At 51.1% G+C, this 57,671-nt stretch carries 47 protein-coding genes (2 of these 47 only partly in view); 23 read left to right on the forward strand and 24 right to left on the reverse strand.

Annotation, left to right across the window (positions count from 1 at the left end):
• From LWL52_RS02600 to aroQ, 5 genes are all read right to left on the reverse strand, one after another.
• On the reverse strand, positions 1 to 16 hold the start of the coding sequence (locus LWL52_RS02600) for a tRNA1(Val) (adenine(37)-N6)-methyltransferase (RefSeq protein WP_242916648.1). The gene continues 701 nt to the left of window position 1, outside the view; only the first 16 of its 717 coding nucleotides appear in the window; its start codon is at positions 14 to 16; its stop codon lies beyond the left edge, outside the window.
• Positions 17 to 167: 151 nt separating this feature from the next.
• Positions 168 to 632 (reverse strand): ribonuclease HI, encoded by a 465-nt coding sequence (gene rnhA, locus LWL52_RS02605; protein WP_242916650.1) that lies wholly within the window; start codon positions 630 to 632, stop codon positions 168 to 170.
• Positions 633 to 844: 212 nt separating this feature from the next.
• Positions 845 to 1,405 carry a MarC family protein gene (locus tag LWL52_RS02610; RefSeq protein WP_242916652.1) on the reverse strand — a complete coding sequence of 187 codons (561 nt, stop codon included), beginning with the start codon at positions 1,403 to 1,405 and terminating at the stop codon, positions 845 to 847.
• 122 nt (positions 1,406 to 1,527) lie between these two features.
• Positions 1,528 to 2,589, reverse strand: coding sequence for an aminotransferase class V-fold PLP-dependent enzyme (locus LWL52_RS02615; RefSeq protein WP_242916654.1), 1,062 nt, complete (start codon positions 2,587 to 2,589; stop codon positions 1,528 to 1,530).
• A gap of 79 nt (positions 2,590 to 2,668) precedes the next feature.
• The gene (aroQ, locus tag LWL52_RS02620) at positions 2,669 to 3,124 is read right to left on the reverse strand and encodes a type II 3-dehydroquinate dehydratase (protein WP_242916656.1); all 456 of its coding nucleotides are present in this window, start codon (positions 3,122 to 3,124) and stop codon (positions 2,669 to 2,671) included.
• 342 nt (positions 3,125 to 3,466) lie between these two features.
• Between aroQ and xerD the strand changes: the two genes are divergently transcribed.
• From xerD to lolA1, 7 genes are all read left to right on the forward strand, one after another.
• Positions 3,467 to 4,366, forward strand: a complete 900-nt coding sequence (gene xerD, locus LWL52_RS02625) for a site-specific tyrosine recombinase XerD (RefSeq protein WP_242916658.1) — start codon at positions 3,467 to 3,469, stop codon at positions 4,364 to 4,366.
• 77 nt (positions 4,367 to 4,443) lie between these two features.
• Positions 4,444 to 6,102, forward strand: coding sequence for a beta-N-acetylhexosaminidase (locus tag LWL52_RS02630; protein WP_242916660.1), 1,659 nt, complete (start codon positions 4,444 to 4,446; stop codon positions 6,100 to 6,102).
• 1,017 nt (positions 6,103 to 7,119) lie between these two features.
• Positions 7,120 to 8,091 carry a YjgN family protein gene (locus LWL52_RS02635; RefSeq protein WP_242916662.1) on the forward strand — a complete coding sequence of 324 codons (972 nt, stop codon included), beginning with the start codon at positions 7,120 to 7,122 and terminating at the stop codon, positions 8,089 to 8,091.
• A 3-nt stretch (positions 8,092 to 8,094) separates the two neighbouring features.
• Positions 8,095 to 9,168: a M48 family metallopeptidase gene (locus LWL52_RS02640; RefSeq protein ID WP_242916664.1), complete on the forward strand. Its 1,074-nt coding sequence runs from the start codon at positions 8,095 to 8,097 to the stop codon at positions 9,166 to 9,168.
• A gap of 105 nt (positions 9,169 to 9,273) precedes the next feature.
• A complete protein-coding gene (locus LWL52_RS02645; RefSeq protein ID WP_242916666.1) occupies positions 9,274 to 10,305 on the forward strand; it encodes a quinone-dependent dihydroorotate dehydrogenase in 1,032 nt (343 codons plus the stop codon).
• Between the two features lie 911 nt (positions 10,306 to 11,216).
• The gene (locus LWL52_RS02650; protein ID WP_242916668.1) at positions 11,217 to 13,805 is read left to right on the forward strand and encodes a DNA translocase FtsK; all 2,589 of its coding nucleotides are present in this window, start codon (positions 11,217 to 11,219) and stop codon (positions 13,803 to 13,805) included.
• Between the two features lie 28 nt (positions 13,806 to 13,833).
• Positions 13,834 to 14,478, forward strand: coding sequence for an outer membrane lipoprotein periplasmic chaperone LolA1 (lolA1, locus tag LWL52_RS02655; RefSeq protein WP_242916670.1), 645 nt, complete (start codon positions 13,834 to 13,836; stop codon positions 14,476 to 14,478).
• 75 nt (positions 14,479 to 14,553) lie between these two features.
• On the opposite strand, the gene LWL52_RS02660 is transcribed toward lolA1, so the two are convergent.
• Positions 14,554 to 14,943 carry a hypothetical protein gene (locus tag LWL52_RS02660; RefSeq protein WP_242916673.1) on the reverse strand — a complete coding sequence of 130 codons (390 nt, stop codon included), beginning with the start codon at positions 14,941 to 14,943 and terminating at the stop codon, positions 14,554 to 14,556.
• Between the two features lie 340 nt (positions 14,944 to 15,283).
• Here LWL52_RS02660 and pyrF point away from each other — a divergent pair, with 340 nt between their 5' ends.
• The 6 genes from pyrF (at position 15,284) to LWL52_RS02690 (ending at position 21,657) form a co-directional block, all read left to right on the forward strand.
• Positions 15,284 to 16,111: an orotidine-5'-phosphate decarboxylase gene (gene pyrF, locus LWL52_RS02665; protein ID WP_242916674.1), complete on the forward strand. Its 828-nt coding sequence runs from the start codon at positions 15,284 to 15,286 to the stop codon at positions 16,109 to 16,111.
• Between the two features lie 58 nt (positions 16,112 to 16,169).
• Complete coding sequence (locus tag LWL52_RS02670) at positions 16,170 to 17,462, forward strand: DUF2851 family protein (RefSeq protein ID WP_242916676.1); 1,293 nt, start codon at positions 16,170 to 16,172, stop codon at positions 17,460 to 17,462.
• On the forward strand, positions 17,459 to 18,766 hold the full coding sequence (locus tag LWL52_RS02675) for a hypothetical protein (protein ID WP_242916678.1): 1,308 nt from the start codon (positions 17,459 to 17,461) through the stop codon (positions 18,764 to 18,766). Before LWL52_RS02670 ends, LWL52_RS02675 begins: the two co-directional genes overlap by 4 nt.
• A gap of 45 nt (positions 18,767 to 18,811) precedes the next feature.
• Positions 18,812 to 19,447, forward strand: coding sequence for a NeuD/PglB/VioB family sugar acetyltransferase (locus LWL52_RS02680; protein WP_242916680.1), 636 nt, complete (start codon positions 18,812 to 18,814; stop codon positions 19,445 to 19,447).
• Between the two features lie 216 nt (positions 19,448 to 19,663).
• The gene (gene trhO, locus LWL52_RS02685; protein ID WP_242916682.1) at positions 19,664 to 20,632 is read left to right on the forward strand and encodes an oxygen-dependent tRNA uridine(34) hydroxylase TrhO; all 969 of its coding nucleotides are present in this window, start codon (positions 19,664 to 19,666) and stop codon (positions 20,630 to 20,632) included.
• Positions 20,633 to 20,799: 167 nt separating this feature from the next.
• A complete protein-coding gene (locus LWL52_RS02690; RefSeq protein ID WP_242916684.1) occupies positions 20,800 to 21,657 on the forward strand; it encodes a nucleoside phosphorylase in 858 nt (285 codons plus the stop codon).
• Positions 21,658 to 21,767: 110 nt separating this feature from the next.
• Here LWL52_RS02690 and LWL52_RS02695 read toward each other — a convergent pair whose 3' ends face one another.
• A complete protein-coding gene (locus LWL52_RS02695; RefSeq protein ID WP_242916686.1) occupies positions 21,768 to 22,067 on the reverse strand; it encodes a hypothetical protein in 300 nt (99 codons plus the stop codon).
• A 79-nt stretch (positions 22,068 to 22,146) separates the two neighbouring features.
• Entirely contained in the window at positions 22,147 to 23,157 is a 1,011-nt protein-coding gene (locus tag LWL52_RS02700) for an acyl-CoA reductase (RefSeq protein ID WP_242920635.1), read from the reverse strand.
• A gap of 114 nt (positions 23,158 to 23,271) precedes the next feature.
• On the opposite strand from LWL52_RS02700, the gene LWL52_RS02705 reads away from it, so the two are divergent.
• Both LWL52_RS02705 and LWL52_RS02710 read left to right on the forward strand, forming a co-directional pair.
• On the forward strand, positions 23,272 to 23,622 hold the full coding sequence (locus LWL52_RS02705) for a 4Fe-4S dicluster domain-containing protein (protein WP_242916688.1): 351 nt from the start codon (positions 23,272 to 23,274) through the stop codon (positions 23,620 to 23,622).
• Positions 23,623 to 23,967: 345 nt separating this feature from the next.
• A complete protein-coding gene (locus LWL52_RS02710; RefSeq protein ID WP_242916690.1) occupies positions 23,968 to 26,598 on the forward strand; it encodes a valine--tRNA ligase in 2,631 nt (876 codons plus the stop codon).
• A 74-nt stretch (positions 26,599 to 26,672) separates the two neighbouring features.
• Here LWL52_RS02710 and LWL52_RS02715 read toward each other — a convergent pair whose 3' ends face one another.
• From LWL52_RS02715 to LWL52_RS02735, 5 genes are all read right to left on the reverse strand, one after another.
• Positions 26,673 to 27,278: a hypothetical protein gene (locus tag LWL52_RS02715; protein WP_242916692.1), complete on the reverse strand. Its 606-nt coding sequence runs from the start codon at positions 27,276 to 27,278 to the stop codon at positions 26,673 to 26,675.
• 45 nt (positions 27,279 to 27,323) lie between these two features.
• Positions 27,324 to 27,839, reverse strand: a complete 516-nt coding sequence (locus LWL52_RS02720) for a hypothetical protein (RefSeq protein WP_242916694.1) — start codon at positions 27,837 to 27,839, stop codon at positions 27,324 to 27,326.
• 98 nt (positions 27,840 to 27,937) lie between these two features.
• On the reverse strand, positions 27,938 to 28,498 hold the full coding sequence (locus tag LWL52_RS02725) for a cupin domain-containing protein (protein ID WP_242916696.1): 561 nt from the start codon (positions 28,496 to 28,498) through the stop codon (positions 27,938 to 27,940).
• A 132-nt stretch (positions 28,499 to 28,630) separates the two neighbouring features.
• Positions 28,631 to 29,983, reverse strand: coding sequence for a dihydrolipoamide acetyltransferase family protein (locus LWL52_RS02730; RefSeq protein WP_242916698.1), 1,353 nt, complete (start codon positions 29,981 to 29,983; stop codon positions 28,631 to 28,633).
• Between the two features lie 151 nt (positions 29,984 to 30,134).
• Positions 30,135 to 31,394 carry a competence/damage-inducible protein A gene (locus tag LWL52_RS02735; RefSeq protein WP_242916700.1) on the reverse strand — a complete coding sequence of 420 codons (1,260 nt, stop codon included), beginning with the start codon at positions 31,392 to 31,394 and terminating at the stop codon, positions 30,135 to 30,137.
• Between the two features lie 66 nt (positions 31,395 to 31,460).
• Here LWL52_RS02735 and LWL52_RS02740 point away from each other — a divergent pair, with 66 nt between their 5' ends.
• From LWL52_RS02740 to LWL52_RS02750, 3 genes are all read left to right on the forward strand, one after another.
• Positions 31,461 to 32,195, forward strand: coding sequence for a DUF4197 domain-containing protein (locus tag LWL52_RS02740; RefSeq protein WP_242916702.1), 735 nt, complete (start codon positions 31,461 to 31,463; stop codon positions 32,193 to 32,195).
• Between the two features lie 142 nt (positions 32,196 to 32,337).
• Positions 32,338 to 33,618 (forward strand): erythromycin esterase family protein, encoded by a 1,281-nt coding sequence (locus tag LWL52_RS02745; protein ID WP_242916704.1) that lies wholly within the window; start codon positions 32,338 to 32,340, stop codon positions 33,616 to 33,618.
• 373 nt (positions 33,619 to 33,991) lie between these two features.
• Positions 33,992 to 35,446, forward strand: a complete 1,455-nt coding sequence (locus LWL52_RS02750; protein WP_242916706.1) for a glycoside hydrolase family 30 protein — start codon at positions 33,992 to 33,994, stop codon at positions 35,444 to 35,446.
• Between the two features lie 91 nt (positions 35,447 to 35,537).
• Here LWL52_RS02750 and LWL52_RS02755 read toward each other — a convergent pair whose 3' ends face one another.
• From LWL52_RS02755 to LWL52_RS02800, 10 genes are all read right to left on the reverse strand, one after another.
• A complete protein-coding gene (locus LWL52_RS02755; RefSeq protein ID WP_242916708.1) occupies positions 35,538 to 36,428 on the reverse strand; it encodes a glycoside hydrolase family 16 protein in 891 nt (296 codons plus the stop codon).
• Positions 36,429 to 36,527: 99 nt separating this feature from the next.
• On the reverse strand, positions 36,528 to 37,958 hold the full coding sequence (locus LWL52_RS02760; protein ID WP_242916710.1) for a PKD domain-containing protein: 1,431 nt from the start codon (positions 37,956 to 37,958) through the stop codon (positions 36,528 to 36,530).
• 16 nt (positions 37,959 to 37,974) lie between these two features.
• Entirely contained in the window at positions 37,975 to 39,480 is a 1,506-nt protein-coding gene (locus LWL52_RS02765) for a RagB/SusD family nutrient uptake outer membrane protein (protein ID WP_242916712.1), read from the reverse strand.
• Positions 39,481 to 39,498: 18 nt separating this feature from the next.
• Positions 39,499 to 42,645 carry a SusC/RagA family TonB-linked outer membrane protein gene (locus LWL52_RS02770; RefSeq protein ID WP_242916714.1) on the reverse strand — a complete coding sequence of 1,049 codons (3,147 nt, stop codon included), beginning with the start codon at positions 42,643 to 42,645 and terminating at the stop codon, positions 39,499 to 39,501.
• A gap of 853 nt (positions 42,646 to 43,498) precedes the next feature.
• The gene (locus tag LWL52_RS02775) at positions 43,499 to 44,206 is read right to left on the reverse strand and encodes a YebC/PmpR family DNA-binding transcriptional regulator (RefSeq protein ID WP_242916716.1); all 708 of its coding nucleotides are present in this window, start codon (positions 44,204 to 44,206) and stop codon (positions 43,499 to 43,501) included.
• A gap of 239 nt (positions 44,207 to 44,445) precedes the next feature.
• Positions 44,446 to 45,078, reverse strand: coding sequence for an ABC transporter ATP-binding protein (locus LWL52_RS02780; protein ID WP_242916718.1), 633 nt, complete (start codon positions 45,076 to 45,078; stop codon positions 44,446 to 44,448).
• Positions 45,068 to 45,859 carry an acyl-ACP--UDP-N-acetylglucosamine O-acyltransferase gene (gene lpxA, locus LWL52_RS02785; protein ID WP_242916720.1) on the reverse strand — a complete coding sequence of 264 codons (792 nt, stop codon included), beginning with the start codon at positions 45,857 to 45,859 and terminating at the stop codon, positions 45,068 to 45,070. Before lpxA ends, LWL52_RS02780 begins: the two co-directional genes overlap by 11 nt.
• Complete coding sequence (locus LWL52_RS02790) at positions 45,856 to 47,250, reverse strand: bifunctional UDP-3-O-[3-hydroxymyristoyl] N-acetylglucosamine deacetylase/3-hydroxyacyl-ACP dehydratase (protein WP_242920637.1); 1,395 nt, start codon at positions 47,248 to 47,250, stop codon at positions 45,856 to 45,858. The genes lpxA and LWL52_RS02790 overlap by 4 nt, the downstream gene beginning before the upstream one ends.
• A 174-nt stretch (positions 47,251 to 47,424) precedes the next feature.
• Complete coding sequence (lpxD, locus tag LWL52_RS02795; RefSeq protein ID WP_242916722.1) at positions 47,425 to 48,447, reverse strand: UDP-3-O-(3-hydroxymyristoyl)glucosamine N-acyltransferase; 1,023 nt, start codon at positions 48,445 to 48,447, stop codon at positions 47,425 to 47,427.
• Between the two features lie 322 nt (positions 48,448 to 48,769).
• A complete protein-coding gene (locus LWL52_RS02800) occupies positions 48,770 to 49,999 on the reverse strand; it encodes an HD domain-containing protein (RefSeq protein ID WP_242916724.1) in 1,230 nt (409 codons plus the stop codon).
• Between the two features lie 231 nt (positions 50,000 to 50,230).
• Here LWL52_RS02800 and porX point away from each other — a divergent pair, with 231 nt between their 5' ends.
• From porX to LWL52_RS02815, 3 genes are read left to right on the forward strand one after another with little or no spacing between them, the layout of a single operon-like run.
• Positions 50,231 to 51,793 (forward strand): T9SS response regulator signal transducer PorX, encoded by a 1,563-nt coding sequence (gene porX, locus LWL52_RS02805; RefSeq protein ID WP_242916726.1) that lies wholly within the window; start codon positions 50,231 to 50,233, stop codon positions 51,791 to 51,793.
• Positions 51,786 to 52,232 carry a tRNA (adenosine(37)-N6)-threonylcarbamoyltransferase complex ATPase subunit type 1 TsaE gene (tsaE, locus tag LWL52_RS02810; RefSeq protein WP_242916728.1) on the forward strand — a complete coding sequence of 149 codons (447 nt, stop codon included), beginning with the start codon at positions 51,786 to 51,788 and terminating at the stop codon, positions 52,230 to 52,232. Before porX ends, tsaE begins: the two co-directional genes overlap by 8 nt.
• A 1-nt stretch (position 52,233) precedes the next feature.
• On the forward strand, positions 52,234 to 53,463 hold the full coding sequence (locus tag LWL52_RS02815; protein ID WP_242916730.1) for an alanine dehydrogenase: 1,230 nt from the start codon (positions 52,234 to 52,236) through the stop codon (positions 53,461 to 53,463).
• Between the two features lie 153 nt (positions 53,464 to 53,616).
• Here the strand turns inward: LWL52_RS02815 and LWL52_RS02820 are convergent, their stop codons facing one another.
• Complete coding sequence (locus tag LWL52_RS02820) at positions 53,617 to 54,516, reverse strand: flavin reductase family protein (protein WP_242920639.1); 900 nt, start codon at positions 54,514 to 54,516, stop codon at positions 53,617 to 53,619.
• 554 nt (positions 54,517 to 55,070) lie between these two features.
• On the opposite strand from LWL52_RS02820, the gene LWL52_RS02825 reads away from it, so the two are divergent.
• Together LWL52_RS02825 and LWL52_RS02830 are read left to right on the forward strand one after the other, a co-directional pair.
• Positions 55,071 to 55,841 (forward strand): polysaccharide biosynthesis/export family protein, encoded by a 771-nt coding sequence (locus LWL52_RS02825; protein WP_242916732.1) that lies wholly within the window; start codon positions 55,071 to 55,073, stop codon positions 55,839 to 55,841.
• 27 nt (positions 55,842 to 55,868) lie between these two features.
• Positions 55,869 to 57,671, forward strand: partial view of a GumC family protein gene (locus LWL52_RS02830; protein WP_242920641.1) — the 5' portion only. The gene runs 540 nt beyond the window's last position; the window shows 1,803 of its 2,343 coding nt (coding positions 1-1,803); the start codon lies at positions 55,869 to 55,871; the stop codon falls past the right edge of the window.

Raw genomic sequence — 57,671 nt, forward strand, 5'->3', positions numbered from 1 at the left:
AATAGGTGTTAGCCATTTTAATTTTGAATGACTGAATTTTGAATAACTGAATTTTGAATGTATACAGATTAGAATAAAGGAATTGGGTTAGCTGGAAGTATACCTCATTGCGTCTGTTCACTCATTTCATACTTGTATTCAATTATTCAAAAGTCAATTATTCAAAATTATTTCGAATTATACATGCCCGACTCAAATCCCTGGTCGATGAGCAGGTTAGGGGAGAGCGCACTGGCCACCGCCAGCTGGTCGCAGCGCTCGTTTTCGGGGTGGCCGGCGTGGCCGCGTATCCAGACAAACTTTACCTGGTTCTTGGGGTAAATGCGCAGAAAGCGTTGCCACAGATCGGCGTTTGCTTTGCCGGCAAAGCCTTTTTTCTGCCAGCCAAACACCCAGCGTTTTTCCACGGCATCCACCACATACTTGGAGTCGGAGTAAATGGTAACCGGCATGCCGGGCTTGGTAATCGCCTCCAGCCCTACAATCACCGCCAGCAACTCCATGCGGTTATTGGTTGTTTTCCGGAAGCCTTCGCTCAATTCCTTTTCGTGCTGTTTCCAGCGTAAGATGGTGCCGTAACCACCCGGCCCCGGGTTGCCGCGCGACGATCCGTCGGTAAATAATTCGATCATAAATTCAATTTTGAATAACTGAACTTTGAATAACTGAATGAGTGAGTTTTATACTTGGTCCTTTCCCCTTTGTCATCCTGAAAGTCGCTGATCCCGCACTTGTTGCGGGGGATCTTGTTGGGTAGCCTAAATTGCCTTTGCTCTCTGGCACCAGGATCTTTTCAAATAACAGAGAAGAGATTCAATTATTCAAAATTCAGTTATTCAATCTTCTACAGATTTGTCTTAAACAGCTTGATGGCAATCGCCAGCAGGATAATACCGAATACTTTGCGGAGCACGTTGGCGCCTTCTTTGCCGAGTTTGCGCTCGATCCAGCTTGAGGATTTGAGTACAATGTATACGAACACCAGGTTCAGCACAATGCCCACCAATATGTTGGGCAGCGAGTAAGCGGCGCGCAACGAGAGCAGTGTAGTCATGGTGCCGGCTCCGACAATAAGCGGAAATGCCAGGGGTACGATAGAGCCACTTTTACTTTCGGGGTCGGTGTGGAAGAAGTCTTTGCCCAGGATCATCTCCAGGCCGATCAGGAAAATAATGATGGCACCGGCCATGGCAAATGACTCGAAATCGAGCCCGAACAGCTTTAAGATCGATTGCCCCAGAAACAGGAACGCGATCATGAGCACACCCGACACGATGGTAGCTTTCTCCGACTCTATCTTGCCTTCGCGCTGGCGCAGGTTGATAATAATAGGGATGGAGCCGATAATATCGATCACGGCAAACAAAATCAGCGTAACAGAGGCGATCTCTTTCAGGCTAAGCATAGGGAAGTTAGAAAGTTTAGAAGTTAGAGCGTTAGAAAGTTAAAGAGTTAGAAAGTTAAAGAGGTCGATAATTCCTACACAACAACTTTTTAACCTTCGAACTTTTACCTTTCTAACTGCGATCAGGCGTAATAATGCAGGAAGAAGCGTTTGAGTTCTTCGTACTCCTCGTTGTCGATGGCCGGGAAGTTGGCGATCCGGAACGTGGTGCGTGCCCACTGGCCGTAACCATTCCCCAGCCGGATGTGGTGGTGGAGCGCCCGTTTTTTCATGTCATCGATCAGCCGCTCACTTCCCTGCAACGTGAGCACGGTTTTAGAGCGCACCTCCTCATTCTCTACCAAAGGCCTGAAATCGGCAAACTGCTCAAAGAAGGTATACAGTTCCTGCGCCCGCTCGGTCAGCTCCTCGTCAATGGTTTTAATAAAGGGCCTGTCTTCCAGCACGCGCTTGAGCAGGTAAATACTTAGCTCGTTGGGGGTGTGCGTGGTCTGGTAGTTGAGCATTTTCTCATACATGGGCACCAGGCTGTTGTAGTGGTTGCGCTCGGCCATTTGCTTGGCCCGGAAAATAGCCCTCGGCGAACACACCAGGATGCCCAGCCCGGGCGGCAGGCCAAAGCACTTCTGCACCGAAGCAAACCAGATATCCGCTTTTATCAGCTTTAAGTTGAGCCCGGCCATCGACGAGGTGGCATCCACGGCAATGAGCGTGTCGCGGAAGCGGTTGTGCAGGTTCAGAATCGTATTGGCCGACACCTGCGTGCCGTTGGAGGTTTCGTTCTGGGTAAAGCAGATCAGCTCGGTGTCGGAACTGATGGCGAGCTGCTCCACCGGCATCGGCTCGTTCACGTCAAAGGCAATGCCTTCGGCAGCGGGGCGAAGCTTGCGGGCATATTCAAACCATTTCTCGCCAAAGGAGCCGTTGTAAATATGGGCGCTTTTGGTTTTGGTCAAGCTCTGGATGATGATCTCCCAGCACTCGGTAGCCGACGAGGTAAAGAAAATATGATAGTCCTGCGGGATGTTGAGCCGGCGCTTAAGGGAGCCTACAACCGCCCGCGACAGCTGCACAAACTGCTCTCCCCGGTGTGGCGTGCTCAAAATTCCCTCGTCATATGCATCTGTCAGGTAGGTGCGCACGTCGGGGTATACTTTAGAAGGACCGGGATAAAAGTTAAGCATGTGAGTAAGTTAACGGAATATAGCCTAATAACTATATTAAGGAGATTATTTTACGTTGACGAAGTATAAACGCCAGATGTTACGCGTTTTTTACACCGAACCCGATTTGTTTCGGCTTCAGTCGCTCAAAATACTGTAAGGCAAGGCGGTAACTTTCCAGCCCAAACCCGGTGATGACGCCGGTGCAGAAGGCAGCGAACATGCTCTTGTGCCGGAAAGCATCGCGCGCATACACATTGGAAATGTGCACCTCCACCACCGGCGTGTCGATGGCTTTGATGGCATCCGAAAGCGCCACCGAAGTATGCGTATAAGCACCGCCGTTAAACACAATGCCTTTGTAACTGAACCCCACCTCGTGCAGCTTGTCGATCAGCACGCCTTCGGTGTTGGACTGAAAGTAGGAGAGCTCTAGGCCCGGGAAATCCTTTTCCAGCTCCTTGAAATAATCTTCGAAGGAGCGGGTGCCATACACTGACTTTTCGCGGGTGCCCAGCAAATTCAGGTTCGGGCCATTCAGAATGAGTATCTTCATAGGGTAAAGGATGTGGCGTTTAGCAAATTTCCGAGAGAACAAAGGTAAGGATTAACTACCTTTGCTTTATTTCCTGATAAAAGAAAGTTTGACAAAAGATAAAAGAGTTTCTGGCGAGGGTGCCTTATACTTGTTCGTTTGTTCGTTGTCGAATTGTCTTTAATCGTAATGCACTTCGCTCGTTTAGATTTATAATCCGGAGGTTTTATACGTTAAAGAATTCGCTCTTTCGGATTTGCAATCGGCAAGTGTGTAACATCAGAATTTGCAAATCCGGCAGAGCAGCAAAGCCGTTTGTGCTTTAAAAACGCTTAATTCGTAATTCTTAATTCGTAATTCTCCATGAACTGGCCTATTTGCATCAAGCAATTTGAACAATACCTGCGATTGGAAAAGTCGCTGTCCGGCCACTCAGTGGAGGCTTACCTGCGCGATATCCGGAAGCTGCACGATTTCCTGGGCATGAAGAACCTGCAAGTGGCGCCCGAGCAGCTGACGCCGGCTATCCTGCGCGAGTTTCTGCAGTGGATAAATGAACTGGGCATGACGCCGCACTCGCAGGCCCGCACCCTGTCCGGTATCCGCGCTTTTTATAAATTCCTGATCATGGAAGACATGATGCAGACCGATCCCACCGATACCGTGGAAGCGCCCAAGCTAAGCCGCAAATTGCCCGATACACTCAACTTTCATGAAATAGAGCAGCTGCTGGCCGCCATCGATTTGTCTACGCCTGAGGGAACGCGCAACCGGGCCATGCTGGAAACACTTTATAGTTCGGGCCTGCGCGTATCGGAGCTGCTCGATCTGAAACTGAGCAACCTCTACGAAGATGCCGGTTTTCTGAAAGTATCCGGTAAAGGCGAGAAAGAGCGCCTGGTGCCTATTGGCCGCGATGCGCTCAAACACATCAACCTGTACAAGGAGGGCGTGCGCTGCCACCTGGAGATCAAAAAAGGCAACGAGGATATTATTTTCCTGAACCGCCGCGGCACCAAAATGTCGCGGGTCATGGTATTTACCATCATCAAAGACGTGGCCGCCAAAGCGGGTATTCAGAAAACGGTGAGCCCCCATACGTTCCGTCACTCGTTTGCCACCCACCTGATCGAAGGCGGGGCCGACCTGCGGGCGGTGCAGGAAATGCTGGGCCACGAGTCCATCACCACCACCGAGATCTATACCCACCTGGACCGCGATTACCTCAAGCAGATCATCAAAGACTTCCACCCGCGAAGTTGAGCAGTATTCACTTTTTATACCTGTATTACCTCCCTTCATCCAGCATCAAACTTACAAGTATACTTTCCAGCACACTCATGACCTTAAAACACTGGCCCGCCCTTCTTGCCCTGTTCCTTTCTTTTGCTTTTCCGTTTGCAGCTTTTGCTCAATCCGTGGACGATATCGTTCCCAAGCCGGTGGAGGTGATTAAGTCCGGCGGGCACGTGACCATCGACTCGAAAGCGCAGATCCTGTTCGATAAGCCGTTTGCAGACCAGGCAGCTTTTTTAAAGGAGATGCTGGCTGCCCAGACCGGCCTGAAGCTGTCCGCTTATCTCAATGGCCAGAGCAAGGCTAAAACCCATCACCATATTTACCTGCTGTTCGATGCCAAAGTCATCAGCAAAGCCGAAATGTATACTCTGACCGTGGAAGGAAAGGACATCACGATTCGGGCCAGAGACACGGGCGGCATGGTATACGGCATCCAGACGCTGCTGCAACTCTTTCCGTTAGGGCAGGTAGCCGAAGCTAAAATTGCGAACGTGACGGTAAAAGACTATCCCCGCTTTGCCTACCGGGGCATGCACCTGGACGTGGTGCGCCACATGTTCCCGGTTTCCTTTATCAAAAAGTACATCGATTACCTGGCTTTCCATAAATTCAATACCTTTCACTGGCACCTGACCGATGACCAGGGCTGGCGTATCCAGATCGACTCGTACCCGAAGCTGAACACGGTGGGTTCCTGGCGAAACGCTACCCTGATCGGGCATTTTAAGGATGTGCCGGCCAGATATGATTCTACACGCTACGGCGGCTTTTATACCAAGGACGAGGTGCGCCAGGTGATCCGTTATGCAGCTGTTCGCGGCATCAGCATCATCCCCGAAATCGATATTCCAGGCCACAGCCGCGCCACTATTGCCGCCTACCCTGAGTTTAGCACCAAACCGGACACGACCTGGAATGTGGCTACAACCTGGGGCATGTATAACCGCCAGAACAATGTGCTGGCGCCCAATCCGGCCACGTTTAAATTCCTGCGCACGGTGTTCCACGAGGTAGCCGATCTTTTCCCGTCGCCTTACATCCACATTGGTGGCGACGAGTGCAGCAAAATGTGGTGGAAAGCCGATCCGGCTTCCCAGAAATTTATCAAGGACCACAAGTTGAAAGACGAAAAAGGCTTGCAGACCTATTTTATAGAGCAGGTGGCCGGCTATGTGGCCGAAAAAGGCAAAAAAGTGATTGGCTGGCACGAAATATTGGAAGGCGACCTGGACAATTCGGCCGTGATCATGAACTGGGGCGGCGACAAGGAAGGCATAGCGGCAGCCACCCGCAAGCACCCTGTGATCATGACGCCGGGCGTACCCCTCTACTTCGACAGTTACCAGTCCAAAGACCCCAAGGACAGTCTGGCCATACATGGCTACAACCCGCTGGATGCCGTGTACAAGTATGAGCCGGTGCCTGCCAGCCTGAAAAACACCCCGCTTCAGCAGCATATTATCGGAGCCCAGGGCAATGTATGGACCGAGTATATGGGCAACCCGGCCAAAGTAGAATACATGATCTTCCCGCGGATGACGGCCCTAAGCGAAGTGCTGTGGACGGCGCCCGAGAAAAAGGATTACGCTGATTTCAAGCGACGGCTCAAAACGGCCATTATCCCAAGGTATAACTTCTGGAAAAGCGCTTATTTCAAGAACTTCGAAATTTGGACCAGTGATAAGCAAAAACAACAGTAAGCAGATTGCAGGCTTTTTATACTTCACAGCTCTTCAGGTATAACCTGAAGAGCTGTTTTTTTGAATACCTTACCCTAGTCCTTTACTGGGAGGAGACGTCAATTTGTAGCTGTACTTTTGAAGTATAAGTTTCATAGCTGACTGATCCAACTACCCCTGCCCCTCCTTTTCTAAGGAGGGGAGCCTGTAGTTACTGCTGGCGAAGTATAAGCTCTGTAGATTACACTATTGTGGGAAGAATCAATCCCTTGCTGTCATCTCGACGATAGGAGAGATCTGTTTAAAACCACTTCATGTGTCAGTATCAGATATCTCACTTTGTTCGAAATGACACTAAGCTCATAGTTATTGCTGGTGATAAGTACAGCAACAGAAGTATACATGAGCCAGGTGCACCTTTGACGATTCGATGTTTGAGCGTTCAGCGAGTTTCGAATTGTCTTGATTCTTTTGCTTCCTTTTCTCATCAAGGAGAAAAGGAAGGCCTAGCCGGCGAGGCGAAAAGCTTGCAAAGAGGTATGTAGTTAGAAGCTGCCAAAGCATCAGCAAGTATAAAAATACCAGCTATCCAGTACCAGTGATCCTGAGGCCTTCAGCCTCAGTGAAGTCAGAGACTTAACACTACAAAAAAACACAAGTTTGAAAATTTGCGCCAGGGAAGAGGTTATACTTGAGCCAAAGTCTGAGAAGCTTAGTTTAAGAGAAGGAAGTACATCCCCCTACCCCCTTCAAAGGGGGACTTTCTACAATGGCTATACTTAGGTTATACTTTCCTAGCAGGCGCCATCGCGCGGACAGGTCGCGACCTGTCCCTACAGGGATTACCTTTAGAAACGTCATGCCAGCTCCTAGTATAAACACAGGCTATAGATAGTATAAGGCAGGAAAATAAAAGGACAGGGGCAGGTAAATTAAATAAAGTAATTACTATATTTAAAAGAGTGAATAACAGCACCTACGAAGAAAATGGCTGCTGCTGTTCGTCTGGCCTTTGTCACCTCATCAATTTAAATTTCTATGACAACACCTTTACTTGAGCAGGAAAAACAAACAACCGCCTTTTCCTTTACCGGAAAAGGAAAAGAGCTGTTCACGATCCAGCTGGTCAACCTCTTTCTGACGGCAATTACGCTGGGGCTTTATTACCCTTGGGCCAAGGCCAAAACGCTGCAGTACCTTTACCGCAAAACCGAAATGGCCGGCAGTCCTTTTACCTTCCATGGCACTGGTAAAGAAATGTTTGCGGGCTTTATTAAAGGGCTTGCCTTGCTGGCTATACTTTACGGCGTGATGATTTACGGCTACATGAGCGGCAGCAACACGGTAAAAGCGGTATGTTTCCTGACCTTTTTTGCGGGCATTATGCTGCTTTTGCCGGTGGCCATACATGGCGCGATGAAGTACAGGACCTCCCGCACCAGCTGGCGCGGCATCCACATGGGCTACCGTGGCTCGGCCAGCCATTTGCTGGGCGTTTACCTCCTGCATTTGTTTTTCACCATCATTACTTTTGGCATCTATGGGGCATGGTTCGTGGTAAAAGTGCGTAAAGAGATCATCGAAAACGTCCGTTTTGGCAGCGCCCACCTTCGCTACACCGGCGAAGGATCCGACCTGCTGGTGCTTCACCTCAAAGGTTACTTCCTAACCCTGCTGACCCTGGGCGTTTACGCATTTTGGTATGCAAAAGACCTGCTGCGTTTTTATACTGATAATATTGTGGTGGTGCAGGACGAAAGCTACAGCCGCCTGCAGTGCCAGGTGAGTGGCTGGGAATACCTGAAACTGGCGGTAGGAAACCTGCTGCTGATCATTTTTACGCTGGGGCTTGGCATTGCCTGGGCCACTACGCGCACCATGTCCTTTGTCCTGAACAATGCCACGCTAATTGGTACGTTTGATCCGGACACGCTGGTGCAAACCGAGGAAGCTTACACCAACGCCATGTATGAGGATATCGCCGATGTGCTGGATATTGGCTTAGTATAACGAATGGAATACGAAGGGAAATACTATAACGGGCGGGTAGCACAAGGCATGCCCGCCGTTATCGTTTTAACACAAACCGGGCTACGCATACAATACAGCGCCGGTGAGGAAAACGGTACTGTTTTCTGGGAGCTGGAAGGCTTGCAGCATTCCGAGTTCAATGATGCCACCACGCTGCTGCGCTATGGCAAACAGCCGCAGCAAAGTATAGCTGTTTTTGAGCAGGGCTTCCGTAAGGCGCTGGAAGAAACCTACAAGGGAGCCGCTTTCCTGCAGTCAAGCTATACCTCGTTTCTGCGCACCGGACCGGTGGTCCTGGCAGTAGCCGGGCTGAGCTTGCTGGCTTTGGCTGTAGTCTTTTTTATCTGGGGCGTTCCGTTCCTGGCTGACCGTGCCGCTGCGCATTTTCCGAAAAAGTTTGAACGGACGTTAGGGGAGCAGCTGCACGCGCAGTTGCTGCAGCACGAAGAAGTAGATTCGGCCCGAACCGTGGCGCTGAACAGCTACCTGGCCAACCTGCAGGTCTCCTCCGATTTCCCGGTTAGTGCGGTGGTGGTAAAAAGCGACCAGGTGAACGCCTACGCCGTGCCAGGCGGCTTTGTGGTGCTGCACAGCGGGCTGTTAGATAAAATGAAACGGCACGAAGAACTGGCCGGACTGCTGGGCCACGAGATCGGGCATGTGCAGCTGCGCCACTCTACCCGTGCACTAGCGCGCAGCCTCTCGTATTACATGCTACTTTCAGTGCTTTTTGGGGATATCAGTGGCCTTGCTGCCGTTATTGTGGATAATGCCAATGCGCTGCATAACCTGGAATATAGCCGTTCGGCAGAGCAGGACGCCGATAAGGCAGGGCTGGCCCTGTTAAAACAAAACCGCCTGGATGCCCGCGGTATGGTATGGCTGCTGCAACGGCTGGAGGCAGACGTGCCGGCTTACATGGAATTCCTTAGCACCCACCCGCGCACCCCGACCAGAATTGCAGAACTGCAGCGCCAGTTAGCTAAAACAACCTATAAGCCGGTACCTGATCAAGCCCTGGAAGCAGCCTGGGCTGCACTGAAAGCCGAAGAGTAGCAGAAAACACGTCACGCTTGCCGCTCCGGCAGCTATACTTCCTAAGCATGGTATGGTTCCGTTTTCTATCTTTGCTCTTAGCAAGTATAACCAAACCCCGCTGCCGTGTATAAAAGCCTGCTTCGCCCCCTGCTCTTCAAACTCGATCCGGAGAAAGTCCATTACCTGACCACCGATGCCCTGAAAACGGCTTTTAAACTGCCGCTTGCTACCGGTATCAGCCAAAGTATGTTTCGGGTAGCGGATGCGCGGCTGGAGCGGGAGCTGTTTGGACTCAAATTTCCGAACCCGGTAGGGTTGGCAGCCGGCTTCGACAAAAATGCCGGGTTGGTAGACGAGCTGGCTCACCTGGGGTTCGGTTTTATCGAGATCGGTACCCTGACGCCCCGTCCGCAGCCGGGCAACGACAAGCCGCGCCTGTTCCGGCTGCCGCAGGACCAGGCCATCATTAACCGCATGGGCTTTAACAACGAAGGCGTGGATGCGGCCGTGCAGCGCCTCAAAAAGCGGAAAAGCAACATTATTGTGGGTGGTAACATCGGAAAAAACAAGACCACGCCCAACGAGGAAGCCCTCAACGATTACCTCTATTGCTTTAAAGCGCTGTTTGACGTGGTAGATTATTTTGTAGTAAACGTCAGCTCGCCCAACACGCCCGACCTGCGGGCACTGCAGGAAAAAGAGCCGCTCAAACAACTGTTGCTGGCGTTGCAGGAGCAAAACCATGCCATGCCAAAGCCCAAACCGCTGCTGCTCAAAATTGCGCCTGATTTGAATGAGGCGCAGCTCAATGACATCATCGAAATTGCTGTTGAGGCTAAATTGAGCGGTATTATTGCCACCAACACCACCATCAGCCGTGAAGGCCTGCACACGCCTGCCGCCCGCGTGTCAGAGATAGGAGCAGGAGGCCTGAGCGGAAAACCGCTCACCCAACACGCCACCGAAATTATTCGCTACCTGCGCCGGCAATTGCCCCAAGAAATCAAGATCATTGGCGTAGGGGGCATTATGACGGCAGAGGATGCGCTGGAAAAACTAGCCGCCGGCGCCGACCTGGTGCAGCTCTACACCGGCTTTATCTACGAAGGCCCCGCCCTGGTAAGCCGCATCAATAAAAAGCTGCTGGAGAGGTAGGGGGCTCTAGTTTTTAGAGCGTTGTTAGGGGCTTTTGAAGTAGAAGCGTTGCAGTACCGGGTCCAACCACCCTTGACTCCTCCTTGTCAAGGAGGGGAGTCTGTTATTACTGCTTTGCAAGTATAAGTGTTGTAGTTTAGGCTTCACCTCCCTTCCACCAAGATCCTTTCAGGATGACAGAATAGAAAAAGGGATGAATAGTAAGTTTATACTTTAGCCAAAGTATAAACAGTATAGTTTAGGGTAAAGAAAACATCCCCCTACCCCCTTCAAAGGGGGACTTGGTTTAAGTTGCATAGTTAAAGACAGCCGCTATCGAATAGATCCCAGTCCTTGGGTTGAGCGCCTCGAGAGTTTCCGGTGCCGCGGGAGCGGCAGCCGTTAGGCAGGAAACGAAAGCAGCGCGAAACGCAAGGACGAGCCCCCGCGGGCTTGGAGCGCTCCAAAGTAGAAGATGAAACAAGTCAAGTATAAAACTGAGGAAAAACGATAGCTACAAAGTATAGCCAAAACATCCAGCCGCCGAAAGAAAGTATAGCCGTGATATTATACTTGAAGACCAGCTGCAGCAAGTATAACGGAAGCACCTTTCAAGTATAACCTGAAGTATAACGCATCAACCAGCCACTACTAAGAATAGCCAAAGTATAAACCAACACAGCAAACCGCTACTAAGCAACTTCGCAGCAAGTATACAGAAGCACACAAACTAGCCTTGTATCACAATCCCACCCGGCGCAGCTATCCCATTTAAGTATAAGAAGGCAGGCAGAGCTGCAACAGGCACTAGTCTGATCGTATATCTTATTCCCCCTATACATAGCTCCTTATTTTATTTGAAAGGAACCTGTATTTCCTCAAGGCATCTACCCAAAAAAATGTAAATTTGGATTCTTAATTTAGTCAAGGGTATGGCCAAGAACACTTACAGAAACGAGACGCTGCAGGCGGGGCGGAAGAACGAGGTGCGGGGGAAGAATGAGCCACGCAGCGCAAATGTGCCGGTAGGGGAGAAGCAGAAAAAGGCAAAGAAAAAGTGGTCTTTTAAGCTGCCCACTCCCCGGATCAACATCGGTTTCCTGAAAGATAAACGCGTGAAGCTCTTTATCGGCTTTACCTTTCTGCTGCTGTCTTTTTTCCTGACCATCGCGTTTGTTTCTTACCTCTTCACGGGCCACGCCGACCAGAGTGTGGTGGAGTCGGTAGGTAATACCGGGATCAAGGAGTCGGGGAAAGAGGCCGAGAACTGGCTGGGCCTGGTCGGGGCCTGGGTGTCGCATCTATTCATCTATAAGTGGGTGGGCATTGGTGCTTTTTTCTTAATTCCTGTGCTGTTTTTGGCCGGGCTGCGCATCGTTTTCAAGCGCGTTACCACCTCCATGTCCTATACGCTGGGCTTGTGCAGTTTTAGTATGCTGTGGCTGTGCCTGACGATGGGCTACATTGTTTTCACGTTGGATGCTGTGGATAAGCTTGGTTTTCTGGGCGGCGGCATCGGTATCGAAACGGCTATCTGGCTCAACAGCCTGATCGGCTGGGGCGCATGGCTGTTGCTGGGCTTTTTGCTGCTCGTGTTCCTGGTAGGCTTCTTTAATATTACAAGTATAAACTGGGCGTCTAAACCGGTGGCGGAAGCTGATGCGGCGGTGGCCCCGGAAAAGAATCACGCTTCTTCGCTGGGCGACGTGATGGGCTCCGCTTCGCGCGGCATCAACCACAATGCCGACCCCACTGCTTCGCTGGAAGAAGAGGAGGAGGAATATTTTGAGGACGAGGACGAGGATATAAACCGCGCCCTGGAGATGGAACTCAGTGCCCTGGCGCCCAAACCGGAGCCCGCGCGCCCTGCCGCGCCTTCGCTGGAGCTGGACGTTGAAGTGCCCGAAGACCTGGAAGAGGTGCCTTTTGACCTGCCCGAGGAAGAGGAGGAAAGTATGGCCCTGGAGATAGAGGAAACACCGGAAGAGAAAGCGGCCCGCGCCTTGTCGGGCGAGAACTATGACCCCACGCTGGACCTGGCCCACTACCAATACCCGCACATCGACCTGCTGACAGACTATGGCACGAGCAAAGTACAGGTAACCAAAGAAGAACTGGAGGCCAACAAAGACAAGATCGTGGACACGCTCGGCCACTACAACATTGGTATTGCCAGCATCAAAGCCACCATCGGCCCCACCGTTACCTTGTATGAGATCGTGCCTGATGCCGGCGTGCGTATTTCCAAGATCAAAAACCTGGAAGATGACATTGCCCTGAGCTTAGCGGCCCTGGGGATTCGTATTATCGCCCCGATTCCGGGCAAGGGAACCATCGGTATCGAGGTGCCGAACACCAAAAAGGAGATGGTTTCGATCAAATCCATACTTGCTACCGAGAAGTTCATGAAAAGCGAGATGGACCTGCCCATCGCCTTTGGCAAGACCATCACCAACGAAGTATTTATTACCGACCTGGCTAAAATGCCCCACCTGCTCATGGCAGGTGCTACGGGCCAGGGTAAGTCAGTTGGTCTGAACGCCATCCTGACCTCGCTGCTCTACAAACGCCATCCTTCGCAGCTCAAGTTTGTTTTGGTCGATCCAAAGAAGGTGGAGCTTTCGCTCTTTAACAAGATCGAGCGCCATTTTCTGGCCAAGCTGCCCGATACCGACGAGGCCATCATTACCGATACTAAAAAGGTGGTGAACACGCTCAACTCGCTTTGTATGGAGATGGACATGCGCTACGACCTGCTCAAAGATGCCGGCTGCCGTAACCTGAAAGAGTATAACCGCAAATTTGTAGAGCGCCGCCTGAACCCCAAAAAGGGCCACAAGTTTATGCCTTACATCGTGCTGGTGATTGACGAGCTGGCCGATTTGATGATGACGGCGGGCAAAGAGGTGGAAACGCCGATCGCGCGCCTGGCGCAGCTGGCCCGGGCCATCGGTATTCACCTGGTGGTTGCCACGCAACGACCATCGGTAAACGTTATTACAGGTATCATCAAAGCTAACTTTCCGGCGCGGATCTCTTTTAAAGTAACCTCTAAGATCGACTCCCGAACCATTCTGGATGCGGGCGGTGCCGACCAGCTGATCGGCCAGGGCGACATGCTGTTCTCTATTGGCTCGGATATGGTGCGCATCCAGTGTGCGTTTGTGGATACTCCGGAAGTGGACCGTATTTGCGACTTTATTGGCGGCCAGCAAGGCTACTCCGATGCTTACCTGCTGCCTGAGTTTGTGGGTGATGAAAGCGGCAACGAGAAAGCCGACTTCGACCCCAGCAACCGTGACCCACTGTTTGAGGAGGCAGCCCGCGTTATTGTGCAGCACCAGCAGGGAAGCACCTCGCTGCTGCAGCGCCGCCTGAAGCTGGGTTACAACCGCGCCGGCCGTTTGATCGACCAGCTGGAGTCGGCTGGTATTGTGGGGCCCTTTGAGGGCAGCAAGGCCCGCGAAGTTTTAATTCCGGACGAATACAGTTTGGAACAGTTATTGAATACCATGGGGTAAGGAAGCAATAACCCCGAAATCTAAAGACATGAAACGATTATTTTCGCTACTACTGGCCGTGCTGCTGTTTGTAAACCTGGCCATGGCGCAGCAAGACCCTAAAGCCGGCAAGATTCTGAACACCATGAGCCAGAAGTATAGCGCCATGAAAGCCTTTAAAGCTGATTTTGCGCAGACCATGGAAAACCCGGCCGCCAAAGTGAAAGAAACGATGGAAGGTAATATTACCGTGAGCGGAAACAAGTATAGGCTGAAGGTAAATGGCCAGGAAGTGATCAACGATGGCAAACTGATGTGGACGTACCTCAAAGACGCCAACGAAGTGACCATTACGGAGAATGATGCCGAAGCGGAAAGCATGTCGCCGGGCAAGATTTTCGATATGTATAAAAAAGGCTACAAGTATGCGTTTGCCGGCACCGAAACCCTGGAAGGCGCCAAGTATAACGTGATCGAGCTGTCGCCGGAAGACCGCAGCAACCCTATTTTTAAGGTGCGCCTCTACATCAACCAGAAAGACAATACCCTGAAAAGCTGGCAGATGTTCCGTAACAACGGCAACCGCTATACTTATACCATCAAGAACTTTCAGGCCAACCCGGCCCTTACCCCCGATGCCTTCGCCTTTAACAAGACCAGGTATAAGGGTGTGAACGTAGTAGACTTACGCTAGTAGTCTAGGCTACAATACAAGTATAAAAAACGAGGCTGTCCCAATCTGTTTGGGGCAGCCTCGTTTTTTTTTTGTTTATTCTACGGTAATGGTTTTGATGAGGTAGTTGTTGGTGCCCTGCCAGAACTTGAGCGTATGCTTTCCTTTTGTAGTGGGCGTATAACTATAAACAGCCTTGCGGGTGGGCAGATTCAGCGTGCATACTTCGCCTATGTAAACGGGGTAAACCGCCACAATTGTCGCGCTGTCCTGCACAGTGGTGCCAAACGAGCCAAATTGCCCGCAGCCATTGGCCACCACAAAGTATACATCCAGTAAAACAGCTTCGCCGGCCTTACCAGAATCCGGGCCTTCCACTTTTATCACCGAAGTGGGAGTAGGGGACGGCATTACTTCCTCGTCCGGTTTTTGGCAGGCGCTAAGCAGTAAAAAGAGCAGGGGTAAAAGCCAGGCGTTGTGTTTCATAGGTCGTGTTATAAAGGGTTCGATATCAGGACCCGCCGGGCGCGGAAAGGGTTGCAGGCCGGCAATCATTTAAACTGTAATGCAATTTTTTGTTACTGTGCCTGGCTGTAAAGCTGCCCGATAGAAACGGAAATTAGCGGCTGGATGGCTTAGAAGGAGGGAAGCAGGCGAAATCAATGCTGCCTGATTTTTTTGTGCCGGCTCGTTAAAATCACATATTGCGTATTTTAATCCAAATAATTTCCTGTATCTTATGCCTTGATCCTTCGGGCAGGTCACTTTCCCTTTCGAAGCATCGCCTAAAAGGTTATTTTTGTACAAACCTTAGCCTGCAAACCCTATGACAAGAGAACAGCTATTTGAGCAGATTCTGCTGAAGAAATCTTACCTGTGCATTGGCCTCGATACCGATCCGCAGAAGCTGCCCCAACACCTGCTGGACTCCGAAGATCCGGTATTTGAATTTAACCGCCAGATTATTGAAGCAACCGCCGACCTGTGTGTGGCTTACAAACCGAACATCGCGTTTTATGAAGCCCAGGGGCCAAAAGGCTGGCTAAGCCTGGAGCGCACGCTGCAGCAGATCCCGCAGGAGATCTTTACCATTGCCGACGCCAAACGCGGCGACATTGGCAACACTTCGGAACTCTACGCCCGGGCCTTCTTCCAGAACATGACCTTCGATTCGGTAACGGTAGCGCCGTACATGGGTGCCGATTCGGTGAAGCCTTTCCTGGCGCAGGACGGCAAATGGGTGATTCTGCTGGCACTGACCTCCAATGCCGGTAGCCAGGACTTTCAAATGCTCCGGCTAGCCGACGGCAGCGAAGAGTATTTGTTTGAGCAGGTGTTGCGCACCAGTTCCGAATGGGCCACTGCCAGCCAGATGATGTATGTGGTAGGTGCCACCCAGGGAGATTATGTGCAGCGTGTACGTGCCCTGGTGCCGGACCATTTTCTGCTGGTACCGGGCGTGGGCGCGCAAGGCGGCAGCCTGGAAGAGATCTCGCGGCTGGGCATGAACCAGCAGTGCGGGCTGCTTATCAACTCATCGCGGGCCATTATTTACGCCTCCTCCGGGAAAGATTTTGCTGAAAAAGCCCGCGCTGCGGCCCTTGAAGTGCAGCAGGAAATGGCACAATACCTGGAGCAGCACCTGATTCGGTAAATCGCAAAGCGGCTACCTGGGCCTTTACTTTTTTTGATTCCTACAGCAACCCCCTGGTATGAAAGAGGACTTTCTGCACTATATCTGGCAACACCAGTATTTCGATAAAACGGCCCTGGCTACTACGGACGGCGAAGCAGTGCAGGTGCTCCGGACCGGTTTTTATAATGCCGATGCAGGACCTGACTTTAAGGAAGCCCTGCTGCAGGTAGGGACGGTAGAATGGTCGGGCAGCGTGGAGATCCACTTAAGGGCATCTGATTGGTTTCGCCACCAGCACCAGCACGATCAGAAGTATGACCAGGTGGTGCTGCATGTGGTATGGGAGGCCGATAGACCTGTGCAACGTGCAGATGGCACCCTGGTGCCCACCCTGGAACTGAAAGGGCTGGTAAACCTGGCGCTGCTCCATACTTACCAGCAGTTAAAGCAATCGCAGCATATTATTCCGTGTGCCCCTTTCTGGCCCGCTGTTAACGAGATTACCAAGCGGATGATGCTGGAACGGGCGCTGGTGGAGCGGCTGGAAACAAAAGGGCACGAGGTGCTGCAGGTACACAAAGCCAGCGGCAACGACTGGGAACAAACGGCATACAGTGTGCTGCTGCGCGGGTTCGGGTTTAATACCAACCAGCCGGCCGTAGAGCAACTGGTAAAAGCACTGCCTCTGGCCATATTGCGGCGCCACCGCCACAGCCTGCTGCACCTGGAAGCCCTGTTGCTGGGCCAGGCAGGCTTTCTGGAAAATGCCCCTTTAGATAATTATGTAGAGACCCTGCAGCTGGAGTATAACTTCCTAAGCCATAAGTATAACCTGCAGCCCGACCGGATGCAGCGCCACCAGTGGAATTTCCTGCGCATGCGGCCGGCCAATTTCCCGTCGATGCGGCTGGCCCAGCTGGCCGCGATGCTGCACGCCTATCCCGCGCTTTTTACCTCTTTAACAGAGCCCACGACCATCGAGCAATACGAGGCCTTGTTCCGGGTGCCTGTTTCGGCTTACTGGCAGCGCCATTATATGCTGGGGCGCGTATCCAAAACCGTGCAGACGAGCCTGGGCAAGGGCAGCGCCCATAATCTGATCATTAACGTGGCGGTGCCTTTGCTGGCAGCTTATTCCCGTTTTAGCGGCGATAAAGTATACCAGGACAAAGCCATCAACCTGCTGGAACGGGTGCGGGAGGAGAGCAACAAGATCACGCGCCTGTACGGGGAGCTGGGCTGGCAGGCCCGCAATGCCGCCGACAACCAGGCTGCCCTAGGGTTATTTAAGCAATACTGCCAGCCGGTAAACTGCCTGCACTGCGCGGTAGGCCATAAAATACTGAAACAAAACGCACCCGCCGCGTGAGCATACTGGCAGGGTTGCTGAACCTGAGTATACTGGCAGGACTGGCCGTGTTGTTACGGCGGCAGCACTGGGCACAGGAACTAGCGCCTTACTATTATCCGGCGCTGCTTTTAAAGTGTTTTTGCGGTATCCTGCTGGGAGTGCTCTATTTCCAGTATTACGGTAGCGGCGATACCATTACCTACCACAAGGCTTCGCTTATACTTACGGAGCTGGCAAAAAAGGACCCGGGTGCCTATGCGCGGCTGCTTTTCTTTAACGAGTTTAGCAACGATGCTTTCCGAGCGTCAGTGCCGTTCTCGCGTTTGCCGGGTTTTACGAATTCCTTTTTTTTCATCAAGCTGCTGAGCCTGCTCAACCTGCTCACAAACAGCTCCTACTACCTCAACGGCTTTTACCTGTCGCTTTTCAGTTTCTGGGGAGCTGCCAGGTTAACAGCTGTGCTGGCACAAACTGCTCCTACTTATAAGAAGGGAGCCATACTTGCGTTCCTGTTTTTCCCCTCCGTTGTGTTCTGGAGCGCCGGCCTGTTGAAAGATGCGCTGTTGTTTGGCAGCATGTGCTGGGTCATTGCCTTTTTCCTGCAGCTTGCTCACTTCCGGAAACTCCCGCTCACAACGCTGCTGCTGGCCCTGCCGATGGCATACCTGTTTTGCCGGATCAAGTTTTTTCTGGCGTTACTGGTGCTGCCGCTGCTGGTGCTCTACCTGCTCATTAAAGCAGGAGGCCGCGCAAGCGCTTTGCTCAGCAACCCCAAACGGCAGGCGCTGCTGCTGCTCATATTGTTGCTTATTGGTACGGGAGCGGGCATGCTGGTTTTTAAAGTATACAGCAACGGCTTTTTTTATACGAACTTGGTAGAAGGGTACGAGCACCTGCTGGCGCTCTCGCAGCAAAGACCGCATATCCAGTACCCGGAACTGGCACCCACCATCAGCAGCTTTTTACAAAATGCGCCGGAAGCTGTTTTCGGTGCCATTTACAGGCCTTTCCTGGGCGAATCGGGTAACTGGCTCTACGTGCTGATTGGCTTGGAGAACCTGGTCGTGCTGTTGCTTACCCTGCTGGCTATTAGCGCAGCCATCCGGCGCAAAAAAGCAGTGCTTACGCCCGAGCAGGTGTTGTTTCTGGCCTTGGTGGCGTTGTTTGCGATTATCTTTGGCCTCAGCACGCCCAATTTCGGTACGTTAAGCCGTTACCGCATTGCTTTTCTTCCTTTTTTACTCTATCTACTGCTGCAGAACGCTTTTGCCAGAAGGCTGCTGTATCAACAGCGTGCCAGGCAAAAAACAGGTGCTTTCTAAGGTTCCTGCTTTTTTGTACCTTTGCGCCTTATTTAAGACAAGGCTATGCAAAACCCGGTGATTATACTTGGTGCCCAGAAACTGGGTACTGCTGTACTGGATATATTTAACTCCAACAACGTGATGGTGTATTGCTTTCTGGACGACAGCCAGAAGCTGCAGCAACAGGAAGTGAACAATGTGGCTGTAATGAGCAGCACCGAAGATCCTGAATTTCTGAAGCTGATCGGTAAAAAGTGTGACGTGTTTGTGGCGGTAGAAGATACCGCCGCCCGCAAAGGCATGATCAAGCTGCTGAAAGAAGAGTACCAGGCCGTGCCTGTAAACGCCATTCATAAATTTAGCGCTGTGTCGGAGTATGCGTGGCTGGGCCATGGCAACCTGGTGGCGGCCGGCGCCGTGGTAAACAACAACGCCAGAGTCGGCGACAACTGCCTGATCCATTCCAATGCTGTGATCGATACGCTGGCCGAGCTGGGTGATTTTGTGCAGGTTGGAGCCGGGGCCATCGTCAATGCTGAAGTGATTGTGGGCGAAGGCGCTTTTATCGGATCGGGTGCCGTAATCGTATCCGGTGTGAAAATTGGGAAGAGTGCCCGCATAGGCGCAGGCGCCGTGGTCGTAGCTGACGTGCCCGCCAAAGCAACCGTGTTCGGCAACCCGGCAGCACCCATCAAGTAAACTTTTATACTTGCCCACGCTGTTATTTAGCCGAACTGATAAATGTCATTTCAAGGTATAGGAGCTGCTTATACCTTTGTAGTTTGAATGGCTAAATGGCTAAACTGTTTAATTGTTAAAAATCGATCAACAATTTAGCTATTCAACCATTTGACCATTTAACCATAGCTCCGCAGGAGCAAACAATCAAAAACACTTAGCTGAATCTAAGCCGTTATGAGCAAACCCTATTCTATCTTACTTTACTACTGCTATACCCCGATAGCAGACCCGGAGGCTTTCCGGGAAGAGCATCACCTGCTATGCCTGGAGCTGAACCTGCTCGGCCGCATTATCATTTCCAAAGAGGGACTAAACGGCACCATCTCGGGGCTGCAGGAAGACTGCGAGCAGTATATGCAGCGCATGCATGCGGACCCGCGCTTTGCCAGTATCGATTTTAAAGTGGATACCTCAGACAAACACGCCTTTGCCAAGCTGCATGTGCGCACCAAAGCCGAGATCGTGCATTCCGGCCTGTTGCACATCGACCCGAATCAGCGTACCGGCGTGCACCTTTCTCCGAAAGAATTTAAGGAAATGAAAGACCGCGAGGACGTGGTGGTGCTGGATGTGCGTTCGGATTACGAGCACAGCGTTGGCCGTTTTAAAAATGCCGTAACGCTGGACATGGAGAACTTCCGTGAGTTTCCCGAGAAAGTAGACGAGCTCAAAGAGAAGTATAAAGACAAGAAGATCCTGACCTATTGCACCGGCGGCATCAAATGCGAAAAGGCAAGCGCTTTTCTGCTGGAGCAGGGCTTTGAGAACGTATACCAGCTGCACGGCGGCATTATAAAGTATGGCATGGAGGCCGGCGGCGAAGATTTTGAAGGCAAATGCTATGTGTTCGACAACCGGGTGGCTGTGGACGTGAACAGCGTGAACCCGAAGGTGATCTCTACCTGCCATGTGTGTGGCACCCCCGACGACCGCATGGTGAATTGCGCCAACCCGGTGTGCAACCTGCACGTGGCTATCTGCGAGAAATGCGGCTGGGAGCTGGACGGCGCCTGCTCAACGGCCTGCAAAGAGCACCCGGAGAAACGCCCCTACGACGGCACCGGGTACTACCAGAAAGAAATGAATGGCTACAATCCCTTAAAAGGATTTAACCGCAAACAGAAATCCGACGTATCTGTTTAAGTATTCTCTAAAGCAAAAGAAAAGCGTGTGCTCAACAGCCACGCTTTTCTTATTTATACCTTCGTTAAGACATTGGACGTCAGACACAGGACACAGGACTTTGCGGTCTGGAATTTGTCTGACGTCTTATGTCTTTTATCTTGTGTCCTTTACAAAAGAAGAAAGCCATGGCTGCAATTCCAGAATCAGAACTGATCATTAATCCCGACGGAAGCATTTATCACCTCAACCTGCTGCCCGAACATATCTCCGATACCATTATTACTGTGGGCGACCCGGAACGCGTGGCCAAGGTAAGCCAGTACTTCGATGAGATGGAAGTGCAGGTGGCCAAGCGCGAGTTTGTGACGCATACGGGCTACTACAAAGGAAAGCGGCTGACGGTGATCTCCACGGGCATGGGCACCGACAACATCGATATCCTGATGAATGAGCTGGATGCGCTGGTGAACATCGACTTCAGAACGCGTATACCCAACGAGGAGAAGATCAGTCTGAAGATCGTGCGGGTGGGCACCTCGGGCTCACTGCAAGAATCCGTGCCGCTGGGCAGCCACCTGGCCTCACACACCGCTGTGGGCCTGGACTCGCTGATGGCCTTTTACCCGCTGCCCCAATCTGAAGAGGAACTGAAACTGACCAGCGCGCTGCAGCAGGAACTGGGGCTTGGCTTTCAGCCATACCTGGTCACGGCCTCTCAACATTTGCTCGACAAGATCGCATACGACATGCTGCCGGGCAACACGCTAACCTGCCCGGGCTTTTACGCCCCGCAGGGGCGGGTGCTGCGCGCCGGGCTGCGCAATGACGCGTTGCTCCACACGTATCAGAACTTTAGGCAGGGAGACTATCAGTTTACCAACTTTGAGATGGAAACAGCCGGTTATTATAGTATGGGCCGCCTGCTGAACCACGAAGTGCTGTCGCTGAACGCCATTGTGGCCAACCGCATCACGCAAAAATTTGCCGAAAATGCCGACGAGGTGATTAACAATCTGATCGTGAAGGTACTGGACCGGATTTAAGTATTTGCAAGTATAAAAAAGCCGCTGCAGGACACATTCCTTGCAGCGGCTTTTTCTTTTACTCCTGTTTTACTTCCGCAAAAGGAAGCAGGAGCGCTGATCTGTGTGGCTTAGAAAAACTCGATGCCCAGAATGGCGATGATCGGAAGGGCACAGGCTGCTTTTAGCATGATAAATTTCTCGTCCAGCGTCCACACGGTGGTATCCACGCGCTTGGGCTCTCCATCTACCGTTTTAAAGGTGATTTCTACTTTGCCGTGGTACCCGTTGCCCAGCGAGGCCGCGCGGTTAAGGTCTGCAATGCGTTTTTTGCGGGCTTCCGGATCAGTTAATACATCTTCTTGCCCAAATTGGAACGAAGGGATTTCTTCTTTCTCCACCAGGGGTATTGGTTTGTTGATAATTTCCATGTGCGATTAATCGTAAACGTTATAACACTAACTAATATAGTAAACGAACTATACGGATGCTAATATGGTGCCGTAAATTTTATAGCTTCTGCAAGAAGGCCAGGGTATCCACGCCGTCGGCATAATCCCAGACCATGGGGCATTGGGCCTCTCCCAGCGGGATGCTGCCTTCCAGCCAGCCGTGTGCCGACACCACCACCTGTGTTTTGCTTTTTACTTCGGCCAGTTTATGCCGCAGGTCGGTCAGGCTGCTGAAGGTTTCATAGAAGAGCACCGAGATCGGCGACACGAGCTCCTGGCTGGGGCGTACCAGCATAAAGCCGTTGTCGAAATGCGGCTCGCGGTTTACCAGCAGGATAGACTTGTTGTAGTCGTAGTTGTTCTGGTACTTATGGTGATCGAGCAGGGTGGCCCGGTGGGCATTGGCCTCAAAAAACTTGTCGAACGTATAGCCTTCGGGCACAAACACTTTGGATACGTTACGGCAGCCCAGCCCGTAATAGCGGACAATATCCTCGCCGAGCGCCTTGAGGTCATCGGGTTCTTCATGCCCTGTGAGCACGGCTATACTTGTTCTGTTCTTGCGGATGATGTGGGGACGGCTGGCAAAATAATACTCAAAGTAACGGGCCGTGTTGTCGGAGCCGGTGGCAATCAGGGCATCGGCCTCTTTGAGCAACTCCACAAACTCGAACTGGTTGGCAAAAGCCGGCTCGATGCTCACCAGCAGGTTGGCCAGGCGCTTCATCAGGGGGGCATCGTCGGTACTCAGTTTTGCCAGCAGGTAGTGGCCGCTCAGCAGCACCGACAGAAAATCATGAAAGCCCACCATCGGAATGTTGCCGGCCATTACCACGCCAACCTTTTTTGGTGTAACCTGTTTGAGGTGATACGGGTAAAGCCATTCACGGAGGTATTGTTCCTCCAGCATCGTGATGATGCCATCCAGGGCTGCCGAGACATTGGCCTCATCGAACCAGGAATTGCGCGACAAAGCACTGTGGGCCCATTCGCTGCGTTCGGCCGGGGTAAGGCGTTGGAGCTGTTTCCCCAGTTCTATAAAAGCTTCGATCCTGTTCTCTAAGGTCATGGCAAATTGCATGCAGCGTAAAAATAATTTGATACGGATACTTAATGTTTCTAATTTTGTTCTTTAAACAAAGAAGAAGTACAAAAGTATAAAAAATATACAGGAGATACGACTATGGCAATAATGATAACGGACGAATGTATAAACTGCGGTGCCTGCGAGCCGGAATGTCCGAACACAGCTATCTATGAAGGTGGCATGGAGTGGACCTGGGGCGGAGGGACCGATCTGAAGGAAGTGGAGATCGACGGCGGCGAGGTAATTGCCGGCGACGCTCCGCAACCACCTATTTCAGAGGAGTTTTACTACATCGTGTCTGATAAATGTACCGAATGCATGGGCTTCCACGAAGAGCCGCAGTGTGCCGCCGTTTGCCCGGTGGATTGCTGCGTGGACGACCCCGACTACCGCGAAACAGAAGAAGAACTGCTAGCCAAAAAAGACTGGCTCCACCAGGCCAGCTAAGTATAAATTATTAAAATAAAAGAACGCCTGCCCCGCATAAGGGCAGGCGTTTTTTTGTTCCTGTTCTGTATCAGGATTTCAGAATGAACGGATTACCAGGATTTAGAACACGCTCTCTGTTCCAAGTATAAAACAGGTGCCTATCCGGATTGCCTAAGTACTTTGAACAAGTTTAACATGAGTAGCCACTAAGCAGCCTGCAGGGGCAGGTATAAACAACTCCGTCTATTCAATTCTGAAAATCCTGATTCAGATAACTATCGGCAATTATCAACCAAAAATTGCCACAAATTCCCTAATTTTACGCTTTGTATTTGCACTAACATAGGAATATACAAGCGTACGATGTCGATAGCAACTAAATATAACCCCAGGGAAGTAGAACAGAAGTGGTACGAGAGCTGGATGCAGCGCGGCTTCTTCCATTCGGAGCCTAACCCTAACAAAGAGCCTTATACCATTGTAATTCCGCCGCCAAACGTAACCGGCGTGCTGCACATGGGCCACATGCTCAACAATACCATCCAAGATATCCTCATCCGCCGGGCACGCATGCAGGGCAAAGAAGCCTGCTGGGTACCGGGCACCGACCACGCTTCCATTGCCACGGAAGCAAAAGTAGTGGCGATGCTGAAAGAGCGGGGCATCGAGAAAAAAGATATTACCCGCGAAGAATTCCTCAAATATGCCTGGGAGTGGAAGGAGAAGTATGGCGGCATTATTTTAGATCAGCTGAAAAAGCTGGGCGCCTCCTGCGACTGGGACCGCACCCGCTTCACGATGGAAGAGGACCTGAGCGCTGCTGTGATCGAAGTGTTTGTGGACCTGTACCGCAAAGGCCTGATTTACCGTGGCGTGCGCATGGTGAACTGGGACCCGCAAGGCAAAACCGCGCTTTCGGATGAAGAAGTGATCCCGAAGGAAACGATGGCCAAAATGTACCACCTCCGGTATGAAGTGGTAGCAGACGGAGCCGAGAAAACATACATTACCGTGGCTACCTCACGCCCCGAAACCATCATGGCCGACGTAGCGGTGGCGGTGAACCCGAACGATGAGCGCTACACCCATCTGCACGGCAAGCAGGTGCGTATTCCGTTGCTGGGCAAAGTGATTCCGGTGATACTGGATGAGTATGTAAGTATAGATTTTGGTACAGGTGCCCTGAAAGTAACGCCGGCGCACGACCTGAACGATTATGCCCTTGGCCAGAAGCACAACCTGCCTATTATTGATATCCTGCACAACGACGGCACACTGAACGAAAAAGCCCAGTTATACATTGGCCAGGATCGTTTTGCCGCCCGCCGCAATATTGTAAAGGACCTGCAGGAAGCGGAACTGCTGGTGAAGATAGAAGAATACCCAAGCGTGCTGCAAACCTCAGAGCGGACAGGTGCCGTGATCGAGCCGCGTTTGTCGATGCAGTGGTGGTGCAAGATGGATAAGATGGCCAAGCCGGCGCTGGATGCCGTGATGAACGATGACATCCGCCTGCACCCGCCCAAGTTCAAGAACATGTACCGCTCCTGGATGGAAAACATCCGCGACTGGTGTATTTCGCGCCAGCTGTGGTGGGGTCAGCAGATCCCGGCCTATTACCTGCCGGACGGCACCTTTGTGGTGGCCACCACGCCGGAAGATGCGCTTATACTTGCCCGCAAGGAAAGCGGCAACGCTGACCTGCAACTAACCGACCTGCGCCAGGACGAAGATGTGCTCGACACCTGGTTCTCGTCGTGGCTGTGGCCGATCTCCGTATTCGACGGCTTTAAAGACCCCGACAACAAAGATATTTTATACTACTACCCGACCAACGACCTGGTAACGGCCCCCGAGATCCTCTTTTTCTGGGTGGCCCGCATGATCATGGCCGGGTATGAGTTCCGAAATGAGCTACCTTTCCGCAACGTATACCTGACAGGCATTGTGCGCGATGCGCAGGGCCGCAAAATGTCTAAGTCGCTGGGCAACTCGCCCGATCCGTTGGATCTGATCGAAACCTATGGCGCCGATGGCGTTCGCGCAGGCATGTTGTTCAGCTCGCCGGCCGGCAACGACCTGCTTTTCGACGAAAAACTGGTGGAGCAGGGCCGTAACTTCAGTAACAAGATCTGGAACGCTTTCCGTCTGATCAAAGGTTGGGAAGTGGACGAAAACCTGCCCTGCCCGAACGAAACGGCTATCAGCTGGTTTGAGGCGCGCTTTAACCAGGCCTTTGTGCAGTTGGAAGATCACTTCGAGAAATTCAGGATATCAGATGCCCTGCTCACCGTGTATAAACTGGTATGGGACGATTTCTGCTCCAACTACCTGGAGATGATTAAGCCCGCCTACCAGCAGCCCATCGATAAGCAGACGCTGGATGCAACGGTAGCCATACTGGAGAAAGTGCTGAAAGTGCTGCATCCGTTTATGCCGTTTATCACCGAGGAGATCTGGCACGAGCTGAAGGAGCGCAAGCCCAAAGAATACCTGATTGTGGCTCCCTGGCCGAAGAAGGATAAATTCGATAAGAGCATCGTGACCGGCATGGAGAGCATCCTGAACATTGTTGGTGCCGTGCGCAACATCCGTAATGCCAAGAACATCCCCAACAACAAGCAGCTCGACCTGGCTGTTAAAGTTATGAGCGAGGCTAAGTATGAGCAGTTCCTGGGCATTATCCGCAAGCTGGCAGGCATCAATGAAGTTAGCTTTGTAAGCGAGACGCAGGAAGGCGCGATCAGTTTTGTGGAAGGTGGCGATGAGTTCTTTATCCCGATGGAAGGCAACATTGACGTGGCTGCCGAGCGCGAGCGCCTGCAAAAGGAGCTGGAATACACGAAAGGTTTCCTGCTGGCAGTTCAGAAAAAGCTGAGCAACGAGCGTTTTGTGAGCGGTGCCCCGGAGGCCGTTATCACCAACGAGCGCAAGAAGCAGGCCGATGCCGAAGCCAAGATCAATGCCATCGAGCAAAGCCTGGCAACACTTTAAGTATAGCAATAGCCTTTAAAAACAAAGCGGCCGCTCTCTTCGTGGGAACGGCCGCTTTGTTTTAAGGCTATTTCTTAATTCACTGTACTTTTCAGGAGGCGGTTTACTTCCTGCTCTAGTTGGGGCAACACATCCACCAGACCTTCTTTTTTGCGGGCATAGCCAAGCTGCACCTGCCGCTCCCCAATGCTGTAGGTCAGCAAGCCCTGGTCCTGCTCGGTGAGGTAGTATAGCTTCAGCGGGTTGGATGCCGTTGCGACAGCATAGGTCCGGAAGGTGAAATTGTTGGTGATATGCTGCCGGGTGGGCGGGCGGTTATCCAGGTATTGCTGCGTTACCACGGTGTCCAGGTGCACGGTGCTTCGGATCTGGTAAATCGTTCGGATCTCACCGGCTGCAAATTGCCACTTGTCTACCTGGTGATTACCCTGCCGGTTGGTCGTATACGTGGCCTGCGAGAGGTCCATACCTGCGGCAACTGCAAAAAGCTGCAGATCGGCGGCTACCGTTTGCAGCGAAGGTGAGGCAGAACCGTTATCGCTGATGTAATAGCCGCTGTTGCCCTGTAGCCTGGCCAGGTCCTGCGCCATGTCCTGTTGCAGCAGTAGCGTGTCGGGCGTGCCAAGTATAAACAGTGGGAGCAGCCACGGAAGTATCGTATGGATGAACAGCATCGGCATCAGTTTTTAGTTTATACTTCCTGTACTCAAAATACATGCCTTTCTTTACAAACCCGAGTTATCGATCACTGTCCAGCTGATGGCGCCGTTGTTGACCGTATACTTCAGCAGCAGGTAGCCGCCGTTGTGGCCGTCCTCGTAGTAGGCCAGGGCATAGCGGTCGTTCAGGATGCGGCTGTCGCGGATGGCCATGGTGCCGCCCATGGTGCCTTTTGCAGAAATCAGTTTGTCCTGGTTCCGGTTCAGATCATTCAGCAGATCGGATTCCGGGTTTTTCAGGCCTTTTCGCTGCAACCGGGCAATATCGCTTTCACTCAGCGAGCCCAACTCATCCACAAAAGCAGCTCCGCCCGGAGGTACCAGTTCCATGGTGTCGGGCGCCGGCACAATACTTTCCAGCGAGTCTACGGCTGCTTCTTTCTGTTCCAGGTTTTTATCTATTTTTTCTACCTGCTTATCGGCAATCGCCAGGCGGCTTTCCGCCTCGTGTTTCTGCCAGTAAAAGTAAATAGCCAGGAACAGGAAAATGATGGCCAGGATCGAAGGAAGGATGTTTTTCATAGCGTAGTGCGCTTTATTACTTTGGCCGGAAAGATGGGAAGAAATTATGTAAAAGCAAAGGACAGGTGTGCCGCGGGCGGTCTCTTAACCAGGTGGTGCTACTCCACTGTTAAAGGCGGCCCCACCACTTCCATGTCGTTGTCTGCAAAGATTTGGGCGATGCGCTCCTGGGAGGGTTCCTCCGTTAAATTGGCCATCGTGACAAAGAAGTTCTCCAGCTTACCAGCGGGCTGCACGATCACCGTCATCTTTCCGCTCTGGCTAAGCTGCGTCCAGGCATGCGGTACTTTCCGGGGTAGAAAAATGCTGTCGCCTGTTTTAAGCTGGTGTTTATCCGGGCCTACCTGGAATTGGTACGCTCCTTCCAGCACGTAGAAAATCTCGTCCTGCGCATGATGCAGGTGCAGCGGCGTTCCTCTTTTGGGCGATAAGCTGGTCTGCTCGAATATGGCCAGTGCCCCGTTGTTGTCTTTCCCGGATACTTTCACATCCAGCACATTCTCGTTTACGCCCTTGAGTCTCAGGTGCCCGTGGTACCTGCCTTCTCCGGCGCTGACTTTGAAACCCTTTTCGCCCCCGAAAGTATAGGGAGTTGTTTTTGCAAAGGCAGCAAGCGGAACAGCCGCCAGCAGCAAGCCAATAAAGTTGCTTCGTTTCATGTCGGTGAGGTTTAATTTGTGCAGCAATAGCCTCTCCGGTTGTACGTAAAACGTGCGTTTCAGAAGGCCTATACTATAAAGCCTGCCCCAGAGGCTGGGGCAGGCTTTATAGTATAGGGGAGAAGCTCAGGCTTAGATAATGGTATTCACATCAAAGTTCTCGAGGTAATCGGCCACACGGCGCACAAACATACCTCCCAGCGAACCATCTACCACGCGGTGGTCGTAGGAGTGCGACAGGAACATAAAGTGGCGGATGCCGATCAGGTCGCCTTCCGGTGTCTCGATCACGGCCGGCTTCTTTTTGATAGCGCCCACCGCCATAATGGCTACCTGCGGCTGCATGATGATAGGCGTACCCATCACGTTGCCAAACGAGCCTACATTTGATACGGTATAAGTACCGCCCGCCAGATCGTCCGGTGTCAGCTTGTTGAGGCGGCCGCGGTTGGCCAGATCGTTTACTTTTTTGGTCAATCCGTTCAGGTTCAGCTGGTCGGCATTCTTGATATTGGGCACGATCAGGTTACCGCTGGGCAGCGCTACGGCCATACCCACGTTGATGTCTTTGTGACGGATGATGGTACTGCCATCCACTGACACGTTGATCATCGGGAAATCTTTGATCGCTTTGGCAATGGCTTCGATAAAGAGGGGCGTAAAGGTCAGGTTCTCGCCTTCGCGCTTCTTGTACACATCCTTCCATTTGTTGCGCCAGTTCACCAGGTTGGTCACGTCGGCCTCTACAAACGAGGTAACGTGCGGCGAAATGCGCTTGCTGTCCACCATGCGGTCGGCAATCATTTTGCGCATGCGGTCCATTTCGATCATCTCTACGTTGCCCGTGTACGAAGCCGCCGGCTTAACGACAGGTGCGGCCTGCGGCTGGGTGGCCGGAGCCGCCTGTGGCGCTGCCACAGGGGCCGGAGTTGTTGCCTGTGGTTGTGGCGCGGCCTGCTGCGGCGCGTTGCTGCGGTTCTCTACGTACGCCAGGATATCTTTTTTAGACACGCGGCCTTCGTTGCCAGTACCAGGTATAAACTCCAGTTCCTGCATCGAAATGCCTTCTTCGCGGGCGATGTTGAGCACCAGCGGCGAGTAGAAACGGCCTGAAGCAGGTTCGTCGAGTTTGGCAAAGGCATCGCTTGGTGCCATAGCGGCAAGCGTTTGCTGCGGCGCAGCTTCCGGTACAATAGCAGCAGGTGCCTTGGCCGCCGGAGCGGGAGCCGAATCGGTTGCTTCACCATCGGTTGCAATAATGGCTATTGGGGCGCCTACCGCCACCACGTCGCCTTCCTGTACCAGTATCTCTTTCAGTATACCGCCTTGTATGGCAGGTACCTCGGTATCCACTTTATCGGTTGCTACTTCCAGCACCGACTCATCCTGCTCAATGGTATCGCCTACGCTTTTGAGCCATTTCAGAACGGTACCTTCCATGATACTCTCGCCCATCTTGGGCATAACCATTTCTACAAGTGCCATATGTCGTTAATTTCTAAGATGCTGGATTTTAGACGTTAGATTTTAGACGCAGATAAATCACTAAAGTAAGCAACTACTTACGCGCAGAGGATTCTACTGTCTGGCATCTATATACTAATATCTATTTTGAAACAAAGTTAAGGATTTTACCCTATTCCTCAACCGCAGCACCTAAACTTTGCCGAATCAGGTTCAAAACCGCCATAGCGGTATATTCGATGTTGAGCAGCCTGTTTTTGTTGAAATAAAGCTGCCGGGCTTCGGTTTTATACTTGTCGGCATACGCAATCCAGATGGTGCCCACCGGTTTGTCGGGGGTGCCGCCGTCGGGACCGGCAATGCCGCTGGTCGCTACGCCTATACTTGTCCCGAATTTCAGGCGTACATTTTCGGCCATCTCCCGCACGGTGGCTTCACTTACGGCGCCATGCTGCGCCAGGGTTTCAGCTTTTACCTGCAGCTCGCGCATTTTTACCTCGTTGTGGTAGGCAATCACGCTGCCCTGGTAGTAGCTAGAGCTGCCTGCTATACTGGTGAGTTTGTGGGCCAGTAAGCCGCCTGTGCAGCTTTCGGCGGTGGCTATGGTCAGGCCTTTTTCTTTTAAAAGCCGCCCGATGGCTTCCTCCAGGGGCACCTCGCCATAAGCAAAAATATAGTTCGGGATGATGTGCGACAACTTAGCCGTTTCTGTTTGCAGTTCCCGATCCAGCAGTTCGGCATGATCGCCCTGGCCGGTCAGGCGCAGGCGCACGCCTCCCAGGTGGGGTAGATAGGCGAGTTTAAGGTGCGGGGGCAGGTGCGTTTCCCAGTCTTCCAGCTTATCGGCAAGGATGGATTCGGCCAGGCCGGTGGTCTGCACCACGCTGTGCCGGATCACCGGGGTTTTAAAATTAGCCTTCAGTTTTACCAGCACCGTGTCGGTCATCATGCGCTTCATTTCGAACGGCACGCCCGGCATCGACACAAATATTTTCCCGTCTTCTTCAAACCACATACCAGGTGCTGTGCCCAGCACGTTCCGGACAGGCGTGCAGCTTTCCGGCAGGAACGCCTGCTGGCGGTTGAGCTCGGTTATTGGGCGGCCCCTTTTCGAGAAGATCTCCGTTACATCGGCCAGGGAGGGCTCGTGCAGCCGGAGCGTAGTATGAAAGTAGTCGGTCAGCACCGTTTTGGTCAGGTCATCTTTGGTAGGGCCCAGGCCGCCGGTTATCAGAATCACATCGGCTCTGCCGCGGGCAGCATCCAAGGCCTGCACAATATGGCCGGCATCATCAGAAATAGACGTGATCTGCTGTACCTTTATGCCAATATTGGTGAGCTCGGTACCTAACCAGGCCGAGTTTGTATCCACGATCTGGCCGTAGAGAATTTCGTCTCCGATGGTGATGATCTCTGCGATAACTGCTTTCATAAATATTTTGGTCTGATTTGTGCGTAGATTACGAAAACTGATTCAAGTTAAAGATGTTCTGACGATATGAAAAAACAAGTTTACGCATCACTCCTTCTCCTTAGCCTCGGAGCTTCGGCCTGTACCGTGGCCGAGGTGCAGCGCACCATGGGCGATGTGCTGGCAGGCACGGCAACCGGAAGCCCCGTAACCAGCTCCGAAGTAGCCATGGGGCTGAAGCAAGCCCTGGAAATCGGCATTAAGAGCGGTGCCGGGCAGGCCTCTCAGACCGATGGCTACTACAAAAACTCATTGATCCGTATTCCGTTTCCGGAAGATGTGCAGCGCGTGGAAAACACGTTGCGCAAAGTGGGCCTGGGCAGCGAGGTAGATAAGTTTATACTGACCCTGAACCGCGGCGCCGAAGATGCAGCCAAGAGCGCGGTGCCTATTTTCCTGAGCGCCATCAAGCAAATGACCATTGCCGATGCCTGGGCCATCCTGCGGGGCGACAAAGATGCGGCTACCCAATACCTGAAGCGTACTACCTCGCAGCAACTCTACACTGCCTTTAGCCCGGTGATGGTACAATCATTGGAGAAAACGAATGCTACCCGTTACTATGCCAATATTGTAGGCGAGTACAACAAAATTCCGCTTGTGCAGAAAGCTAATCCAGACTTGAAGGATTATGCCACTCGCAAAGCTATAGACGGGTTATTTACGCTAGTAGCCCAGGAAGAGGCCAATATCCGCGAAAACCCGGTGGCCCGCACTACCGAGCTGCTGCGCCGGGTTTTTTCCCGACAAAGCCCATCCTAATGGTTAGGGGCTTTTACTAAAAGAAACACCCGCCTTACTCAGAAGTATAGCGGGTGTTTTTTTTAATGGAACATAAAGCGTTGAATAAAAGTACAATACAGCACACTTTAGTAGCCGCGCCCGCTAGCTGACAGGAGAGACTATGGAAAACAAGCAGATTAGGTATACCCCCCTTACCAAAGAAAAAGACCTGGATGTGCTGATCGGGGAAATTGGGGATGCCCGGGTGGTAATGCTGGGAGAGGGATCGCATGGCACATCAGAGTATTATACCTGGCGCACAGCTATATCCAGGCGGCTGATCATGGAAAAGGGCTTCCGTTTTGTAGCCGTGGAGGGCGACTGGCCCGAGTGTTATGCCGTGAACCGCCTGATAAAAGGCTATCAGAATGCGGCCAGCAAGATAGCCGATGTGCTGCAGGTGTACCGGCGCTGGCCTACCTGGATGTGGGCCAATTGGGAGGTAGCGGCCCTGATAGAGTGGATGCGGGATTATAACAATGCCCGGGGCGTAAACGAAAAAGCAGGCTTTTATGGGCTGGATGTTTACAGCCTGTGGGAGTCGCTGGACCAGATCCTGAAATACCTGGAGCACAATGATGGACAGGCCGCCGAGGCTGCCCGCAATGCCATCAACTGCTTTGAGCCTTATAACCGCGACCCGCAGACCTATGCCCGCGCCACAGCCTTTGTACCCACCGACTGCGAGAACGAAGTGATCGAGATGCTGCAGCGGATATCAAAGCAACGCATTTTTGCCGAAGACCCCGAACAGGAATTCAATACCAGACAAAATGCGTTAGTAGCCACCAATGCGGAGCGTTATTACCGGGCCATGATCCGGGGAGGCGCCAGCTCGTGGAACGTGCGCGACAGCCACATGATGCTGACGCTGGACAATCTGCTGGCGTTTCACGGGCCTGAAAGCAAAGCGATCGTTTGGGAACATAACACGCACATTGGCGATGCCCGCGCCACAGATATGGCTGATGACGGCATGTATAATATCGGGCAACTGGCCCGCGAGAAGTATGGCCGGGACCAGGTAAAGCTGGTCGGCTTTGGCACCTACCAGGGCTCTGTGATTGCTGGCAAGTCGTGGGGAGCACCGATGCAGAAGATGGAGGTGCCGCCTGCCACAAAAGGCAGCTGGGAAAGTATGCTGCACGAGATCAGCACCGAGGACAAGATCATCCTGATAAAACATTTGCGCGAGGCACCAGCCTTGCAGCATCGCATTGGTCACCGGGCTATTGGGGTGGTGTATGATCCTAAATTCGAGCAGTTCGGCAACTATGTCCCCTCTATTATTCCCGAGCGCTACGATGCCTTTGTATACTTCGACGAAACCGAAGCCGTGCATCCGCTCCACATGAAAACCCGCGGCGGCAAAGAGCCCGAACTCTACCCCTGGAATTACTGATTGGAGCGAGACAACTACAGCGGATCAGGTTTTACTTCTCCATTGGTTTGATGCCAGATTAGCGTTTATAGGGGAGAATGCGGGGTGCACTTTGAAGTAAAATATAAGTAGCACTTTGTAGCACCGTATTTATACTAGATAGCAGCAGGAGAGGGGCACCCGGAAATAAGCAAACTATACCTTGCTGGCGCTTTTAGTAAACTATAAAGATCATCTTTTCCTTCAAAAGTCACGAATCCATACTTGCCCTATCCCGGTTGTTTTTCTTTATCTCTTAAAACCGACATGTTCCCCGGCGGTTTTTGCAATTAACGTGTATGGTGATCCTATTTAAGGTTACCTTTACCTGCTTTTGTAATCAGAAAACATGGGTATGACTCGTAAAAATAACTGCTTCTATACTTGCCTTTTTGCCGTTCTGCTGCTCTGCCATGTTAGCTGTAAAGAAAACAAGGAGACGTATAAGCCGGATGCACCGGAGGTTCCTGCTTCTGAGCGCTCACAAGTAGCCTTCTGGCTAACCAACCCCGATAAATCAGTTCTGTTTGCCGAGCAAAAGGAGAGCCTCAACTTTACAGCTGTCTCTAACCAGAACCAAACGATCGAAATCGATACCACGCAGCTATTCCAAACGATTGACGGCTTTGGCTATACCCTGACGGGCGGCAGCGCTTATGTGATGAACCGGATGAATGCTGTGGAGAGGGCTGCTTTGCTAAAGGAGCTTTTTGCTACGGATGGCAAAAATATTGGTGTGAGTTATCTGCGCATCAGCATCGGCGCTTCTGATCTGAACGGACAGGTTTTTACCTATAATGATCTTTCGTCGGGGGAAACGGATCCTGAAATGCTCAGATTCAGCTTGTCACGGGATAAAGCGGATCTCATTCCGGTGCTTAATGAGATTCTGGCCATAAATCCGGCAATCAAAATACTAGGCTCTCCCTGGACTGCACCGGAGTGGATGAAGACAAATAAAAGCTTTATCGGTGGAAGCTTAAAACCGGAATATTATGATGCGTACGCCCGGTATTTTGTAAAATACATCCAGGCAATGCAGGCAGAAGGTATCCGGATTGATGCCATTACGCTACAGAACGAGCCGCTAAACCCGAGCAATAACCCTAGTATGCTAATGTCGGCAGCAGAGCAGGCACAATTTATCAAACAGCGTATTGGGCCAGCATTTCAGGTTGCCAACCTCAGCACCAAGATCATTCTCTATGATCATAATACAGACCGGATCGACTACCCGATTTCCATTTTAAATGACCCCGAAGCCCGCAAGTATGTCGATGGGTCTGCTTTTCACTTGTATGCCGGCGGGATTCATGCCTTATCGGAGGTGCATACGGCGCACCCGGACAAGAACATTTATTTTACAGAGCAGTGGATCGGCGCGCCGGGTAATTTCAGCAGTGACCTGGCCTGGCATGTGAAGAATCTCCTCGTCGGGGCTACCCGAAACTGGAGCCGTACTGTTTTAGAGTGGAACCTGGCAGCCAATCCTGAGTTGGGGCCCCATACGGATGGTGGCTGCACGAGTTGTTTGCCTGCCGTTACGGTGAGCCGGGAAGGGCAGGTGACCCGCAACACGGCATACTATGTTGTGGCCCATGCTTCCAAGTTTGTGCGGCCTGGTTCTGTACGTGTAGCCACCAACGTGCCCGGTGCCTTGCAAAATGTAGCGTTCCAGACGCCCGATGGGCAAAAGGTGCTGCTTGTGCTCAATGATAGCGGAACCACTCAGACCTTCAATATTCGTTTCCGTGGCAAAGTGGCTGTTTCATCGCTAAAACCCGGTGCCGTGGGCACGTATGTCTGGTAGCTATCCTGCCATATTAAAGAGGAGTTGACTATCAAGCAAAGAGGCCCTGCAAATCATGTGCAGGGTCTCTTCTTTTTTGCTGGCTTACAACTTATTTTTCAATCATTTTATACACGCGCACATAATCGATTTCCATTGCTTGTGGGTATACACTTGGATCAACGCCCTGGGCGCCACCCCAGTTGCCACCTACGGCTATGTTCATCAGCAGGTGAAACTGCTTATTAAAAGGCCACACGGCGGATCCTTTGCCTTCGTTTACAAATGTCATCACCAACTCATCATCTATATAGCCTTTTATGGCATATGGTGTCCAGTCGATCCGGTAAACATGAAATGCTGTACTGGCCGTCGGGATGATCCTGCTGTTGCCTTTCTGCGTATTCAGGGCATGGTTATAGGCTTCGGTATGTACCGTGATGTGTACATTATTCTGGTCATAACCCACATGCTCCATGATATCGATCTCACCGGATTTAGGCCATCCGCCATAGGCCCAGTCGGTGGGGAGCATCCAGATCGCCGGCCAGGTACCCTTGCCTGTCGGAAGCTTTGCCTTTATCTCGAACCTACCGTAAAGGAAATCGCCTTTGCCTTTGCTTACCAGCCGGGCAGAGGAGTACTCTCTGCCGTTGGTACTTTCTTTGCGGGCGGTTATCGTTAGTTTACCATCTGCTACTTTCGCATTTTTATCGCTGTTGGTATAGTACTGCAGCTCGTTGTTGCCCCAGCCGTCACCGCCTATGTCATAGCCCCACTTGGCCGGATTAGGAACGCCACTGTAATCAAATTCATCAGCCCAAACAGGTGCAGTTTCAAAGGTCCAGCCTTTGTCAGTGGGAGGGCCCTGCGGCTTGGGAGTTGGCGCAGGCGGAAGATCAGAACCTCCTTTCTCGGAACAGGAGGCAAAAGTGAGCACGGGGCCAAGTATGGCTATCAAAAGTAGGGACAGGTAGTTGTTTTTGACTTTTATGGGATGCATATTTTAAGTATGATAGCGGGTTAAGGAAGCTTTGTTGCTGCCTAATTTAGGCATAAAAAAGCCGGAGTCATTTACGGCTCCGGCTTTTTTAAGTAAGGGTTATTTTTCTAGCCTGAAATCATCCAGGAAGAAAATGCCGGGGATAAAGTTGCCTTCACCACCCACCTGAATTACAATTCTATCCAGGTCCTTTTTGTTCATTATTTCTGCAGCGCCAAAGTCAAAGGTGAGCTCCACCCATCTGTCAAGCTGGTCTACCTGCTGCTTGATCTCTACCTGGTTTACCCATGGCTGAGCCGAGGTGCCATCCTGCAGCTTAATAGAAACCTGCTTCAGCAGATTCTTGTTAGCCCAGTCTTCGCCGGCGGCAGTTGTAAAGTCATTGTAGCCGGGTACGTATACTTTGATTTTGAATACATGGCGTTTGGTGAGGTCAAACTTATAGGCAAAATCTGCAAACATGTTTGCAAACTCAAAAGGCTGACCGTCCTTTTTTACATACATGGCTACCTTGGCAGACGTGTTGATCGGCACCGGCGCCGGGTTATCGTAGCTTTCTACCAGGGTTAAGGCTTCGGTTTTCCAAGTTAAATTACCATCCACATCAAAATTATCGGCTATATCCTCCATTTTATATGGTTTTGGTTCTACCGGCCGGCTGTAGCCCTTTGGTACTAGGCGCAGCCACCAACCGTTTCCGGCGTTAGAGGCATCGGTGGTTTTAAGGTAGAGCTCATTCTCGGTCAGCTTCAGTATTTCGTAACGCGAGGCGCCGGTATAGTAAGCGATAAAGCCATTTTTAGAGAGGTCGAGGTACTTCTTACCGTTTTCCTCTACAATGCTCCATGCCATACCTGTTGGCGGCGTATAAGGCAAAGTATAGTCTGCACTTTGCGCTTTGCCACCCAGTCCGGCAGCATTAGACCCGTTCACAAACGTATTGCCGTGGTTGTTGTAAGTATAAGCAAAGCCGTTCAGGTTAAAAGTCATTTCATCATCGTAAATGCCTTCGGCAGCCTTGTCGTTTGCTGGCGCAGACCACCACTCCGGCGTTGCTGCTCCTATAGGGCCTACGCCCATGTGCCCGGCATATTCCTTCTCAATAACCCAGGTTTTGCCTTCGGCCTTTTGGGCACCACCCGTTAAGAAGTTATAATCTTCTCTGTTGAGCATGGCTACATTGGTGTTCTGGATATGCACCGTTTTGGTGCTGGTAGCATAACCGCCATTGGTAAAGATGGTGAGTTTTACGGTGTAGTCACCTGCTACTGCATAGGCGCCGGTGGCCTGGTTACCAACGGCAGCTGCGCCATTTCCCAGGTCCCACATGGCTTTCATGGTGCCTGGAGTCTGGTTAGTGAAAACAACCATATTGGGGTTGTCGGTAGCAGGGGTAACCGTAAACTGCACCATCTCCGAAGTGGGCGCAGGCGCTAGCACAGCATCCGGATCGTCGGGGCTACAAGCGGTTACGAAACCGACAAACAGCGCCGCATATAAATAGTTGGAAATATTTCTTATAAACTTCATGATTACTTAGTTAAGATTAATAGCCTGGGTTTTGAACAAGCTTTGTGTTGTTGAGCTCAGCCAGCGGAATTGGCAGTATTTCGTGCTTGCCCGCTATGAAGCCCTTCGATGCTAAAACTGTTGCTGCTCTGCCGGTGCGAACCAGGTCATACCAGCGATGTCCTTCAGTTGCCAGCTCCAGGCGTCTCTCATTATAGATGTTCTCTAAAGAGGCTGTTACCGGGGCAAGGCCTACACGCGCCCGTACGGCATTGAGTAGGGCGGCAGCTCTCACCAGATCCCCACCACTATTGACAAGCGCCTCTGCTTCCATCAGGTACGTATCAGCCAGGCGGATTTCGATGTAGTCGTTCGGATAATTTAGGACTGCATCGCCACCGCCTGTGCTCAGCCACTTGGTTTTAGGGGCATACTTCTCGATAAAGTAACCTGTGTTCTGGTATCCTTTTTCGTAGGTAGCAGCGCCGGCTTGGGCTATACTATCAATGTTGGCAACGGTAGCCTTGTAGCGCGGATCGGGTTTCAGAACATTTACCAATTCGGGCGTAAGCGGGTTAAAGCCCCAGCCTGCCTGATAAACCGGGCCGGAGTAACCTCTTGGTCCGAACATCTGCACGCCCACGTTTCCTTCAAATCCGGGCCAGCTTCCCCAACCGCCATTGGCAACCGAAGTATGCACAATCTCCAGAATAGACTCGCTGTTAAATTTATTATCAGGGCTGAAGATAGCCGCATAGTTGGCGAGCAGGTGGTAGCCATACTTGCTGGTGCCACCAGGTGTGCCATTTACTTCTATTAATTGTGCGGCAGCATCAGGCCACTTTTTCTCATACAGGTATACTTTCCCCAGCAATGCTTTGCCGGTGCCCTGCGTAGCACGGCCGCCTTCGGTAGCAGCAGTAACGGTTACCGGTAAATCCGGAAGGGCTTCGTTCAGGTCTTTTTCGATCTGGGCATACACCTCCTCAGGGCTGGCCTGGGTTACGTTGTATATCTCGCTGGTAGAGAGCGGTGCTGTGAAAAGAGGTACATTCTTAAACAGACGTACCAGGTCAAAGTAATAATAGGCCCGCAAAAACTTAGCCTCGGCAATATACCGTGCGCTGGTAGCCTGGTCTAACCCTGGAATGCCTGCCTGTAACTTTTCCAGTAGCGTATTGGCTCTGGATACACCGGTAAAGTTTCTTCGCCAGAATTCTTCCTGTGGCCCCAGGGCAGGGTCCAGGGTATAGTTGTTCCATACCTGCCAGGTGTTCATGTCAGAAGAGCTACCGCCCCCGGCATACACATCATCCGAAGCCGAATTGATAGCGCCCACATTGTGGTAGGTGTTTCCGGCTTCCCAACCCAGCGGGTCATAAGCTGCCACTAATCCGGCAAACGCCTCTTCCGGGTTTTTATAATAAGTAGACTCCAGAACAGTGCCTCTCGGGTCCACGTCCAGGTAATCTTTGTCGCAGGCGCTAAGCAACGGAAGGCTTAAAGCTGCAATAAGTATGTATTTTTTATATGTCGATTTCATTTTACGAACTTTAAAGTATTAAAACCCAACATTTACACCTAACATATAGGAGCGCGACTGTGGGTAAAATGCACGGTCGATGCCCAGGCTGCCACCACCGATCTCAGGGTCGTAGCCGGTGTATTCTGTAAAGGTGATAAGGTTGTTGCTGCTGGCATAAACACGCAGTTTCTGCATGTGCCATTTTTCTGTAAGCGCCTGTGGCAAGGTATAACCCAACTGCAGCGTCTTGATGCGGAAATAATCACCGTCTTCGAGGTAAAAATCAGAAGGGTTGGTGAAGTTCTTGTTCGAATCTTCCGTTGTTAATCTTGGGAATGTGTTAGAAGTGCCTTCTCCTGTCCAGCGGCCCAGGGCAGCTTTCTGGAAGTTAGCTGACGGAATATCCAGGCGGCGTAAGCCCTGGAAGATCTTGTTGCCAGCCACACCTTGTCCGAAGATGAGCAGGTCGAAGTTTTTCCAGGCAGCATTCAGCGTAATACCATACGTCCAGTCCGGAAGCGGGCTACCCAGGAAAGTGCGGTCGCTTTCATCTATTTTGCCATCGTTGTTCGTGTCCGCCCATCGGAAATCACCTGGTTTGGCATTCGGCTGAATTACGGTACCATCACCGTTTTTATAGTTTGCCACTTCTGCCTCGTTCTGGAAAATACCAAGGGTTTTAAAGCCATAGAACGCGCCAACCGGCTGCCCAACGGCAGTGCGAGTAAGTGGGTAGGCAATATTCTGAACACCGGCGCCTCCGTCTAAGAATTCTTTTCCCTGGCCCAGGTAGGTAACTTCGTTCTGCAGGTAAGCCACGTTGCCATTCAGGCGGAAGTTAAGCTCGCCGATCTGTTTGCCATAACCTAACTCCAGCTCAATGCCTTTGTTTTCCATGTCGGCTACGTTGCCAAATGGCTGTCCGGTAGCACCTACATAACCTGGCAACTGAATGGGCTGTAAAATACCTGTTGTCTTCTTGTTAAACCAGTCGAACGTCAGGTTAAAGTCCTGGAAGATGGTTGCTTCGAAGCCTACGTTCGTCTGGCTTGTTTGCTCCCATTTCAGGTCAGGGTTGGCCGGTGCATTGGGGCTGTAACCTATGTAGTAGTTGTCATTACCAAAGGTATAATTTCGACCCGGGCCCACAGTGGAAACGAAGCGGAAGTTATCAATGGCATCGTTCCCCACTACGCCGTAAGAGCCACGCACCTTCAGGAAATTTACCAGATCGTTCTCTGGCCAGAAATTTTCACGGGAGGCAACCCAGCCAAGGGAAGCAGAAGGGAAGTAGCCATACTTGTTGTTGGCACCAAATCTGGAAGAACCATCGCGGCGAATGATACCGGTGAACAGGTACTTCTCGTCGTAGTTATAGATCACACGGCCAAAAAGAGAGCTGATCGTGTGTTCAATTCCTTCATAAGCATCAGACGTTCTGTTGGCTGTCGGAACCTTTAAGTTAAAAGAAGCTTCATCGAAGCTGGTAGCAGGAATGTTGGAGAAGGAAATATACGTGCCACTGCTGTTGTTGTCTTTATAAGCGCCTTGACCCAGCAAAGCAGTGAAGTTATGCTTGGCAATGGAGCGGGTATACGAAACGATATTTTCGATGTTATAATCGAAGGCCATGTTTCGGTCGCGATTAAAGGCCGTCAGCTTGCTTTCAGTTGCAGCGTTCAGGTAATAGATCGGCCGGAAGCTTTCGCCGCCCCAATAAGCCAACTTGGTGCCCACGGTGGACCGGAACTTCAAGCCTTCGATCGGCTCCACTTCAGCAAAAGCATTGCCTACAAAGTTATCAGACCAGCCATAGTTGCCCAGTTGCGTCTGGATATAAGCCAACGGGTTTGTCATTTCCTGCTGCACTTCAGTGGAGATGCCATACGGATACCCCAGCGCATTTCTCATCACAGGCTTGTTGTTATAAACGCTTCCCGGATCTTCCAGAATAGCGGCATCCGTGATAAGGGCGGGCGTAACAGGATCGAGGTTGATAGCCGAGCTAAGCGGTCCGCCGAACTCGCTGTTGGTATTCAGGCCGCCCTGGCTTTTGATATGCGAGTAGCCCAGGTTCTGGCCTACTGTGATCCACTTGGCTAGTTTGTGGGTTGCGTTCAGGCGGATGTTGTATCTTTTGTAATTTGATATTTCTGGCGTAACGATGCCTTCCTGGTCCAGGTAGCCGAAAGAAGTATAAAAAGTGGATCTGTCGTTGCCGCCACTCAGGCTTATTTCGTGATTCTGGATGCGGGCATCATCATCAAATACCAGGTCCTGCCAGTTAGTGCCTTGCCCCAACGAACGCGGGTCTTCGTATTTGATAGGGCCACCGGCTGCTACAGATGCTTCATTTCGCAGCGTGGCATATTCGGTGGCATTCAGCAGGTCGAGTTTACGAACAGGTGCCTGTGTGCCATAGTAAGCATTATAGTTTACACGAATGCTACCTTCTTTCCCTTTTTTAGTAGTAACCAGAATAACACCGGCTGCACCCCGTGTACCGTAGATGGCCGCCGAGGCTGCATCTTTCAGCACCTCAATAGAGGCAATATCTGCCTGGTTCAGGTAATCGATGCCGCCGTTCACTACCACACCGTCCACTACATAAAGCGGGTCGTTGTTGTTGAGCGTGGTGATACCTCTAACCCGTACCGTTGCCGAGGCACCTGGTGCTCCGGAACTGGAAACAACAGTTACGCCCGAGGTTCTGCCCTGCAAGGCCTGCTCCACACGCGTTACTTGCTGGTTTTCGATGTCACTGGCTTTCAGGCTGGTGATAGCACCTGTTACCACGCTCTTCTTTTGCGTGCCATAGCCTACCACTACTACTTCTTCCAGCGCCTTTGCGTCAGTCTGCAGGGTAATGTTGATAGTAGTGCGGTTATTTATGGGTACTTCCTGGGTTATAAACCCAATGTAAGATATAACCAGTGTGCCGCCTTCATCAGGCACAGTAAGCGAATACTCACCGGAAACGTTTGTAATAGCACCTGTTGTGGTGCCTTTAAGTGCAACGCTGGCTCCGATCAGGGGCTCTCCCTGGTCAGAGATCACCTTGCCCGAAACCGTAACAGCATACCTGCTGTTGATAGCTAAAGGGTGAGGATTAGCATGGCTAACTGTACTGTAGCAACTCGCTGCTATGGTACAGTTAATAGCTAGGAATAAAATTTTCTTCATTTGTACTAGTTAGGTTAAAATAGTTAGGAAACGGTAATAGGCGCAGCCAGCCCAGAAGCCTGCAAGTTGTTAGGACCAAAGGCACTAACTCATGTAATCCGGCCATGCGCGTCGTTAAGATAGAGTAGGTAGGATAGGAAATGACGCTATGCAAGCGGTTTCATAGTAAAGGAAATCAGGAAAGTTTATGCTACTTAAAGCGCTGCCCATAAAGCATATCGCATTTGATTGTTGTGGCGAAAGGCAGAACATGTTAAAAGGTTGTAGAGGTGTACTATCGTATAAAATTAATTACCTGAACACAGAAATAAGGCAGGTTTATGTAACGGAAATAAAGTTTATTGGCATCATAGCTGCATAGTAAAGGGCCTTTTCTGGCAGCAAATATAGGTTATAAATAAGTATAAAAAAGCGATTACTTACTATATTATTCCTGAGATTTGTCAGGTTTAATTTATTTTATTCTGATATATTTACCATAGTTTAATCTATCGGCAATGCCTCAGTCAGTTTCTGGCTTCGGCTAAAATCGGTAAGGGTACTAAAGATAAAAAGGTGCAAAAAGGGGGTGCGTTGTAGAAAGGCGTTTCCTGATTTTTAGCTAGGCTATATCAAGACGAAACAAGGGCAGAAGGCTGCTAATGCACGCTATTGTGCTCTGTTATAGAAAAGTAATGGGTGCAAGTATGGCGCTACCCCAGCCACCTAAAAAGCAAAGAAGCTTGGACCCTAAGATAAAAGAGCGGGTAGGAGAGCTGCATCACAGGGCCTTGCAATATACTGAGTTCTAAAAAAGAATGGCTGCCTGTTCCGAAAACAGGCAGCCATCTATACTTGTAATCAGATACCAGACTTAGGCCATGTTGTGGTACACAGCCTGCACATCGTCATCTTCCTCGATCTTTTCGATCAGGTTTTCAATTTCTTCTTCCTGCTCTTCTGTCAGGTCGGTGCGGGTGTTGGGAATGCGCTGCAGCTCTGCACTGATCACGTTCAGGCCTTTTTCTTCCAGCGCTTTCTGCATCATGCCAAAGTCAGTGAAAGCGGTTTCTACAATGATCTCGCCTTCGTGCTCGTAAATATCTTCTGCGCCGAAATCGATCAGTTCCAGTTCCAGTTCCTCCACATCCAGTCCTTCCGAAGCGATTTTGAAAACGCCCTTGCGGGTGAAAATAAAATCAAGCGAACCGGTTTTGCCTAACGCACCGCCGCCACGCGAGAAGTATACCCGCATGTTGGCCACAGTCCGGTTAATATTATCAGTAGCCGTCTCTACAAGTATGGCGATGCCGTAGGGGCCATAGCCCTCGTATACTACTTCATCATAATTTTTTTCTTCTTTAGACGAAGCACGTTTTATAGCCGCTTCCACTCGGTCTTTGGGCATGTTAACGCCTTTGGCGTTTTGCATGGCCGTACGCAGGCGGGCATTTGTCTCAGGATTAGGCCCACCTTCTTTTACAGCGATTACTATTTCCTTGCCAAGGCGGGTAAAGGCCTTCGACATTTTGTCCCAACGTTTAAATTTACGGGCTTTTCTAAATTCAAATGCGCGTCCCATAGTATGTGGTTATGTGAGTATGATGCAAAGTTAGGCAGCTTACGTGTAAATTGATAGTGAAGGCAGGAAAAACGTTGCTCGTTTTTCGCGGGCTGTTTATTGCCAAAAAATCGTCTCCAGTTATAGTCAGAACATGCAGCTCTTGCCGGTAACAGCCCGAAGAAATGCTAAGATAAGTATACTTTGGCTTAGAGGAATGTATCTGCTACGTCAGCTTCCGAAAAACGATCATCGAACAACTACTTCCTGGCAACCTGATGGAAGTCGGTGATGTGCAGGTGATGCTGGCAAAAGCTATACTCGTGCGCAATATTAGAGCCTACAATAATCAAGCGGTTTTCCTGGTTTAGCGCCACATGCTCCTGGTACCAGGCAATGCCTTCCTGGTCCAGGTTGGTGGTCGGCTCGTCGAGCAGCAGGAGGGAGGTGTCTGCGTAAATGGCCATGCCCAGTTTCAGACGCTGCTTCATCCCCGACGAGAAGTCTTTCACATACTTGTTGCGGGCCCGTTGCAGGCCCATGCGCTCGATCAGTTGCTCGTTGGAAAGGTCGTGGCGCAGGGATTTGAAGCGGGTATGGAACGCCAGCATCTCGATCAGGGTAAATTCCTCTACCAGCTCCAGGTATGGCGCAGTGAGGGAGAGATGCTGGTATACTTTGTCGTGCTCGATTATTTTGCCGCCCAGCGCGTAGGAAATATTGCCTTCGCTGTGGAGGTTGTAACCGGCTACAACCGTAAGAAGAGTGGATTTGCCGGAGCCGTTATGGCCAAGTATGGCATAGGAGCTGCCTGGCTCAAAGGTATAGGTCAGGTTCCGGAAAATCCACTCGTAATTATAGCGTTTACCTAAGCCCGTTAGGTTAATTTGCATCTTTGGAAAAATAGCTTCGGATGATGCCGCGGCCCGATCCACGCAGGAAGTTGGTCACCTCGTCGCGTTCGCGGCTTGGGGGCAGTTCCAACTCGATCGTATCCAGGGCCTGGGTGTTGTTGAGGCTGCTCATGAACAGGATGCGGTAGATCTGCTGGATCTCGTTTATCTGCTCGCTTACAAAACCTCTGCGGCGCATACCTACCGAGTTTATACCGGCGTAGGAGAGCGGCTCGCGGGCAGCTTTCACAAACGGCGGCACATCTTTTAGCACGTGCGATCCGCCGGAAATAAAGGCGTGCGCCCCGATCTTTACAAACTGGTGCACGGCACTGGTAGCGCTGATGATGGCATAATCGCCTACATCTACGTGGCCGGCCATCTGCACGGCGTTACCGATAATGCAGCTGTTGCCTACATTGCAGTCGTGGGCTACGTGCGCGTAGGCCATCACGAGGCAGTTGCTGCCGATAATGGTCTTCATTTTATCGATGGTGCCGCGGCTAACAGTTACAAACTCCCGGATCACGGTATTGTCGCCGATGTAGGCCGTGGTTACCTCGCCGGCAAACTTCAGGTCCTGGGGCACCGAAGAGATCACGGCTCCCGGAAAAATCTTGCAATTGCGGCCGATGCGGGCACCTTCCATAATCACGGCGTTTGATCCGATCCAGGTACCTTCTCCGATCTCCACGTTTTTATGGATCGTAACAAACGGCTCTACGACCACGTTCTGGGCGATCTTAGCCTCCGGATGAATGTATGCTAATGGCTGATTCATGCGTCTTTCTTTACTATACTTGCTGACATTTCCGCTTCCATCACCAACTGACCGGCTACAAAAGCCTGGCCACTCATTTTGGCGATGCCCCGTTTGATGGGCGCCAGCAGTTCACATTTAAAAATAATTGTATCCCCCGGAATCACTTTCCGCTTAAAACGGCACTTGTCTATGCCCAGAAAGTAGGTCCAGTAATCTTCCGGATTTTCCACGGTGTTAAGCACCAGGATGCCGCCTGTCTGCGCCATGGCCTCTATCTGCACCACGCCCGGCAGCACAGGGTTGCCCGGAAAGTGGCCCTGGAAAAAGGGCTCGTTCATGGTCACGTTCTTTACCCCCGTCACCGTGGTTTCGTCGAGGTGAATGATCTTATCGATCAGCAAAAAAGGATAGCGGTGGGGCAGGGTGGCCGAGATCTGGTTGATATCCATGACCGGCGGCTTTTTAGGATCGTAAGTAGGCACGTTCTTGATCGCCGCTTCCTGTATGAGCTTTTTTACCTTGCGGGCAAAGGCCACGTTGGCCGCATGGCCGGGGCGGGCCGCTAAGATCTGTCCTTTGATAGGGCGGCCGATCAGGGCCAGGTCACCGATCAGGTCCAGCAGCTTGTGGCGGGCAGGCTCATTCTTAAAGCGCAGCTCGGTGTTGTTGAGCACGCCTTCTTCTTTTACCTCCACCTTCGGCTTTTTCAGCAGCTCCGACAAATGCGAGAGCTCCTCGTCCTGCACCACCCGATCCACGATCACGATCGCGTTGTCCAGGTCTCCGCCTTTGATCAGGTTTTGTTTGTAAAGAGCTTCCAGCTCGTGCAGGAACACAAACGTGCGGCACGGGGCGATCTCGTCCACAAACTGGGTGATGTTGGTAATGGAGGCGTGCTGGCTACCCAGCACCGGTGAGTTATAATCCACCATCGCGGTGAGGCGGTAATCGTCCAGCGGAAGGCCGGCAATTTCCACGCCGCGGCTATCGTCTTTGTAGCTGATGCCTTTGGATATCTCGAAGTAGTTGCGCAGGGCATTCTGCTCCTGTAGCCCCACGCTTTGCAACGCCTTTACAAACTCAATCGAGGAGCCATCCATGATAGGCGGTTCCGGGCCGTCAAGCTCGATCAGCACGTTGTCAATCTGCAGGCCCACTAAGGCAGCCAGCGTGTGCTCCACGGTATTTACGCGGGCGCCGTTCTGCTCGATGGTGGTGCCCCGCGACAGGTCGACCACATTGTCTACATCAGCTGCCACAATTGGCTGGCCTGGCATATCAATGCGCTGAAACTTGTACCCATGATTTGCAGGTGCAGGCTTAAACGTCATGTTTGAAACCACTCCGGTATGCAACCCAATGCCTGTAATTGTAACCGGGGCCTTTATGGTGTGCTGTTTATCGTTCATCACGTATCTATAGTCGTGTTAAGAGCTTGGTTAAGAACAGCAGCGGCAGCTGTTTTGCTGCCGCTGCTGTCTGCAGTCAACCGGGGAGTTACCCCTTTGCACCTGCAAACTTAAGATTTTATATGAGGTCTTGCTATTTTTTTTACGGAACCGATCGGATTGCAAAAAGGGTTGCTATACCTTCTCTTTCAGCAGTTCCAGCTCGCGCTGCAGCTCGGGCAGTTTGCGGAATACGGTCATGGCCCGCAGGTTCTGCTTATAGTCAAATGCCGGTGAGCCCTGGATGATCGTGCCCGGCTCTTTTACAGTTTTGGAAACCCCGGACTGCGCACCTACGGTTGTTTTATCGGCCAGGCTGATATGGCCCACAATGCCGGCCTGGCCTGCAATAACGCAGTTGTTGCCTAGCTTGGCAGAGCCGGAGATGCCTGCCTGCGCGGCAATAACGGTATGCTTGCCTACTTCCACGTTATGCGCTACCTGCACCAGGTTATCTATTTTGCTGCCTTGTCCAATCAGGGTTGCCCCCATGGTGGCGCAGTCGATGGTGGTGTTTGCCCCGATCGATACATCATCTCCGAGCACGACGTTGCCAATCTGCGGGATGGCTTTGTAGCTGCCGTCGGGCTGTGGCGCAAAGCCAAAGCCATCGCTGCCCAGCACTGCGCCGGCATGGATCGTACAGTTGCTACCCACCACAGTGTTGGTGTAAAGTTTAGCGCCGGCAAAAATGGTGGTGTTATCGCCTATTTTCACGCTATCGCCAATGTATACCTGCGGAAAGATGCGCACGTTCTCGCCGATGGTGCAGTTCTGGCCGATGTAGGAGAATGCGCCGCGGTAATGGCCGTCGCCGATCTGGCTGCCGGCACCGATGAAAGCGGGTTCTTCCACGCCCACTTTAGAGGCGATCAAGGCTGTCTGGTAATAATGGAGTAAGACAGAAAAGCTGGTATAAGGATCTTCCACCCGGATCAGGGTAGCAGCAACCGGCTTTTTCAGCTCCAGCTTCTCTGCCACAATTACAGCGCTGGCACCGGAAGTATAAAGGAAGGGTTCGTATTTGGAATTTGATAAAAACGCAAGCGCGCCGGCCTGGGCTTCTTCTATCTTGGCTAAAGTGCTGACCTTGACAGTATTGTCGCCTTCTACGCTACCCTGCAGCAGGTCTGCTATCTGTTGAACAGTGAACTCCATTTTGTAAAATTATAGCAAAAACTTAAAAGTGCTAATGCTTTGGGGGTGCAAACATACTAAAAAGTTACGGGAGGGCTGATACCCCGGGGCCACTATGGGCAAAGATTTCTGGGCTAACCAGGAAAACGGGCAGCAGCTTATGGCGAGCTCAAGGGCGGAAAAGCAGGTTTAAAGCACAGGCTATACTTTCGGGGCGCTCCAAAGTATAAAGGCATGTCGCAGACCGGCAGTTGCTGCCAGGCCGGTGCTTTATATGAAAGTATAAAACCGGAAAAGAGGCGGGCAGGGAAGTATAAGCTGCTGCCGTAAGCCGGCAGCAGTGTTAATGTGCTACTTCTTTGGGGTAGCACACATAATATTTTTCCACCTTATTGCCCAGCGCCCGGATGTTGGGCAGGTCGGATGCCTCGGCCACATCGATCACGTACCCGGATTTGGTCAGCACATCGATGGATTGCCCTTCTACCTGGTAGGCATTGTTGCTGATGGTGCCCGAGATCATGAGGTAATGCACGTCTTCCTCGGCTACTTTGTAGTGCTCCTGCACCAGCTCGCTGATGCCCAGCAGCAGGTCCTTTTCGATGGGTTTGCTCGAGATCACCACCTTAAACAAGCGGCGGTTCAGGATGCTGTTGGCCAGGTAAGAAAGTATAAAGTCGGGGTGAGAGGCCCAGAGTTTGATGCCGCTCCATACATCGTGGTCGTCCAGGCCTACAAAGCGCTCCAAAATGCTGCTGTCGCGCTCAAAATCGGCCATGGTAAGGTCGGAGGAGAGAAAGAACTTCAGGTTCGGGCTGGTGTCTACCTCCACGCCCTGCTGCAACAACTGGCGCGCGCGCTGCACCACGCGCAGCACCATGTTTTCGGCGCTGATCACGGTTTTGTGCAGGTATACCTGCCAGTACATCAGGCGGCGGCTTACCAGAAAGTTCTCGATGCTGTAAATGGCCTTTTCTTCCACCACCAGCTTGTCGTTGGCAATGTCCAGCATTTTGATGATGCGGTCGGCGCCGATTTTGCCTTCGTACACGCCGGTATAAAAGCTGTCGCGGTTCAGGTAGTCAAGGCGGTCCACATCCAGCTGGCTCGATACGAGCTGGTGAAAGAATTTACGCTCATAGGTACCCTTGAAAATATTGATTGCCAGCGTTAAGCGGCCTTCAAAAGCCTTGTTGAGCATGTGCATAATATGCAGCGAGAGGCTCTCGTGGTACACATTCTTGAAGATAGCGGTTTCTAAGGCATGGGAAAAAGGGCCATGGCCAATGTCGTGGAGCAGGATGGCAATGAGGGAGGCTTCCAGCTCGTTATCGAAAATTTCGTTATTTTTACTTTTCAGGGTGCTCAGGGCCGTGTCCATCAGGTGCATGGCGCCCAGCGCATGATGAAAACGGGTGTGCAGCGCCCCGGGGTATACCATCTCTGTTAAGCCCAGCTGCTTGATGCGGCGCAGGCGCTGAAAGAAAGGGTGCTCAATAATATCGAAAATGAGATCAGACGGAACGGTAATAAAACCGTAAACGGGGTCGTTGAAGATTTTTTTCTTATTCACGAAGCAGGAAGGTTTACTGGCTGAACGTTTTATTTGTTGACAGGGTATGGCCGTGCTTGCCGGCTATGTTGGGTTACGGCCACCAGCGCATCCGTTTTACGCGTACCTGAAAGCATCGTATGTATATAATGGTACGTTTTTGCGTACATCCCAAGTATACATGTATAAGTACTTAGCAGCTCAACAAATTAACAGTTCAACAGTTTAGCCATCAATTACTAGTATAAAACTATGCAAAGATACAATATTTTATGGGCCGATGATGAAATCGACCTCCTTAAGCCACACATTCTTTTCCTGGAAGACAGGGGCTACGACATTACGCCGGTAAACAGCGGCGCCGATGCCATTGAGAAGTTCCAGGACCAGACGTTCGATATCGTTTTCCTGGATGAGAACATGCCGGGTATCAGCGGCCTGGAAACACTGAATGAGCTGAAATCCATCCGGCCAGCCGTGCCCGTGATCATGATCACCAAAAGCGAGGAAGAGCATATCATGGAGGAGGCGATCGGCTCCAAGATCACCGATTACCTTATTAAGCCGCTTAACCCTAACCAGATCCTGCTATCGGTAAAAAAGGTATTGGAAAACAAACGCCTGGTGTCTGAAAAGACCAATATGAGCTACCAGCGCGACTTCCGGCAACTGGGCATGGCTTTTGGCGAGCGCCTGAGCCCGCTGGAATGGGCTGATATTTACAAAAAGCTGGTGTACTGGGAGTTGGAGATCGACGAGACGGAAAACAAAAGTATGGCCGACGTGATAAACATGCAGAAGGATGAGGCCAACGCCAACTTCGCCAAGTTTATCATGGAGAATTACGAGGACTGGATAAACAAGGAAGATGAAGATGCTCCGCTCATGTCGCATGAGCTGTTTAAGCAGCGCGTGTTCCCGATGATGAAGCAGTCGGAGCAGCCCGTATACTTCCTTTTGATCGATAACCTGCGCTACGACCAGTGGAAAGTACTCGAACCGCTGATCCTGGATTACTTTACCGTGGACCAGGAAGAGATGTTCTACTCCATCCTTCCTACTACCACGGCTTATGCGCGTAATGCCATTTTTTCGGGCATGCTGCCGACCGAGATCGTTAAAAAGTACCCCAACCTGTGGGTGGCCGACGAGGATGAGGAAGGCAAGAACCTGCACGAGGCCGAATTTCTGGAGATACAGCTACAGCAGAACCGCATTACGGGCAAGCACAGTTACCACAAAATTACGAACGTGGCTGCCGGCCGCGACCTACTCAGCAAGTTCAGTAACCTGGATGGCAACAAGCTCAACGTGATCGTGTATAACTTCGTGGATATGCTCTCGCACGCCCGCACCGACAGCAACATGGTACGCGAGCTGGCGCCCGACGAGTCGGCTTACCGCTCCATCACCAAATCCTGGTTTCTGCACTCGCCCCTTTTCGATACGCTGAAGATGATTGCCGAAAAGAAAGGCCGCCTCATCATCACCACCGACCACGGCACGATCCGGGTAAAAAGGCCCTTTAAGATCATCGGCGACCGCAACACTAACACCAACCTGCGTTACAAGCACGGCAAAAACCTGGGCTATACCGATAAAGACGTGTTTACAGTGAAAAAGCCGGAGCGATTTTTCTTGCCAAAAGCTAACGTTTCCACTACGTTTGTATTTGCGATCGAAGACTACTTCTTCGCTTACCCGAATAACTATAACTATTACGTCAACTACTACAAAGATACCTTCCAGCACGGAGGCGTGTCGTTGGAGGAAATGATCATACCGTTTATAACGCTTTCGCCTAAGAATGCTTAACCAGGGAGTACAAAAAGCAAGTATAAAGATGTCGTCGTTGGCTGATCTGCCGGCGGCGGCTTCTGTGCTTTTAGAGGCTGCCGACCGGGAGCCCATTATTTTGTTCGAAGGCCCGATGGGCGCAGGCAAAACCACCCTGATTAAGGAACTTTGCCGCCAGCTGGGCGTAGCCGAGAACGTGAGCAGCCCTACTTTTGCGCTCGTTAACGAGTATGAAGGGAGGCAGGGGAAACTAATTTACCATTTTGATTTTTATAGGATAAGGGATGAGCGCGAAGCCCTCGGGATTGGCGCGCTGGAGTATTTTGACTCAGGCAGGCTGTGCCTGGTAGAGTGGCCCTCGCTTATACCCAATTTATTGCCTGAGCACTATTTGCTTGTGCAGCTGCAGCCCGAAGCGGAAGGCGAGGGGCGCACCATGACCATAACCCACGTATAGCATGACGGAAAAACTCGCCGCAAGTTTAGCCAAGATAGTAGCTACCAGCCAGGCCCTTTACCCCAAGGAGTCGATGCTGGCGGTGGAAGAACGCCGCCGCAACCTGTTTATCGGCATCCCGAAAGAATCCTCGTTTCAGGAAAACCGCATTGGCCTGACCCCCGACGCTGTGAAGCAACTAACCGACCATGGGCACCGCATCCGGATTGAGGCAGGCGCTGGCAGTTTATCCAAGTACTCCGATCATGAATATGCCGAGGCCGGTGCCCGCATTGTGTATTCGGTGGAAGAAGTATACGAGGCCGACATCATCCTGAAGATCGCCCCTCCTACCTACGATGAGATCAATTACCTGCACCCGGGCCAGACACTGATCTCGGCGCTGCAGTTTGGGAACCTGACCTCGGATTATATCAATGCACTGCTGGCTAAAAAAATAAACGCTCTCTCCTTTGAACTGATCCGCGATAAGTCAGAGGCAAAGCCGGTGGTGCGCGCCATGAGCGAAATTGCCGGCAGCACCGTAATGCTGATAGCCGCCGAATACCTGAGCAGCAGCAACGATGGCAAAGGGGTTATACTGGGTGGCATTACGGGTGTGCCTCCTTCCAAAGTCGTTATACTTGGTGCCGGCACTGTAGCCGAGTATGCGGCCCGTGCTGCCCTGGGCTTAGGAGCCGAGGTAAAGGTTTTCGACAACCATATTTATAAGCTGCGCCGGCTGAAGCACAACATCGGCACCCAGCTCTTTACCTCTACGCTGGATAAAACAGTGCTCAACAACGAAATTAAACAGGCCGATGTGGTGATCGGCGCTTTGGTAGCCGTGGAAGACCGCATTCCGTGCATGGTAGAGGAATCGATTATTGCGCAGATGAACCCCGGCTCCATTATCATCGATGTGTGTATCGACCAGGGAGGTTGTTTTGAAACTTCGGAGGTTACCTCGCACAGCCGCCCCATTTACCGCAAGTATGATATCATCCATTACTGTGTGCCTAACATCCCGTCGCGGGTGCCCCGAACGGCCACCCAGGCCCTGAGTAATATTTTTACGCCCATCTTTACAGAGATCTCAAAGTATGGCGGCATCAACGAGGTACTGTTTACGAACGAACATTACCGTGCCGGCGTGTATATCTACAAAGGCAGTCTCACCAACTCGCATATCGCCAAACGGTTTGGCATGCGCTACAAAGAATTGGGCCTGATGATCGCAGTTAGAAACTAGATGCAAGTCGTTGGACCATAAATATTAGACGCAGGATCTAAGACACAGGTAAAACTATCCATATAAAGTATAAAACCCGCCTCGGCGGATTTTATACTTTATACTCTTGCAAGAGAAGCTTTTGTCTAACGTCTAATATCTAACGTCTTACTTCTATACCTGTCCGCTTAGCAGCAGTACTTTCCAGGCTTCGGACACGTGGTTATCTTCCAATAGCTTTTTACCTAACTTCTCGAGTTCCTGCCGCAATTGGGCCGGTCTAGCTTTATACTTGTTCCAGGTATAGGCCACGAGCGGATTTGTTCGGTATGCGGCTGCCTCTGCCGCGGTGGGTACTGTTTCGGTATTTCCCAGCCGGGCCAGGTTATTGCCTGTCAGGATGGTGCTCTGGCGGATAAAGGCGGGCAACGCATCCACCCCAATGCCTTTGTTTCGGATAGGCTTGGGAAGCTCAAAAATGCTGTCGCCATTTGCCCGGATGTAATAATCGCTGCCCATGCGCGCCACCGCATCAAGCTTGTAAGGATCAACCTTGCCGTCTTCTCCCAGGATGCCCTCCTGCAGGTGCATCAGCAGCACCTGGCAAATGATTAGGTTGCCTGCGCCGCCTTCTGTGCCCAACGGTATAATGTCGTTTACCCTGCACTCTAACGCTACCGGGGCTTCCTGCACCCGCGGCGGCTTCACCAGCTCCGAGGCAACCGGCGTTAAACCAGCCTTCACAAATTCATTTATGCCTTTATCGTACTCAGTGCTGGCCAGCGACATTTGCTCTACGATAGCATAATTGGCAATATGGATGACAACCTCCTTGGTGGCCTGCGCATTCTCCAGCGTGTGTTTGCTGGTGTTGTCGCGCATGCGGCTGAGGGGCGAGAAAATGAGAATGGGCGGCGAAGCGCTAAACATATTAAAAAAACTGAACGGGCTCAGGTTAACGTTGCCATTGCCGTCGGTAGTGCTGGCAAACGCAATAGGGCGCGGAGCAACAACCCCGGCCATGAGCGCATACAGGTCGGCTGCTTTAGTTTCTTTCGGATCAAAGGTTCTCATGCTCATATCATGCGGATGTGTTGTGCCGGCTGCAGGCTGATGCCGGCGATGAAAGTATAAAGTTAAAAAAAGCAGGGCAAATATGGTGTTTCATCTGCTGCCCGGCGGCCAGCTCACTTAAAAACTACTCCTGTAAAAACTGTAACAGCAGGTGCATCGTATGGGAGGTGGTTTATGCCGGTAAGTATAAAAAAGCACAGGCGCTATGAAGGGGTTTTGGTAGGAGTAGCGAAACGAGCCCGGTAGCAGGCACCGGCGGTAAACAGGAGCCAGTTATATTGTTTTGCCTGCTCCGAGCGTTGAAAGGATAATTGTTTTAAGGGCTTGTAGGGCAACCTTATGCAGCAAATATAAAATTTGTTGAATATTATAAGGCTGTTTTAAAGCCATTTGCAGGATTAGATGGATAATTTTCTTATTGAATATATACCTTTAAAATCTTCTTACGTAACTAATCACAAGACTTCCGAAATATATATTATCTGCAATGTATATAGTGGTAAGTATAAGCGCCTACAAGCACAAAAGTCTAGATTGAACCAAAAGCACCCGAAATGAGAATTAATTTATTGTTTGCCCTGGGCATGTTGTTCCTTTTTTCCTGTACCACGTCTAAAGAACTGACGTATTTCAGCGATCTGCCAGAAACAACGGAGTACTCAGAAAATATCACGAATAACAAAGAGCCTAAAATTCAGCCCGATGATTTGCTTAGTATTACGATAAGCAGTTTAAACCCTGAAGCAAATGCCCTCTTTAACAAAGGAGTGATGCTCTCGGCCGGAAATGCCGGCGCCGCAGGAACTAGTAAAGATGAGGAAGGCTACCTGGTAGATAGCAATGGCTTTATAGAATTACCGGTTTTAGGGAAAGTGAAGGTGGGCGGCCTTACAAAGCAGGAAGCCAAAGCGATGTTGGTTAAGAACCTGAATAATTATTTAAAGGAACCATCGGTTTATATACGCTATATGAACTTCAGGGTGACGGTTGTGGGGGAAGTAAAGAACCCGGCCACATTCACCATACCCTCTGAAAAAATAAATGTGCTGGAGGCACTGGGTTTAGCGGGCGATATGACGGCCTATGGAATAAGAGATAATGTGTTACTGATAAGAGAAGAGAATGGCGTGCGCAAAGCGGCCCGGCTTAACCTCAAATCAAAGGCCCTGTTAAGTTCTCCTTATTTTTATCTGCAGCAGAACGATGTGGTGTATGTAGAGCCAAATAAAGTAAGAACAATACAGGCTACGACCAACACACGAAACATTACGCTCTTATTTTCGCTTATATCTGTGACTACATTAATCGTATCAAGATTATTATAGCAATACATACATATGAATAATAAAGAAATGCTTCTTTTAGAACCGGAGCAAGTAAACCTGAAAGGAGTTCTGCGAAAGTACGTGCGATACTGGTACTTGTTTGTAGCAGCGATTGCCATATTTGTGGGCCTGGCTTACTTATACCTGCGTTACACTACACCAGAGTATTTGATAACCAGTAGCCTACTTATTAAGGACGAAACACGTGGGCCGGAATTGACGGGTAATACCATTGATAATGACTTTGATGTATTCAAAACCTCTAAAAACATGAATAATGAGATAGAGGTGTTGCGTTCAAAAAGCTTGATGCAGCGGGTATTACGCGAATTGTCTTTAACTACCAGCTACCTGGTGGAAGGAGAAGTGAAGTACTCCGAAATATATGGCGAAAAGGTGCCAATCAACGTTGTTGTTAAAAGTTTGGAGAAGGAAGCCTATTCTAAAAACCTGACTGTTTATATCAAAGACAAGAACAATTTTGAACTGCAGGATGGCGAGGATGTCCGGACTTATCAGTTTGGCAAGGAAATAAAGGCCCCATACGGTACATTTACTGTAACCGCCATTCCGGAAGCAATTGGGAGGTATGATAAGATTGTTCTTAAATTCAATGAGCTGGATAATCTGGCGGACTCTTATATTAGCCGTCTTACAATAGGGCCTGTTAACAAAGATGCCAGCGTGTTGTCTATTACCCTGACGGATGCCGTTCCGGAAAGAGGAAAAGACGTTGTGAACAAGCTTATTGAGGTGTATAACAAGGAAGCTATGGAGGATAAGAACTCTGTGGCGTCTAGTACCATAAAGTTTGTAAATGAGCGCTTGCAGTACCTCACAAAGGAACTCACCGACGTGGAGAAAAGCGTAGAGCGCTACAAGCAGAAAAACGATGTAACGGATGTAAGCTCAGAAGCGCAGATTTACCTGCAGAAAGAAAGCGAGTATAACAAGCAGCTCGCCGAGTGGGGTATCCAGCTGGATGTGCTGAACTCGATCGAAAGTTATTTAAGCAAAGACCAGAACCAGTTTGAACTGGTGCCAAGTACCCTTAGCATCAATGATCCTACGTTGCTCGGCCTCATTTCCCAGTTTAATGAGTTGCAGCAGGAACGCAAGCGAACACTGCGTACGGTGCAACCCAATAACCCGATTATAATCAACCTGAACGATCAGCTTGTTAATTTACGTGGCAACATTCTGGAGAACCTCCGCAACATAAAGAGGAGCTTAGAGATTACCCGCCAAAACCTGCAGGCAAGCTCTTCGCAGTACCAGTCAAGGAAACAGCAGGTGCCTGTAATGGAGCGCGAATTGCTGGAGATCAACAGGCAGCAAAGTATAAAAGAAGGCCTTTACCTGTATCTGCTGCAGAAGCGGGAAGAGTCTGCTATGTCGTTGGTAGCTACTGTCGCTAACTCCCGTGTAATCGACTCGGCAGTAGCTGGTGATGAACCTGTGAAGCCTAGAAAAGGATTAATATACATATTAGCTGTCCTGTTCGGCTTAGGCCTGCCCTTCGGGTTAATATTTGTGAAAGATGCGCTAAACGATAGAGTATCCACATTAAAAGATGTAGAAAGTGGCACTACTACCCCAATTCTGGGCGAAATTTCCCACAAGAAGAGTGGCAATGCTTTGGTGGTGACACCTGATAGCCGCACGCCTGTGGCAGAACAATTCAGACTTATTCGTGCCAACCTGCAGTTTGCAATGCTAGGCAAAGAAAATAAGGTGCTGATGGTTTCGTCGAGTATGGGGGGCGAAGGAAAAACATTCTTCAGCATAAACCTGGGGGCCAGCTTGGTGTTAGCGGGTAAACGAGTCGTG

This window comes from Pontibacter liquoris (genome assembly GCF_022758235.1).
GTDB classification, from domain to species: domain Bacteria; phylum Bacteroidota; class Bacteroidia; order Cytophagales; family Hymenobacteraceae; genus Pontibacter; species Pontibacter liquoris.

Excerpts from the sequence above, each read along its gene's own strand:
- LWL52_RS02670 (WP_242916676.1), top strand. The coding sequence starts at position 16,170 with ATGAAAGAGGACTTTCTGCACTATATCTGGCAACACCAGTATTTCGAT.
- LWL52_RS02735 (WP_242916700.1), bottom strand. The coding sequence starts at position 31,394 with ATGAAAGCAGTTATCGCAGAGATCATCACCATCGGAGACGAAATTCTC.
- lpxA (WP_242916720.1), bottom strand. The coding sequence starts at position 45,859 with ATGAATCAGCCATTAGCATACATTCATCCGGAGGCTAAGATCGCCCAG.
- tsaE (WP_242916728.1), top strand. The coding sequence starts at position 51,786 with ATGCTTAACCAGGGAGTACAAAAAGCAAGTATAAAGATGTCGTCGTTG.
- LWL52_RS02635 (WP_242916662.1), top strand. The coding sequence starts at position 7,120 with ATGACAACACCTTTACTTGAGCAGGAAAAACAAACAACCGCCTTTTCC.
- LWL52_RS02740 (WP_242916702.1), top strand. The coding sequence starts at position 31,461 with ATGAAAAAACAAGTTTACGCATCACTCCTTCTCCTTAGCCTCGGAGCT.
- LWL52_RS02825 (WP_242916732.1), top strand. The coding sequence starts at position 55,071 with ATGAGAATTAATTTATTGTTTGCCCTGGGCATGTTGTTCCTTTTTTCC.
- LWL52_RS02770 (WP_242916714.1), bottom strand. The coding sequence starts at position 42,645 with ATGAAGAAAATTTTATTCCTAGCTATTAACTGTACCATAGCAGCGAGT.
- LWL52_RS02640 (WP_242916664.1), top strand. The coding sequence starts at position 8,095 with ATGGAATACGAAGGGAAATACTATAACGGGCGGGTAGCACAAGGCATG.
- LWL52_RS02705 (WP_242916688.1), top strand. The coding sequence starts at position 23,272 with ATGGCAATAATGATAACGGACGAATGTATAAACTGCGGTGCCTGCGAG.
- LWL52_RS02650 (WP_242916668.1), top strand. The coding sequence starts at position 11,217 with ATGGCCAAGAACACTTACAGAAACGAGACGCTGCAGGCGGGGCGGAAG.
- LWL52_RS02760 (WP_242916710.1), bottom strand. The coding sequence starts at position 37,958 with ATGAAGTTTATAAGAAATATTTCCAACTATTTATATGCGGCGCTGTTT.
- LWL52_RS02710 (WP_242916690.1), top strand. The coding sequence starts at position 23,968 with ATGTCGATAGCAACTAAATATAACCCCAGGGAAGTAGAACAGAAGTGG.
- aroQ (WP_242916656.1), bottom strand. The coding sequence starts at position 3,124 with ATGAAGATACTCATTCTGAATGGCCCGAACCTGAATTTGCTGGGCACC.
- LWL52_RS02695 (WP_242916686.1), bottom strand. The coding sequence starts at position 22,067 with ATGGAAATTATCAACAAACCAATACCCCTGGTGGAGAAAGAAGAAATC.
- LWL52_RS02815 (WP_242916730.1), top strand. The coding sequence starts at position 52,234 with ATGACGGAAAAACTCGCCGCAAGTTTAGCCAAGATAGTAGCTACCAGC.
- lolA1 (WP_242916670.1), top strand. The coding sequence starts at position 13,834 with ATGAAACGATTATTTTCGCTACTACTGGCCGTGCTGCTGTTTGTAAAC.
- LWL52_RS02690 (WP_242916684.1), top strand. The coding sequence starts at position 20,800 with ATGGCTGCAATTCCAGAATCAGAACTGATCATTAATCCCGACGGAAGC.
- LWL52_RS02790 (WP_242920637.1), bottom strand. The coding sequence starts at position 47,250 with ATGAACGATAAACAGCACACCATAAAGGCCCCGGTTACAATTACAGGC.
- LWL52_RS02820 (WP_242920639.1), bottom strand. The coding sequence starts at position 54,516 with ATGAGAACCTTTGATCCGAAAGAAACTAAAGCAGCCGACCTGTATGCG.
- porX (WP_242916726.1), top strand. The coding sequence starts at position 50,231 with ATGCAAAGATACAATATTTTATGGGCCGATGATGAAATCGACCTCCTT.
- LWL52_RS02715 (WP_242916692.1), bottom strand. The coding sequence starts at position 27,278 with ATGCCGATGCTGTTCATCCATACGATACTTCCGTGGCTGCTCCCACTG.
- LWL52_RS02755 (WP_242916708.1), bottom strand. The coding sequence starts at position 36,428 with ATGCATCCCATAAAAGTCAAAAACAACTACCTGTCCCTACTTTTGATA.
- LWL52_RS02720 (WP_242916694.1), bottom strand. The coding sequence starts at position 27,839 with ATGAAAAACATCCTTCCTTCGATCCTGGCCATCATTTTCCTGTTCCTG.
- LWL52_RS02750 (WP_242916706.1), top strand. The coding sequence starts at position 33,992 with ATGACTCGTAAAAATAACTGCTTCTATACTTGCCTTTTTGCCGTTCTG.
- LWL52_RS02700 (WP_242920635.1), bottom strand. The coding sequence starts at position 23,157 with ATGACCTTAGAGAACAGGATCGAAGCTTTTATAGAACTGGGGAAACAG.
- LWL52_RS02630 (WP_242916660.1), top strand. The coding sequence starts at position 4,444 with ATGACCTTAAAACACTGGCCCGCCCTTCTTGCCCTGTTCCTTTCTTTT.
- LWL52_RS02780 (WP_242916718.1), bottom strand. The coding sequence starts at position 45,078 with ATGCAAATTAACCTAACGGGCTTAGGTAAACGCTATAATTACGAGTGG.
- LWL52_RS02615 (WP_242916654.1), bottom strand. The coding sequence starts at position 2,589 with ATGCTTAACTTTTATCCCGGTCCTTCTAAAGTATACCCCGACGTGCGC.
- LWL52_RS02730 (WP_242916698.1), bottom strand. The coding sequence starts at position 29,983 with ATGGCACTTGTAGAAATGGTTATGCCCAAGATGGGCGAGAGTATCATG.
- LWL52_RS02765 (WP_242916712.1), bottom strand. The coding sequence starts at position 39,480 with ATGAAATCGACATATAAAAAATACATACTTATTGCAGCTTTAAGCCTT.
- LWL52_RS02775 (WP_242916716.1), bottom strand. The coding sequence starts at position 44,206 with ATGGGACGCGCATTTGAATTTAGAAAAGCCCGTAAATTTAAACGTTGG.
- LWL52_RS02610 (WP_242916652.1), bottom strand. The coding sequence starts at position 1,405 with ATGCTTAGCCTGAAAGAGATCGCCTCTGTTACGCTGATTTTGTTTGCC.
- lpxD (WP_242916722.1), bottom strand. The coding sequence starts at position 48,447 with ATGGAGTTCACTGTTCAACAGATAGCAGACCTGCTGCAGGGTAGCGTA.
- trhO (WP_242916682.1), top strand. The coding sequence starts at position 19,664 with ATGAGCAAACCCTATTCTATCTTACTTTACTACTGCTATACCCCGATA.
- LWL52_RS02745 (WP_242916704.1), top strand. The coding sequence starts at position 32,338 with ATGGAAAACAAGCAGATTAGGTATACCCCCCTTACCAAAGAAAAAGAC.
- xerD (WP_242916658.1), top strand. The coding sequence starts at position 3,467 with ATGAACTGGCCTATTTGCATCAAGCAATTTGAACAATACCTGCGATTG.
- pyrF (WP_242916674.1), top strand. The coding sequence starts at position 15,284 with ATGACAAGAGAACAGCTATTTGAGCAGATTCTGCTGAAGAAATCTTAC.
- LWL52_RS02680 (WP_242916680.1), top strand. The coding sequence starts at position 18,812 with ATGCAAAACCCGGTGATTATACTTGGTGCCCAGAAACTGGGTACTGCT.
- rnhA (WP_242916650.1), bottom strand. The coding sequence starts at position 632 with ATGATCGAATTATTTACCGACGGATCGTCGCGCGGCAACCCGGGGCCG.
- LWL52_RS02725 (WP_242916696.1), bottom strand. The coding sequence starts at position 28,498 with ATGAAACGAAGCAACTTTATTGGCTTGCTGCTGGCGGCTGTTCCGCTT.
- LWL52_RS02660 (WP_242916673.1), bottom strand. The coding sequence starts at position 14,943 with ATGAAACACAACGCCTGGCTTTTACCCCTGCTCTTTTTACTGCTTAGC.